We start from the raw sequence: 57,671 nt of genomic DNA on the forward strand, positions 1-57,671 counted from the left end.
GCATCAATCCCCATTGCGGCGAAAACGGCCTGTTCGGCACCGAAGACGACCTGCAGGTTGTGCCCGCCGTTGCCATGGCCCGCGCCGAAGGCATTGACGTGCAGGGACCGATCTCGGCCGACACGCTCTACTATCGCGCCTACAATGGCGCCTTCGACCTGGTCATCGCGCAATATCACGATCAGGGCCACATTCCGATCAAGCTGGTGGCCTTCGACACCGCCGTCAATGTCTCGATCGGCCTGCCGATCGACCGCACCTCGGTCGATCACGGCACGGCCTTCGACATTGCCGGCACCGGCAAGGCGAACCATACCAATATGAACGAAGCCATTGCCTATGCGCGCCGTCTGGCCGCCGGGAGGAAGTCATGAATCCAGCGACCAAACTGCCCGTCCACGGCGTCTTCTGCGCCTCGGCCACGCCCGTCCTTGAAAAAGGCACGCCCGACCACGCCGCTTTCGCAACCCATGCCAAGGCGCTGATCGAAGAGGGCTGCGACGGCATTGCGCTGCTCGGCACCACCGGCGAAGCAAATAGCTTTTCCATCGCCCAGCGCCAGGACCTGCTCGAAAAGCTCATCGCCGCCGGCCTTGATCCCAAGCGCCTGCTGCCCGGCACCTCGCAGACCAATGTCGCCGATACCGTCACCCTGATGCGCCACGCCGTACAGGCCGGCGTCAAGGCCACGGTCGTCCTGCCACCCTTCTACTACAAGGGTGTCAGCGACGAGGGCCTGTTCCGCTTCTACGCCGAAGCTATCGAGGGCGTGGGCAGCAATGACCTGCGTGTCCTGCTCTACCACATCCCGCCGATCGCCCAGGTCGGCCTCTCGGTGGAACTCGTCGGCCGCCTGCTCGAAGCCTTCCCCGGCATTGTAGTCGGCATCAAGGACAGCTCCGGCAAGCTCGAAAGCATGCAGCAATTCGCCAGCAGCTTCGAGAATTTCTCGGTGCTGGCAGGCGCCGATCCCTTCATGCTGCCGCTGCTGCGCTCCGGCGGGGCAGGGTGCATCACCTCGAGCTCAAACCTGATCGGCAAGCATCTGCGCGTGGTGTTCGACCATGCTCACGAGCCGGAAAATGCAGAGCTGGTTGACAAGGCGCAGGAACGCATCAACGCCTGGCGCGACCTGTCCAACGCCTATGTCCAGCTGCCCACCATCAAGGCCATGCTGGCCAAGCGCCGCAATCATCCCGGCTGGACGCGCGTCCGGCCGCCGCTGGTCGAGCTGACGGCCGCCGAGATCGACAAGGTGCAGGCCCAGATGACCGCGCTGGAGGCACAGGACAATGTCTGAACCCGTCCTCTCCATGGCGCGGCCGATAACCCTGCTGCAGCCAGCCCGGCTTGAAATTGGGGCAGGGGCCGTCACCCGCCTCGCCGAATGGGCCGCCGCCTATCAGCGCGCCTTCGTCGTCGCCATGGCGCCGACCGTCGGTTTCGTCGACCGCATCGGTCTCACCGGTGCTGTCGAAACCTTCATCGACCTGCCACCCGAACCCGACCTGCCGGCTGTCGAAGCCGTGCTGGCTGCTGCGCGCGCCTTCAAGCCCGACCTGGTGATCGGTCTCGGCGGCGGCTCGGTGATGGATGTCGCCAAGCTGGTCGCCGTGCTGTGGGACAGCGAACAGTCGGTTCCCGACGTCGTCGGCGTCGGCAAGGTGCAGGGCCGCCGCACCGCGCTCGCCCAGGTGCCCACCACCTCCGGCACCGGCTCGGAAGCCGGCATCCGCTCGCTGGTCACCAATCCGGCAACGCTGGCCAAGATGGCCGTCGAAAGCCAGTTCATGCTGGCCGATATCGCCATTCTCGACCCCGAACTGACCTATTCGGTGCCTGCCGCGGTCACCGCCGCCACCGGCGTCGATGCTCTGGCCCATTGCGTTGAAGCCTTCACCAATATCAAGGCCCATCCGCTAATCGACGGCTATGCCACGCTCGGCATCGAACTGGTCGGCCGCTATCTGGCCCGCGCCGTCAAGGATGGCACCGATACCGAAGCCCGCGCCGGCATGATGCTCGCCTCCTACTATGGCGGCGTCTGCCTCGGCCCGGTCAACACGGCCGGCGGCCACGCTCTGGCTTACCCACTGGGCACGCGTCTCAAACTGCCGCATGGCCTGGCCAATGCGATCATCTTCCCGCATGTCCTGGCCTTCAACGCCACGGCCCGCCCGGAAAAGACCGCCACCATCATGGCCGCCCTTGGCCTCTCCGCCGGCGCGGATGAAACGTCCGTTCGCGCTGCTGCCCATGGCTATTGCCGCGATCTCGGTGTCGAAATGAGCCTGTCGCGCCACGGCGCCAAAGCCGAAGATCTGCCGCTGTTCGCCGAAGAAGCCTTCGCCATCAAGCGCCTGATCGACAACAACCCGCGTCCACTCGAACTCGCCGATATCCAGGCGATCTTCACCAGCGCACTGTAAAAACAACGGACGTCCTGGGAGCAGGGCGTCCGTCAACCGCTGGAATTGCGACAAGCTTCCACATCTCTGATCGTCTTGCAGCTTGCCGGCTGCCGCCCATCCTGCTGGCAATTTATCGCAGTGCCCGCTGGGTGCTGCGATCTGATCACAAATCGAGCGCAGTGCTGAAATTTTATTGCGGCTCAGCCATTAGGCGATCAAGAATATGGCCATCCGCTGGGGAGACGGTTGATGTCGTTGATGCTTATAGAGCTTGCGCGGAACCTGCGCGCAGCACCTCCCGAAATGATCGAAACAGTTGCCTGCACCATCTACGACACCGATGAGGACATCGTGGACGAGGCAATTGCCGATCATGTCGCCAAGGGGGACACGAGCTGGCTTGAAGGACGTCACCCACGGCTCGCCTGGGAACAGGTCGAAGCCTCGGTGCAGGAGGCCTATCGACGTCGGGCCAGGGCGGCAATTTCGGTCCTTGCGAGTTCTGTACGCCCCACTTGACCGCCCCATAACCATCTCACAACACTCAATTACAGCGTCCTACTGACTCGGCCCAAAGCGGTGGAACTCATGCACGCAGCCCTCAGGACATTCGAATTCGTCGAACGTGTCGCCGCGTCCGACAATGCCGGAGACATTGCAGCCTTGCTGTTGTCGGAGGCCGAACAGCTGGGGTTTTCCGGCCTGGCCATGGGGTGGCTACCACCACCCGATTCTGCAGAAAAGGCCCGCTTCGAAGTGGCCGCGCTGCCGCCGGAATATTTTCGGCGCTACGCGGAAAACCACTATGAGCGGGACTCGGCCATCGTCAGCCACATGCAGACCACCACGGCACCATTCCGCTGGGACGAGGTGAAAGTGGATGTCGAGGCCCAGCCGATTGCCCACAAGATCTTGCAGGAAGCCTGGGACTTTGACGTGCGATGGGGCTGGAGCATTCCGATCTATTCGCAGCACAGGCTGACCGGCTTTGTCACGACATCTGCCGCACTGAAAATCGACGACGGCATGGATACCGATCAGCTGCATCTGATGACGCTTTGCGCACATTCGCGCATTCTGGATTTACAGACCGCATCCAGAGCCGCTCTGCCGATACTGAGTGAGCGGGAGCGTGAAGTGGTGACCTGGCTGGCCGCCGGCAAGACCGCCGATGACGTGTCCTGCATCTTGAGAATTTCACCGCGAACCGTGCATGCCCATATTGCCGCTGCCGGCCACAAGTTCGGCACGTCCAACAGCACCCATACGGTTGTGGAAGCCATCCGGCGCAAGCAGATCTCGATCTAGCTGGTTTTTGAGCTTGCGCTTGGCGCTAGCAGAAGGTTGAGCGTGCAGGGGTGATCAATTGTGGGCTCACTGTGGTTCGTGCCTGTCTGTCCCTCCGACAGCCCCAGCCAAGCGTACACGGTGACAGTGGTTGATGCATACGACCACTTTAGTTGCTGCGGTCCGATGGGGTTTTTAACGTAGAAGCTGCGGTCGTTTTGAATTTCGTATCAAAATCAAAGGATTGCCTTCCTTCACTATTGGTCGTTTTGGGCTTGCCTGGATTGAACCTTGTCTTACCGAAGTGCATCTCAGGCGGCAGCTTCCCGTTGACGTCGAGCTTGAAAAAAGTCTGCGGCAGCGTCTAGGTCGGACAACCGATCCGTCAGCCATTCGACGTTCATCAATGCGCGTGACGCTATCCGACGAGACTGCCAATCTGTCATCTCCAGACTTTTGACCCGAGCCGCCTCGATTTCCATTAGAACTACATTGGCAAAAACCTCGTATGCCCGGCTCCTTGCGGCGTTCCGTCGGCGGGTCGTGCGCGCGCTGCTCGACAAGACCTATCTCAAGTCCCGCGCCACGCTGATCGACGCGGAGCAGGCCGGCGATTTCGGTGCCGGCGCACCAACCGCCGGTGGCACGGTCTATCTGACCGCTGCCGATTCCGACGGCATGATGGTCTGCTTCATCCAGTCCAACTATTCCGGCTTCGGTTCAGGCGTGGCGGTGCCCGAAACTGGCATCCACCTGCAAAATCGTGGCCTTGGCTTCACCCTGCAGCCCGGCCATCCCAATCAGGTCGGGCCGCGTAAGCGCCCCTTTCACACGATCATTCCTGGCTTCATCATGAAAACCGGCGGGCCGCTGACTAGCTTTGGCGTCTTGGGTGGGCCCATGCAGGCCCAGGGGCATTTGCAGATGCTGCTGCGCATGAATGTCTTCGGCCAGGATCCGCAGGCCGCAAGCGATGCCCCGCGCTGGCGCTTCGTCTCCGGACGAAAACTGGCGCTGGAGGCCGAAATGCCGCCGGAGACGGTTGCTGCGCTTCGGCGGCTGGGCCATGAGATCACCATGGAAAGCCCCGATCAGGCCTTTGCCTTTGGTGGTGCACAGATCATCCACCGGCTGGAACACGGCTATGTCGGCGGGTCGGATCATCGCAAGGACGGAGCCGCAATTGGCTTCTAAGGCCGCCGGATTTAGCACTATGTCACTGTCTGCCCGTCTCAAGCGTATCGGCCTCGATACCTATCTTTTCCTGCTCGCCGGTACCGTTCTGTTAGCCACGGTTTGCCCGCATCGGCACAGTTGGTCTCGACCGTGGCCTAAATTGCCGTTGCGCTGCTGTTCTTCATCTATGGCGCCAAGCTTGATACCGCTTCCGTCGTCGCCGGACTGACCAATTGGCGGCTGCAATTGCTGGTCTTCGGCACGACCTATCTGGTCTTCCCGCTGGTTGGCCTCGGCCTGTCCTGGAGCCTTGCGCCATGGATCGATCCGTCGATCGCGCTGGGCATTCTGTTCCTTGCCGTTCTGCCCTCGACCGTCCAGTCATCCATTGCCTTCACCTCCATGGCCCAGGGCAATGTACCGGCCGCCGTCTGCGCCGCATCGCTCTCCAATCTGGTAGGCGTCGTTGTGACACCCGCCTTGGCGGCGCTGCTGCTCTCCACCAGCGGCATGGGCATCCGGCTCGATGCCGTCTTCGGCATTGCAGTGCAGATCCTGCTGCCCTTCGTCGTCGGCCAGCTGCTGCGCCGCTGGATCGGCGCCTGGATTGTCCGGCACAAGAAGGTGACGCTGTTCGTCGATCGCGGCTCGATCCTGCTCATCGTTTATTCCGCCTTCAGCGCCGGCATGGTCGCCGGTATCTGGCAGCAGGTCAGCGGGACAACGCTCATTCTGCTGGTAGCGGCCGATATCGTCCTTCTGGCCGTGATCATCGGGGCGAGTATACTGACGTCTAGGGCTGCCCGGCTGACCCACGCCGACAGCATGGTCATGCTGTTCTGCGGCTCGACCAAGAGCCTAGCCAGCGGCTTGCCGATTGCCAATATCCTGTTTGTCGGCCAGTCCATCAGCCTGATAGTGCTGCCGCTCATGCTGTTCCACCAGCTGCAATTGTTTGTCTGTGCCGTGCTTGCGCAAAGGCAGGCCCATCGGCTGACGACCATGCAGGTTGCCTGACATGTCCAAAGGATAGGTGATGTCCCCCTTGACTGACCTGCCCACCACGCTGGAGCTGCAGTGCTATATCGGCGGCGCCTTTGTCGGTGAAGCCATCGAGCCGGTCACCAATCCAGCGACAGGAGAGGTCCTCGGCCAGGTGCCATGGCTGGGGCAGGCCGGGGCCGAGACGGCCGTTCAGGCAGCGGTAGGTGCCTTTGCCGGTCCATGGCCGAAGCTGCCGGCCAAGGAGCGCTCGCGTATCCTGCGGCGCTGGTTCGATCTCATCATGGCCGATCGCAAGCGCCTCGCCCGGATATTGACTGCCGAACAGGGCAAGCCATTGGCCGAAGCCCTGGGCGAGATCGACTATGCCGCCGGATTCGTCGAATTCTATGCCGAGGAATGTGAGCGTATTGTCGGCGAAATTCTGCCCGGCCATCGCGCCTATGCCCGCAATCTTGTGGTTCGTCAGCCGACCGGCGTCGTCGCCTGCATCACGCCGTGGAATTTTCCGGCAGCCATGATCACGCGCAAGGTGGCGCCTGCCTTGGCCGCAGGCTGCACCGTGGTGCTCAAGCCGGCCATCGAGACACCGCTGACCGCCTTTGCTTTGGCCCGTCTGGCCCACGAGGCGGGTATTCGCCCCGGTGTGTTCAACGTCCTGACTGGCGACGCCGTGGCCATTGGAAATGGTCTTTACCCAGCATCCCGCGGTCAAGGTGGTCAGCTTCACCGGTTCGACCCAGGTCGGGCGGCTGCTGGCGGCCCAGGCAGCGCCCACCATTAAGAAAATGGCGCTCGAGCTGGGTGGCAATGCGCCACTTATTGTGTTCGACGATGCCGATCTCGATACGGCCGTGGCCGGCGTCATGCGGGCCAAGTTCCGCAATATGGGCCAGACCTGCGTCTGCGCCAACCGCATCTATGTTCAGTCCAGCATTCACGATGCCTTTGTCGAGCGCCTGGGCAGCGCTGTCGCTGCGCTCAAGGTCGGCGATGGCCTCGAAGCGGGAATAGAGCAGGGGCCGCTGATCACGGACAAGGCGGTGGCCAAGGTCGCATCTCATGTCGAGGACGCCCTGTCCAAGGGTGCGCGGATCGAAGTGGGCGGCCATGCCCTGGGCGGCACCTTCTTCGCGCCGACGCTGTTGGTCGATGCGAATGCCGATATGCTGATCGCTGGCGAGGAAACCTTTGGTCCTATCGCCGCTGTGTTCCGCTTCGAAAGCGAGCATGAGGCCGTCCGCTACGCCAACGACACCGAATTCGGCCTCGCCGCCTATCTCTTCTCGCGTGATTTGTCCCGCATCTGGCGGGTCATGGAAATGCTGGAGTACGGCATGGTCGGGGTCAACACGGCGGCCATCTCGACCGAATTGGCACCCTTTGGCGGTATCAAGCAGAGCGGCCATTCCCGCGAGGGCGCTCATCATGGCATCGATGAATTCCTCGATACCAAGTATGTGAGTATCGCAATCGACCCCGCTTGAAGCTAGAGTGACCATCCGCTCAACCGAATTTGTTTGGCTGTTGGAATTTCTCAACCGTCTGCTTCGTGGTTCTCGTCCCCGTTAGCGGTCAGTCCGCATCCCACCCGGAGCTCGCCGGTCTGAATTCGACCCCATTGCGGACCAATAAATGATCAGTGGTTTATCCTGGAAGCGGACCCTGCCAAACGGAAGAATGACGGTGCGCACAGCCAATTGACCGGCGCGTTCCATCAGTGTTGCGGTAGGTGCAATAATCCGTCCAGAACGATCACTTGCTGAGGCTCTTGCCGCTCAAGTAATGCGTCGCTGGCAGCAGGATCCTCCTGCATTTCAGCGGAGTTTCCGTCGAAAGCTTTGGGCAATTCGGACGGGCGCTTTGTCTAGGCAAGGCGTATCCAAAGTGGCAAGGCCACAAGCCAAGCGACGAAACTACGGTGAAGTCTCTGCATCCTAATGTCCCTCGCCAGCTGCGCTTGCAAGTCCTGGGGCGCGGTGAAAAAAACATCCCTCGGAACTGCTCAGCGCCAATGGCGTGCCAAGGTCGCCGGCGTGTGCATGTTGCCATAGAGGTAGCGCCAGAATTCCGCCCGCCGCTTCACAGGGACGGTCTTCCAGACAGCATGCACGGCCATTTCGCCACCGTAATAGGCATAGACGAAAGGCGCGCGCAGGTTGTGGTGGAGGAAGGCGAGGCGCGAGCGGGCGGTGACCGGATCCTGCAGGCCCTGCTCGGCCATGATTGGCACTATTTCGTCCAGGGTCATACCCTGCTGGTGCATCATCCAGGCGACATTGCAGCGCAGGGCACTGCGCAGGCGCTGGGTGGCGACGCCCAGCGCGTCCTCGGGGTCATCGAGCCAGTCGAGGAATTCCATGCCATTGTCGGCAATTCCCTCGAACAGCGCAGAACTGGCCGAACTGGTCACGACCTGGGCGCCATCGAGCGGCATGCGGCCATCGGCCACCATTTCCTCGCGCAGCTTCATGTGGACGAGATGGCCGGGGAAGACCTCGTGGGTCGCGAGGTGCTTGAGGGAAAAGCGCGTGTAGGGGAAGTCGAGGTTGAGTAGAACTTTCCGCGTCGCGAAGTCGCAATAGGCCGAGAAGGGCACCTGGGTGACGCCGACCGGCTCCATCCATTCATCCGCCATGGCCGGGAACATTTCCGCCACGGTGCGGTCACGCGCCTCGCGGATATAGTCGCTGAGCACGCCGAGCACCTGATCGACCGGGACGCGGGCCTGCTCCTCGTAACGGGCGAAGTCTTCTGCCAGCGTGCCGCCGGCATAGCCCAACTCGTCGAGCTTTTCGCGGATCGTGTTGCGATAGCCGTCGAGCTCGGCCTGCGGCACCAGCTGTGTCTCGACGCGGATCTGGCGGGCGACGCGGTCGGCAAAGCTGATCGCGCCGGCCTCGAATGTGGTGACCAGCGCGAGGAGCGAATCCACCATTTCGCCGACATAGTCGGCGCGCAGTTCGCTTTCGGCCTCGGCGGGCAGCCTGTCCCTCAGCGCATCGAGCTTTGCGCGGGCTTCCACATAGTCGGCCAGCGGGGTCGGCGTGACCTCGGCCATGGCAACGGGGATCAGGCCCTCCTTGTCGAGAAAGCCGTCGCTGCGCGGAGTGCGGCGATAGAGGGCGTCGATGCCGGCGGTGAGTTCGGCCAGATCCGTGCCGATGGTCATGGGCAAAGCTCCTACTGGTGGCCGGCAAGCGGCTTGGGGTTATAGGGCGCCTCGAGTTCGGCGACGTCGTCGGCGCTGAGGCAAACCTCGAGCGCGGCCATGGCGTCGTCGAACTGATGGAGCTTGGAAATGCCGACGATCGGGGCGGTGATGGCCGGGCGCGTCGCCACCCAGGCATAGGCGATCTGGGCGGGCGGGCGGCCATGGCGCGCGGCGACGGCACGCAGGGCAGCGATGACGGCATCGTCCTGGGCCTGCGAGCGGTCATAGAGCGCGCCGGCGGTCTTGTCGGTCTGGGCACGGGTCGTGTCGCTTTCGGCACGGGCGGCGAGGCGACCGCGGGCGAGGGGGCTCCACGGGATGACGCCGATGCCTTCCGAAAGGCAGAGCGGCAGCATTTCGCGCTCTTCCTCGCGATACATCAGGTTGTAATGCGGCTGCATGGAAACGAAGGGCGCCCAGCCATTGGCGCGCTGCAGGCCGAGCGCCTTCATGAACTGCCAGGCATGCATGGAGGAGGCGCCGAGATAGCGCACCTTGCCGGCGCGGACCACATCGTTGAGCGCGTCGAGGGTCTCCTCGATCGGGGTGTCATAGTCGAAGCGGTGCAGCTGGTAGAGGTCGATATAGTCGGTGCCGAGACGCCTGAGGCTCCCGTCCACTGCCTCGAAAATATGCTTGCGCGACAGGCCCCGGTCATTGGGATCCTGGCTCATCGGATTGTAGAGCTTGGTGGCCAGCACCAGCTTGTGGCGCGGCACGTCGCGCAGGGCAGCCGCGACCACTTCCTCGCCGGCGCCGGTCGAATACATGTCGGCCATGTCGAAGAAATTGATCCCCAGTTCCAGCGCCCGGGCGATGATCGGGCGCGAGGCGGCTTCATCGAGCACCCAGGGCGCCCAGTTGGGCGAACCAAAGGTCATGCAGCCCAGCGCCAGGCGCGACACTTTGAGGCCCGTCCGGCCAAGGTTGATATAATCCATTAGTACACCTCGTAGAGCCTGGGCCGTACCCCGGCTGACTCCGCGTTTGCGTAGTTCGTCGAAGGGCCGCCGATTCCGGGTAATCTGCACATAAATTTGGCGAATGCAAACTGTGTACAAATTTTTCCCAGACGCTATTGCGGTCTGAAAAGGCTCTCGCTACGGTTGGTGTATCAAACCGGTAGTACACATGTTCAGCATCGACGCCTCCAGCATCGACAAGTCGCTCCCGGTTCCGGTCGGGACCCAGCTGCATGGCCTGCTGAGCTACATGCTGGCCTTCAGTGACATGCCCTATGGCACGAAGCTCCAGTCGGTGCGGCAGCTGGCGGCGGACATCGGCATTGCGCCGATGACGGTCAGCCAGGTCTATCAGCAGCTGCGCGACGAGGGGCTGATCGAGATGCGGGCGGGCCTTGGCGCCTTCACCGCACGCGATCCGGGCAAGCTCCAGGAAGACCATCAGCCGATCAATGCCCTGCGCAGCGATATAGAATCCATCATCACCAAGGCCGAGGGCCTGGGCGTCTCGCCCATGGCATTGGTCTCGATGATCAATGCGCGGGCGCAGATGCGTCGCCCGTCCATCGGGCTGTCCATTGCCTTTGTCTGCATCTTCGAGGGGCCCGGCCGCGACTATGTCGAACAGGCGCGTCGCGTTGTGGGCCCGAGCGATGTCATCGATCTCATCACCATCGACAGCATCCGCGCCGACGGTCCGGAACTGCGCCTCTGCAAGGCCGCGGACCTGGTGGTGACCTTCAGCCATCGCGAGGCCGAAGTGCGCTCGCTGGTGAGCGGAGCCGACGTCGTGGGCCTGCGCATGCTGCCGAGCCAGCGCACGCGGCAGAATCTGGCGGGGCTCGACTCCCGGGCCCGCGTCGCCGCCGTCACCCACTTCCAGGACTATATCGCCATCATGCGTCCCAGCGTGCGCGAGTTTGCGCCGCATGTCTCGGACATCCGCGTCACTTGGTCCTCCGCGCCGGACCTCGCCGAGATCATCAACAGCTCCGATGCCGTGGTCTATGCCTCGGGCGCCGACCACATCGTGCAGCTCGCACCGGCCAATGTGCAATGCTTCGAATATCGCCATGCGCTCGATCCGAGCGCGCTTGAAATCATCCTGGCGCCGCGTCTTGCCGAGCTTCGGCAGGCCAAGGCTGACCAGGCTGGAGAACGCAGAACTGCGTAGTGCATCTTCAATGCAAGGGAACAGGGAATGAAGAAACTACTATTGGCTACCACGGCGCTCGTCGCCCTGGGTTTCATGCCGGCGCAGACCGTCTTCGCGCAGGACAATACATTGGTTGTGGGGACCGATGTGGACGCCGGCACACTCGATCCGCGTCTCACCCGCGACACCACCGCGTCGCGCACCGCGGACCTCATCTATTCGGGCCTGGTGCATATCACGCCGAGCCTCGAGGCCGTTCCGGACCTGGCAGAAAGCTGGGAAAATCCCGATCCGCAGACCTTCATCTTCAAGCTCAGGCCCGACCTGACCTTCTCGGACGGCAGCCCGCTGACCGCCGATGACGTGGTCTTCACCTATACGACGCTGACCAATCCCGACTTCAACGCTCCGGCCCGCGCGCTTTATTCGCCGATCACCGCCGTTGAAGCCGTCGATCCGCTGACCGTCAAGTTCACGCTCAACGCACCCTATGCGCCGCTGCTGAGCTATCTCGACGTCGGCATCGTGCCCAAGGCCCTGGTCGAAGGCGGTGCTGACATCGCGCTCAACCCGGTTGGTGCCGGCCCGATGAAGCTGGTGTCGTGGAACCGCGGTTCCGAGATCGTGCTCGAGGCCAATGACGCCTACTGGCGCGGTGCTCCGACCATGGACAATGTCACCATCCGCATCATCGGCGACAATTCCGCCCGCTCGCAGGCTTTCGAAGCCGGCGATCTGGACGTGATCCAGTCCCCGCTGGCGCCGCAGGACATCGAGCGCCTCGCCGCCGATGACCGCTTCGGCAATGTCATCGTGGCTGGCCTGGGTGTGAACTACATCAACTTCAACACCAAGGACCCGCTGCTGGCCGACCCCAAGATGCGTCAGGCCTTCTCGATGCTGATCGACCAGGAAACCATCGTCAACGACATCTACCAGGGTGTCGACCAGGTGGCCCACTCGATCATCCTGCCCTCGTCCTGGGCCTATTCCGATGCCATCGCCCAGCCCACCTTCGACATCGAAGGCGCCGTGGCGCTGTTCAACGAACTGGGCTGGACCGACAGCAATGGCGACGGCGTGCTCGACAAGGATGGTGCCGACCTCGCGGTGACGCTGGCAACCCACAGCGAAGACGGCAATCGCGTCCAGTCGATCGAATTCCTGCAGGCCATCTTCGAGGCCGCCGGCGTCAAAGCTACGGCCCAGATCAGCGACTGGCCGAGCTTCTCGACCAATTACGTGCAGCAGTCCAAGCACCAGATCGCGCTGCTCGGCTGGCTTAACATCGTCGATCCCGATCGCCTGATGTTCGCCCAGCTGACCACAGGGGGCTCGACCAACTGGGGTGGCTATTCCAATCTGGAAGTCGATGAGCTGCTGCAGACCGGCCGCTCGACCCTCGACCAGGCTGGCCGCGCAACGGCCTACCAGGCCGCCGCGACGATCCTCGCTGAAGAGCTGCCGTATTACATCGTGTCCGCCCAGGGCTACCAGATGTTCTACGCCAAGGACCTGCCCGTTGAAGTCCAGGCGACCCCGCGCGGCAACCTGCGCGGCCTGATCGGTTTCACCGACTAACCTGACCGACTGACCGGCCGGAGCCCTCGGTTCTGGCCGGTATTTTTTCCGGGGAGATGTTGAGATGAGTTTTACCCAGCGCCTGGGCGCGAATTTCTATGCCAAGGTCCATGCCGACATCCGCACCCGGATGGCCAAGAGCGGCGTCGACATGCTGCTGCTCGATAGCAATGACGACGTCATCTATACGACCGGCTTTTCCCACTATACGACCGAGCGTCCGGTGGTGTTTGCCATCACCCAGACCGGCGCCTGGCTGCTGCTGCCCAAGCTCGAAGAGAGCCATGCGGCGCATCAGGACATCGCGGCCGAGCCGATCATCTATTTCGAATTCCCCGGCATCGACCCGGCCTTTGCCGTGCTTGGTCGCGCCTTCCCCGACATGAAGGGTACGGTTGGCCATAGCCCCGCCATTTCCGCCGCGCGCATCCCGCAGATTGCTGCCGCCTTCCCCAATGCCCGTGTCGTGCCAAGCAACATCGTGCAGCAGATGCGTCTGAAAAAGTATCCCGAAGAGATCGTGATGCATCGCGAGGCGTCGCGCATTTCCGATGAAATGGTGATCGCCGGGGTCGAGCTGATCCGCGATGCCATGCGCTCGGGCAAGGAATTGCCCTCGGAAATCGAGATCGAAAGCTTCGTCTCCCGCCATGCCATGAAGATCATGTTCGACGAGCATGATGACCAGATGCTGGTGCAGGGCCTCGCCTCGGGCCTTGTCTATTCCGGGCCGCGCTCGGCCTATCCGCATGGCATGCCGACCGGCAATCCGGTCAAGCGCGGCGAGAGCATTATCCTGTCACTTGGCTGTCGCGTTGGTGGCCGCGCCGCGGAAAGCGAGCGCACGCTGTTCATCGGCGAGCCGAGCAAGGAACAGGAGGGCCACTATGCCGTGGCCTATGAGGCCCAGCGCATGGCGACCGCCGCGCTGATCGCCGGCCACTCCTGCGCCTCGGCCGACAATCTTGCGCTCAAATTCATCCGCGACAGCGGCATGGACGAATATCTGCTGCATCGCGTCGGCCATGGCATGGGCATCATGTTCCATGAGGCGCCATGGGTGGAAGGTGGCGACGACACCATTCTCGAACCCGGCATGATCACCTCGTCGGAGCCGGCGATCTTCGTGCATGGCTTTGCCGGCTATCGCATCGCCGACACCGTGCTGATCGCCGAAGAAGGTCCCGACAGCATGACCCACTATCCGCGCAAGCTCGAAGACGTGGTCATCGCATAATGGCTTTCGTGCAGCGCCTCGGGCCAGAATTTTACGAAAAGGTGCAGCGCGACATCCGCGCCGGCATGGCAGCGGCGGGCATCGACCTGCTGCTGCTCGATGCGGCCGATGACGTGCTCTACACCACCGGCTTTGCCTTCCGGCCCAATGAACGGCCCATTGCTCTGGCGCTGACGGCGCAATCGGCCTTCCTGCTCATTCCCGAGCTGGAACGCGACTATGCGCTGAGCCAGAAGGTGGCCGCCGACAGCGTGGTCTATTTCGAATTCCCCGGCGTCGACCGGCCGTTCGATGTGCTGGCGCGGGCGCTTGGCCCGATCCGCGGCACCATTGCCCATGGCTATGGCATGTCGGTGGGGCGCGCGGCGGAACTGGCGACAACCTGGCCGGACGCCCACGTGATCCCGACCGGCATGGTCACGACGATGCGGCAGATCAAATATCCCGAAGAGGTGCGGCTGCATCGCGAGGCGGGGCGGATTTCCGACGCCATGGTGCAGTCCGGCGTCGACCTGGTCACCGAAGCCTTTCGCTCCGGCAAACCGCTGCCCAGCGAAATCGAGCTGGAGCGCCATGTGGTGCGCCATGCGCTCGATATCATGGCTAATGAGCACGAGGACGTGCTGCATGTGGCGACCCTTGCCGGCGGGCTGATCAATGGCGGCGTCAAGTCGGCCTTTCCGCATGGCATCGAAAGCGCGCGCCGCCTCGAGCCCAACGAGATCTTCATCCTGTCGCTGGGCTGCCGCGTCGGCGGCCGCGCCTCGGAAAGCGAGCGGACTTTCGTGCTCGGCACCCCGAGCAAGGAGCACGAGACCTATTACCGCATCGCCCAGGAAGGTCAGCGCATCGGCACGGCCGGATTGATTGCCGGTGAGACCTGCGCTTCGGCCGACGTGGCGGCGCTCAGCTACCTGCATGGCCAAGGCATGACCCCCTTCGTCAAGCATCGCGTCGGCCACGGCATGGGCGTCGCCTTCCATGAAAGCCCATGGGTTGAGGCGGGCGACCAGACCCTGCTCAAGCCCGGCATGGTCTGCTCCAGTGAGCCCGGCCTCTACGTGCCCGGCGTCGGCGGCTTCCGCCTCGCCGATACGGTGCTGGTGACCGCGGACGGGCCGGAAAGCCTCACCGTCTATCCGCGCAATTTCGAAGACATCGTGCTGGCATGATGCACCGCAACCGACAAACCCTAATCCAGGAAAGGAGCTGACGCGATGCTGTCTTATGTCATACGCCGGCTTCTGCTGCTCATTCCCATGGCCATCGGCATGGTCATCGTGACCTTTGGCCTGCTGCTCATCATCCCCGGCGATCCGGCGGCGGTGCTGCTCGGCCAGGACGCGACGCCCGAGGCCATTCTCAACCTGCGCAACAGCCTTGGTCTCAATGACCCCTGGTATGTCCGCCTGTTCGACTATTTTGCGGCGCTGCTGCGCGGCGACATGGGGCGCTCGATCTTCCAGAACCAGGCCGTCTCGGAAATCATCCTCGGCCGGCTGGGTGCAACCATCGAGCTCGCCGTGGTGGCGCTGATCCTTGCCACGCTCATCGGCCTGACGCTGGGCGTGGTGGCGGCCATCCGCCAGGGGTCGTGGATCGATACCGTGACCATGCTCTTTGCCCAGATCGGCGTGTCCATGCCGGTCTATTGGCTGGGCCTGCTGCTGATGCTGCTGTTTGCGGTCCAGCTCGGCTGGCTGCCAGCCATCGGTCGCGGCGTCCCGCTGCCCGAGGCCCTGCTGGCCGCGGTGACCGGACGCCCGCAGGTGCTGTGGGATAGCCTGACCCATCTGGCGCTGCCGGCGCTGGCCCTGGCTGCCAATTCGGCCGCCATCATCTCGCGCCTGGTGCGGGCGTCCATGCTCGAAGTGCTGCGCGAGGACTTCGTCCGCACCGCCTATTCCAAGGGGTTGCGGCAGGGCCGGGTGGTGGTGCGCCATGCTTTGCGCAATGCGCTGCTGCCCGTGCTCTCAGTAATCGGCCTGCGCTTTGGTGCGCTGCTCGGTGGCGCCGTGCTGACCGAATCCATCTTCGCCTGGCCGGGCCTCGGCCAGCTGACCATTGCCGCCATTTCCCAGCGTGACCTGCCGCTCATCCAGGGCATCGTGCTGACCTTCGCCATCGTCTTCGCGTTGGTGAACCTGGTGGTCGATCTTCTCTATGCCGCGGTCGATCCGCGCATCCGGCTCGGGTGATTTCCATGCGTTTGCCCAAAGCCCTCCAGAACACCTCGCTGGTCATCGGTGCGCTGATCTCGCTGACCATCATCCTGCTGGCCATTTTCGCGCCCTATGTCACCACCCATGGCATCGAGCAGATGGACATGCGCAACCGCTTCGAGGGCCCGACCCTCGAGCATATCCTCGGGACCGACAATTTCGGTCGTGATCTCTGGTCACGCCTCGTATATGGCGCCCGCATCTCGCTGACCATCGCCGTCATCTCGGTGGCGGTCTCGGCGGCTATCGGCACCACAGTGGGGCTTGTCGCCGGCTATTTCGGCGGCTGGGTCGATCTGGTGCTGATGCGCATCACCGACATCTTCCTCGGCTTTCCGGCCATCGTTTTGGCCCTGGCTATCGTCGCGGTGCTTGGCCCGGGCATCATGAACGTGTCCCTCGCCATCATCGTCGTGGCCTGGACCGAATATGCCCGCGTCGTGCGTTCGACGACCCTGGTACTGCGTGAGCAGAATTATGTGCAGGCGGCCCGTGCCATCGGCGCCAGCCCGGCGCGGATCATCTTCAAGGAAATCCTGCCCAATGCCATCGGGCCGATCATCGTGCTGGCCTCGCTGGGGCTGGGCACGGCGATCATCTCGGAATCGGCACTGAGCTTCCTCGGCTTCGGCCTACCGCCGCCGGCACCCACCTGGGGCTGGACCCTCTCCTACGGCACCCGCTTCATGCGCGACGCGCCGTGGCTCTCCATCATCGCGGGCGCGACCATCATGGTAACCGTGCTCGGTTTCAATCTCCTCGGCGACGGTTTGCGGGACGTTCTTGATCCCCGCCAGCTGTCCCGTGGCGGAGCAAAGGCCGGAAAGGCCAAATAAGCAAAGGAATAAGCGAATGGTCAAGATCATCAACCAGCTTCGGCCCAAGTTCACGACCAATGCCGATGGCAGCGATGCCGTGCTGTTCATCCATGAGCTGGTGGGCGAGGAGGATGGCCCCACCATCGGCATTTCAGCTTCGATCCACGGCAATGAGAATACCGGCAGCCAGGCCATTCTCGAACTGTTCGAGCTGATCAAGGACCAGCCGCTCAAGGGCCGGATCCTCTTGCTGCCGGTCGCCAATCCGTCGGCCTTTGCCGTCAACGAGCGCTTTGCCACGATCGACAAGGTTGATCTCAACCGCCAGTTCCCCGGCAATCCCAAGGGCACCTATAGCCAGCAGCTGGCCCATGCGCTGACCGAGCAATATCTCAATGTCATCGACGTCCATATCGACCTGCATTCGGGCACCGATCGCCCGACCGTCGACTATGTCTATATCTGGAACGACGAGAAGCTGTCCCGCGCCTTTGGCTCGACGGTGCTCTATCGCCCGGTCGAGAACAAGCAGGGCACGGTCTTCGGCGGGACCACCAAGTCGGTGACCATCGACACCCGCAATATCCCGGTCGTCGTGGTCGAGCTGGGCGGCGGTATCGTCGACCAGACCCCCTATATCAAGCGCACCGTCGACGGCGTCATCAACATGCTCAAGACCACCGGCACGATTGCCGGCGAGCCGACGCCCAATCCCAAGCAGATCGTCGTCACCGAACTGGCCGGCATCCGCCCGAGCCAAGGCGGCTTCATCGAGCCGCTGTGCCCGGCCAATGGCGAGACCATCAAGGGCGGCCAGCTGCTCGGCCGCGTGGTCAGCCCCTATAATTTCGAAGTGCTCGAAGAGATCAAGACCCCGTTCGAAAACGGCGTGATGATCATGCAGCACCTGACGCGCAACGTCGTCCAGAGCGGCGACTATGCCTTCATGGTCGGCAATCTCGACGGCGCGACCGACTGATTTTCAACCTTTGCCGGGGCTGATCCCTCCTGGCCCGGCATATGGAGACGATGGCGATGAGCGAAACAAAGACTGGTACCCAAGCGTCCGTTCTGGCGGTTTCCGATCTCGAGATCGAGATCCGGGGCGCACAGGGCTCATTCGCTGTCGTCTCCGACATGAGTTTTTCCGTGCATGCCGGGGAAACCCTTTGCATCGTCGGCGAAAGCGGCTGCGGCAAGTCGATGACGGCGCTGTCGCTGCTGCGCCTCTTGCCCGATGCCGCCAGCATTTCGCGTGGCAAGATCCTGATCGATGGCGAGGATTTCCTCGCCATGAACCAGCGCCAGACCGAGGATTTCCGCGGCGAAAAAATCGCCATGATCTTCCAAGAGCCACTGACCGCGCTTAACCCCGTGTTGCGCATCGGCGAGCAGATTGCCGAAAGCGTGCGCCAGCACCGCAAATGCAGCCACAAGGAAGCCGACCAGCGCGCGGTGGAGGTGCTGCGCATGGTGCAGATGCCCGACCCCGAGCGCCGCACCACCCAGTTTCCGCATGAGCTCTCGGGCGGCATGCGCCAGCGTGCCATGATCGCTCTGGCGCTGGCCTGCGACCCCAAGATCATCATCGCCGACGAGCCGACCACGGCCCTCGACGTGACCATCCAGGCGCAGATCCTAGGGCTGATTTCCGACCTGCAGAAGCGCCTTGGCACGGCGCAGATCCTCATCACCCACGACCTTGGCGTGGTGTCGGAAGTCGCCGACCGGGTGATCGTGATGTATGCCGGCCGCAAGGTCGAGGAAGCCTCGATCTATGATCTCTTCGACCGGCCCTTCCATCCCTATACGATCGGGTTGATGGGTGCCGTGCCCGGCTCGGGTGCCTCGAGCCAGAATGGCGACCGCCTCGCCGATATTGCCGGCACCGTCCCCCCGCTCTGGGACCTGCCCAAGGGCTGTGCCTTTGCCCCGCGCTGCCCCGGCGCCTCGGCGCGCTGCCTCGAAGAGCGCCCGCCCTTTACCGAAAAACGCCCCGGCCATTGGGCCGCCTGCTGGGAGCATGACAATGCAGCCTGATGCGACCCCTTTGCTCAGCGTCGACAATCTCGAAGTCCATTTCCCCATTCGCGCCGGCGTGCTGCAGCGCCAGGTGGGGGCGGTCAAGGCCGTCGATGGCGTGAGCTTTTCGCTGAACCGTGGCGAAACGCTGAGCCTCGTCGGCGAAAGCGGTTGCGGCAAGTCCACCACGGGCCTTGCGCTGATGGGTCTCGTCAAGCCGACCGGCGGGCAGGTCCGTTTCGACGGGCAGGAGATCAAGGGTTTCAATCGCTCGGCGCTTAAGAGCTATCGCCGGCGCATGCAGATCGTCTTCCAGGACCCATTTTCGTCGCTCAATCCGAGGCAGCGGGTGAAGGACATCATTCGTGCCCCGCTCGACGTGCACAGGATCGGCACCAGGGCCGAGCGCGACGACCGCGTCGCTGAACTGATGCAGCGCGTCGGCCTGCGGCCCGATCAGGCGGACAATTTCGCGCATCAGTTCTCGGGCGGCCAGCGGCAGCGCATCGGCATTGCCCGGGCGCTGGCGCTCAATCCCGACGTCATCGTCTGCGATGAGCCGGTCTCGGCGCTCGACGTTTCGGTGCAGGCACAGATCCTCAACCTGTTGAGCGATCTGCAGCGTGATTTGGGCGTGTCCTACCTCTCGATCTCGCATGATCTGGGCGTGGTGGAATTCATCTCGCATCGCGTGGCGGTGATGTATCTGGGCAAGATCGTCGAGATCGCCCCAAAGACCAAGATTTTCGCCTCGCCCGGCCATCCCTACACCGAGCTCTTGATGCGCTCGGCGCCCTCCCGCGATCCGCGCAAGCGCCACAGTTTCTCGGCCACCAATGACGATATCCCCAGCGCGACGCGTAAGCCATCAGGCTGCCCGTTCAACCCGCGCTGCCCGCTGGCCACCGACATCTGCCGCCGGGACGAGCCCGCCCTGACCCCGCGCGACGACGGCGCCCTCGTTGCCTGCCACCACCGCTGAGTTTGCTCCATGACCACGACCTATCTTTTCACCGGCGGCCGTATTCTCGATGCCGAGGCGGGTGTCTTGCGCGACGGGCTCGATGTGCTGGTTTCGGGCGATCGCATCACTGCGGTTGGAGCCAATATTGCGGCTCCCGCCGACGCCACCACAATCGACCTTGCCGGCAAAGTGCTGATGCCGGGCCTGATCGACTGCCACGTGCATGTCGTGGCCGAAAGACTCGATCTCTGGGGCAATATGATCGCCCCCAGCTCCCTCTCGGCCCTGCGCTCGGCGCGCGTCATGACCGAGGCGCTGCAGCGCGGCTTCACCACCCTGCGCGATCTCGGCGGGGCCGATTATGGCCTGGTGCGGGCGGTGAACGAAGGCCTGCTCGATGGGCCGCGGCTGGTGATCTGTGGCAAGGGCCTTACCACCACCGGCGGCCATGCCGACCTGCGCCCCCGCACCGACGACCGGCCGGGGATTTTCTCCGATCGTCTGGGCTCGATGGGCCTCATTGTCGACGGCGTCGACAATGTCCGCGCGGCCTGCCGCACCATGATCAAGGAGGGCGCCAATTTCATCAAGGTGATGGCCAATGGTGGCGTTTCCTCGCCCAATGACCCGATCCATTCCATCCAATATTCGCGCGAGGAAATCCTCGCCATGGTGGAAGAGGCGGACAATGCCGGTCTCTATGTCTCCGCACATGTCTATACTGACAAGGCCATCAGGCGCTGCATCGAACTAGGCGTGCATAGCCTCGAACATTGCAATCTGATCGAGCCCGAAACCGCCCGCAAGGCGGCCGAAAAAGGCTGTATCGCTGTGCCGACGCTGGTGGCCTATGACGCGCTGCATATCGAGGGCGAAGCGCTGGGCCTGGGCGCGGCGGAATTTGCCAAGATCGAAGTGGTGCGCTCTGGCGGGCTGCGTTCGCTCGAAGTGATGCGCGACGCCGGCCTGCCTATGGCCTTTGGCTCGGACCTTTTGGGCCAGCTGCGCAAATATCACTGCATGGAATTTGAACTGCTGGCCAAGGTGCTGACGCCAGCCGAAATCATCCGCTCGGCCACGACGATTGGCGCGCGGCTGTGCCGGTTGGAGGGGCAGGTGGGCGTGATCGCCGCCGGCGCCTTTGCCGACCTGCTGGTGGTGGATGGTGACCCGCTGAGCGATATTACCCTGCTGCAGGGGGGGGGGGCGCATATGCCGGCTATCATGGCTGGTGGGAAGTTCGCCAAGCGGGCCATCTAGCCCCAAGAATCCCCACCCGACCCCTTCGGGGCCACCCTCCCCACAAGGGGGAGGGAATCGAAAGAGCCGAGGCTCTTCATTCGACCTTCCCTCCCCTTGATGGGGAGGGATCGAGGGTGGGGTGATGGGGGCGCCGAATTGTCCTAGTGTTCGTTGTAACACCTAACCATCTGCCGAACTGAACCCCTCATGACCAATATTCCGCCCCACAGCCTCAATCCCAATGACATGGTCGCTGGCTTTGTGGTGCTGATCCTCTGTCAGCTGGCTGGCGAGGCGCTGGTCGGGCTGTTGCGGCTGGCCGTGCCGGGCGTGGCGCTGCCGGGGCCGGTGGTGGGCATGGTGCTGTTGCTGGTGCTGCTTTGCGTAGGCCGCAAGCAGGCCGGTACGGTGATCTCGGTGGCCAATGGGCTGTTGGGCGTACTGTCGCTGCTCTTCGTGCCCTCGGCGGTCGGCATCATGCAGCATGGTGAGCTGATCAAAACCTGGGGTTTCCAGCTGCTAGTCGCCGTCGTCGCCTCGACGCTGCTGACCCTCTTGGTGACGGTCGGCGCCTTCCTCCTCACCGAAAAGCTGATGGCGAGGACATCCGCATGACCGGGCTGGGGCAGATCTGGGTCTATCTTGCCGCCTCGCCACTGACCTGGCTGGCGGTGACGCTGCTGGCCTATGTCGTGGCACTGCGTCTCGCGGCGCTGCTCGGCAATAGCCCGCTGGCCAATAGCGTGCTGATCAGCGCCACGCTGGTGATCCTCGTGCTGCTGGCCACCGGGATCAGCTACCCGACCTATTTCGAGGGCGCGCAATTCGTGCACTTCCTGCTTGGGCCGGCGACGGTGTCACTGGCCGTGCCGCTGTTCCGCAACCTCGCCGCCGTGCGTCGCTCGCTACTGCCCATCGTCGTGGCGCTGGTGGCTGGTTCGCTGACCGCGATGGGCAGCGCCGTCGCCATCGCCTGGGCTTTCGGCGCGCCGCTGGAAGTCCTCGCCTCGATCGCTCCCAAGTCCGTCTCGGCACCCATCGCCATGGAACTGGCCAAGTCGCTGGGCGGCATTCCGTCGCTGGCGGCGGTGCTGGTCATCCTGACCGGCATCACCGGGGCCGTCGTAGTCACGCCGCTGATGGATGCCTTGCAGATCAAGAATTACGCCGCGCGCGGCTTTGCCGTGGGCCTCACCTCACATGGCATTGGCACGGCGCGGGCGCTGCAGGTCAGCGATATCGGCGGCGCCTTTTCGGGCATTGCCATGGCGCTAAACGGCGCCTTCACCAGCCTGCTTATCGTGGGACTGCTCGCGCTCGGTTGGGGTTAAACCGTCATCACAACTCGCCACGACCGGTCGGTCCGGATGCGACCCCATTTCGGTCAAAGCATCTCGACTGTGAACATAATCAAAGCTGACATTGCTGTGAAAGCCGGTGGAGATAGGGGGCGGCGACAGGCACTGAAAGTGCAGGTGTGGTGCGGCCAAGCTGCCAACATCTTGGGAATGGCCGCCCCCGGGCTCGTTAGCGGGCGACGCGGGCTATTGCGTCGCCACGGAAGGTGCCGACCCAATATTCGTCGGTCAGTTCAAGCACAGTGGTGCCGGCCCCAAATTCGGGCGATCCGTCGAGGGTAAAAAGCTCGGCAACTTCAAGTGTTTCCGGATCGATGCTGACCGCCTTGGTCTTGAGGGGGCAGACGATGGGGGAGTCCGGACCGAGGCAACTGAACCCTTCCTCAAGCGTCACAGACTGCCCTGCTGCAAGCAACTGGCCGTCCCCATTCATGTGCAGATTGTCTGCCAAGAAATCGACGGGGATGGACACCCGCTCATAAGGCATGGCGTCGATCGTCAGGCGCATGATTTCCGCGCCAGACCAGGCCGCCACGAAGAGATATTTTCCGTCGGGTGAGACTTCGACGCCGTTGTTACCGGAGGCCTCGCTCCCGGCTAGCTCCGACCAGCCTGCCTCGGGATGCCAGAGCGCGATGAAGCCGGTATTCTCCCCCGCGAAGAACTTTTCCGTCGCCGTTTCGTCGCCATTGACCAAGAAAGCGCTGACGGCAAGGCGGCCGTCCGGCAATGCCACCACCGCATTGGGATTGACGCTTTCTGGCAGGACCACACAGCCGCTCCAGGCAAACTGCGGAGCGTCCTTGGCAAGGGTCACGTCGAACATTTCAATAGTGCGGCGGCCGTGATTGACAACATATGCCGTCAGGCCGTCATCTTCTTCCTGGTGGATCGAAATGCCATGTGGCGACAGCTCTGTCTGCTCGAGCGTGCTGGGGCAGCCTTCCCCGGCCCCATCGGCCGTCGACCAAGTGACCACCTGGCGCTCAAGCGTCTTGCTGTTGAGCAGGACCAAGCCCTCTCCAGACGAGTTGAGCGTGCTGTAGCTGCTGACCAGCACCCAATCGGTGCTGGGCACATGCACTAGATCCTCAGCACTCACTACCTTGCAAACGATGGCCGGCGACGCCGCGTCGCAACCTGCTTCCTGGGCAAGACTGGCGCCGGTGCCGAGTGCAGTCGACAAGGCCAGAAGCAGAGCCATCGCCGACTGGGATGCGAAAAGTCCTGTAAGATTTGTCTTCATTTGCATTCCCTCCAAAAGACGGCACAAATTAAACATCCACAATCTTTCAACTGTCAACAGTTGGCTTTTTGGGTGTTATGCGAAGAGAACTTGGTGTTGTCGGGCCAAACATCGCTGCGAGAGGGCGGTCAGTTTTGGCGCGAATTACCCCATGTGTTGAAGCACAGACATGTAGTGACATACGATCGAGCGGTCAAAACGATAAATTCGTCAGCCTGAAATCCCAGACTTATGGGCAGGCCGGTGCAGTTTGAGAACCGGCGCGCCCTCAGGTTTTGTCGCCAGTAGATTTCGATCGCGCCTACGACGAATGGCTGCCATCACAACTTCAAACAAACTGTTGACAGATGACAGGCACATGAAGGACGGTGACTATCGCAGGAGCCGTCATGCCTTTCTTGTCTAAGTTCAGCTCGACCGCCTTACTCTTTCCCACCATGCTGATGCTCGGTGTGGTGCTCGGCATTCCATTGTATTACCTGTTGAATTTCAGCACCTTGACCGGCGATTTCATGTTGCAGGACGTGACCGGTCCGACCATCAGCAACTATTCCGATCTGTTAACAGATGGGTTCTTCTTGGGCATTGCCGGGCGCACCTTCGTTATTTCCTTTTGCGTAACCGTGGTTGCGCTAGTGCTCGGCTTTCCGCTGGCCTCGTTGATGTCCCGCGCCCCAGCCGCCTGGCGCTCGCCCATCGCCATTGTCGTGCTCTCGCCGCTGCTGGTCAGCATGGTCGCCAGCTCCTATGGCTGGATCGTTATTCTGGGCAATAATGGCGTCATCAATAACGCGCTGATGGGGCTCGGCCTGATCCGGGCGCCGATCCGGCTGCTCTATACCGATTTCGCCATCGGCGTCGGCCTCGTCCATATCGTGCTGCCCTTCATGGTCCTGTCGCTGGTCGCGGCGCTCGATCGCATCGAGCCGGCGATCAGCGAGGCTGCTTCCACTCTGGGCGCCAATCGGGCGCGGGTTTGGTGGCATATCCTCTTGCCGCTCTGCGTGCCGGGCATTGGGGCAGGGGTGACGCTCTGCTTCTCGCTGTCGATCTCGGCCTATGTCACCCCGGCCGTGCTGGGGCCAAGCGGGCCCAACTTCATCACGACGCTGATCTACCAGAATTTCGTGAATCTCTATGAATGGGGCACCGGCTCGGCCATGGCATTCCTGCTGCTGCTCGTTGCCGCGGCCGTGGTGCTTGGTCTCGGCACGCTGACCACGCTGCTGTCTCCCGCCCAGAGGCGCCCGCAATGAACAGGCTTTTCTTTGGCGTGGTCATCGCGCTGCTTTTCACCTTCATCCTGGCGCCGACCGTGGTTATCGCGCTCAGCTCCTTCGGTACCAGCGAAATCCTCGAATTTCCGCCGCAGAGCTTCACCCTGCGCTGGTATGCCTATGCCCTGGCGCGGCCGGAATTCACCTCCGCCGCCTGGAACAGCCTCTGGCTCGCCGTGAGCTCGACGGCCATCGCCACGCCGCTGGCCATTGCCGCCTCGCTCGCCATCACCCGTGGCCGCCTGCCGGGCCGGGAAGTGCTGCAGACCATCCTGCTGGCGCCGCTGGTTGTGCCTTCCGTGGTTATCGGCCTTGCCATCCTCTTGGCCTCATCGCGGCTGGGCTTTTCCAGCGGCAGCACGCGGCTGATAGCGGCGCATGTGCTGATCGTGCTGCCCTATCTGGTGCGCACCACCAGCGCGAGCCTGGTCCGGCTCGATCCGCTGGCCGAGGAAGCTGCGCGCACGCTCGGCGCCAATAGCCTGCGCACCTTCCTCCACGTCACGCTGCCAGGCCTGGCCCCCGGCCTGCTGGCGGGCATGATCTTTGGTTTCATCATCTCCTTCGACAATGTCTCCATCTCGCTCTTCCTCGCCAATGCGCGCACCAACACGCTGCCGCTGAGCCTGATGAGCTATGTCGAATACAACCTCGATCCATCGGTCGCGGCTGTCTCCACCCTTCTCATCCTGATGGCCCTGGTCGTCGCAATCGCCCTCGAGCGCTTTGCCGGCCTGCGCAAGACTCTGGGAGCCTAAGGCCTTGCCCGCACTCGATATCCAGTCAGTAACCAAGAGCTACAACAAGCTGCGTGTGCTCGACCGGGTTTCGGCCCAGATCGACAAGGGGGAGCTGGTGACCCTGCTCGGCCCCAGCGGCTGCGGCAAGACCACTTTGCTGCGCTCGATTGCCGGCCTCGCCGATATCGACGAGGGCCGCATTGTGCTCGAAGGGCGCGACGTCACCAAAGTGCCGATCCACAAGCGCGGCATTGCTATGGTCTTCCAGTCCCATGCGCTGTTTCCGCATATGAGCGTGGCCGACAATGTTGCCTTCGGTCTCAAGATGCAGGGCGTTGGCAAGGCCGAGCGCGAAGATCGCGTCAAGCGGGCGCTGAGCCTTGTGCGGCTCGATGCCTATCTGACCCGCATGCCGCATGAGCTCTCCGGCGGCCAGCAGCAGCGCGTGGCCATTGCCCGCGCCATCGTCACCAATCCGACCGCCCTGCTGCTCGACGAACCCTTCGGTGCGCTCGACCGCAAGCTGCGCGAAACGCTGCAGGTCGAATTGCGCCGGCTGACCAAGGAATTGGGTATTACCGCCATCTTCGTCACCCATGACCAGGAAGAGGCCGTGGTGCTGAGCGACCGCGTGGCGGTGATGAATGCCGGCGTGATCCAGCAGATCGCTCCGGCCGTCGACGTCTATGAAAACCCGGCCAACGAATTCGTCGCCAATTTCATGGGCTTCCAGAACATTTTCGACGCCAAGGTGCGCTCCGCGCAGGAATTGGCGATCGGGGACACGGTCATTGCGACCGACAAAATCGATGTGGCACCGGGTGAGGGAATCCGGATGGCCATTAGAGCCGAGCGTGTGTCGATCACGGCCGGGCATCGCGAAGGGGCGATACCGGGGCAGGTCTCCTCGTCCACCTATCTGGGCGAGCAGAATGCCTATGTCGTCGACACAGCAGATGGTCCCGTGACTGCCCGCATTCCCACTTCGGTGGCGCGGTTCAGCATGGGAGAGGCCGTATCGGTCAGTTTCGATCCGGCGGCCGTACGCGTACTGGCCAGCTAGCACCAAGGGAGATTGGGAGAATGACAGCAAATTCACTGACGAGACGGCATTTTTTGGCCGCTACGGCCGCTGCAGGCGTGGTCACCGGCTTCCCCGCAATCGTGCGGGCGCAAAGCAAGACCATTGTCACCACCCTGTTCGGGGGTGCCTATGAAGAGAATTACCGCAAGCATGTGCTCGATCCCTTCTCCGCAAGGACGGGTGCAGAATTCGTGATCAAGTATGGCTCGGCCGACGAGTGGCTGAACAATGCTTTGGTCAATCGCGACGCGCCCGAAATCGACCTGCCTTTCCTTTCGCTGCCGGTGGCCATGCGCGCCATTCGCGTGCCGGACCTCTTCCTGGAGCTGACGGCTAACGAGATCCCGGCTCTGGCCGATGTGCATCCGATTTTCAAAGATACCTATGAGGGCAAGGCTGTCGGCTTCAACTATGTCGACTATGGCATTCTCTATCGCGAAGACATGGTGGAAAAGCCGATCACGGCTTGGGCAGATCTCTGGGATCCATCGCTGGCCGGCAAAATCCTGGCCCCGGCGGCTGCCGCCGGCTCCATGTATGAGTTGGTAATGATCGCCGCGACGCTTGCGGGAGATGGTTCGGACTGGAACTTGGGCATTGAAAAGCTCAAGGAGCTCAAGCCCAATGTCGCCCGCTGGTTCAACACGGCCAATGAGGTCGACGGCCTGATCCAGCGTCAAGAAGCTGGCGTTGCGGCTGGCTTTGGTGGCTTCCGCTCCTATGCGCTGATAGACGGCGGCGTCCCGGGCAAGTTTGTGACGCCGACGGAGGGCGCGCCCATGGGCGTTCTCTCCTATCACGTCCCGACCAATGCGGCGAACCGCGACCTCCTACTCGAATTCGTCGACTTTGCCCTAAGCGTAGACCGGCAGGTAGCCTTCGGCAATGCCATGCCGACCGGCGTGGTCAACTCCAAGGCCGTGCTGGACCCGGCTGTTGCCAGCCGCATCGCACCGGCCGATCAATTGCTGCGCATCGACTGGGCCTCGATCCAGTCGTCCTTCACCGAAATCACCCAGCGCATGCAGCAGGAAGTGATCTCGGGCTGATGAGCACAGATACCGTCCCGCAGATCGGCGGCCATGCTGATCCAAGGTTTGATGCCGTGGCCAAGGCTTTCCGCGAGAACTTCACCCAGCGTGACGAACTCGGCGGGGCCGTGGCCATCTACTACCGCAATGCGCTGGTGGTGGATCTGTGGGGCGGTATTGCTGACAAGCAGAGAGGCGCGCCATGGCGCGCCGATACACTGACGTTGATGATGTCGGTCGCCAAGGGCGTCTCGGCGATCTGCGTGGCCATGCTGGTGGATCGTGGACAGCTAACTCTCGACGCGCCGGTCAGCACGTATTGGCCCGAATTTGCCGCTGACGGGAAAGGCGAGATCACCGTCCGCCAAGCACTGGGCCACCTAGCCGGCATTCCGGTGACGGACCTTGCTGCACCGGGCGATATCTATCATTGGGACCGAATGATTGCCGCCATTGCCAACCAGAAGCCGCTGTGGCCGGTGGGCGAGAAACAAGTCTATCATTCCTCGACGCTTGGCTTCATCGCCGGCGAACTGGTACGCCGGCTGACTGGCAAGACCATCGGCACATTTCTGCAGGACGAGATTTGCGGCCCACGCGGGCTCGACTATTTCATCGGCATGAACGAGGCGCAGCAGGCGCGCTGTTCTACCATCGTGGCTTCGGCCAATAATGTGGTCAATGCCGCCAAGCGCGAGCCCAAGGACTCTATCGCCTATCGCATGTGGCAGGCAGTGCCGGTGGAAGAGGACTATAATTCCGCCCTCTGGCGCGGCGAGGAACTGCCCTCGGTCAATGGTCACGGCACGGCGCGCGCCGTTGCTGGGATCTATAATGCCATGATCGGGCCTGAACCGCTGGTCAGCGCGCCGACGCAGGCGCAGTTCCTCACCGAGCAGAAGGCCCGGACGACGGATAGCGAAGGCGCAAGACTGCGCATGGCGGTCGGCTTCATGCTCAATTCGCCGCCGCATCGCCCCATGGGACCCAATCTTGCAAGCTTTGGTCATTCTGGGGCGGGGGGCTCGCAGGCCTTTGCCGATCCGGTGTCGCAGCTGAGCCTGTGCTGGACTACCAATAAGATGCACGACGGCAATGATATCGGCCCGCGCGCCGCAGCTATCATTGAGGCCGCTTACGCTAGCATTTCTGACTGAATTCAAAGCCTTGTGTTGCAGTGCTCATCCCATGGAAGGTCGCCATTTGCGGCTTTTGGCGTTTTGCGTCGTGCTGGCTACTAAACCCCTGCAGACTGGCCTCTTCACTCGTCGGTAAACTGTTGACAGTTATCAGGATGGGTGCATAGTCTCTGCTGTGAGGGAAGGGTCCGCAGGCCGAGCTTGGACTGGACCCAACACAGGAAGGGAGTTTCCATGTCTTACTTCAGCACGATGAAGGGCTTCGCCGCAGCAGCTCTTATCAGCGCCACATCCTTGATTGCTCTATCGACCGCTGCCATGGCTGCCCCCGAACAGCTGACGATCGCGCTGTCGGGTGACGTGCCCACGCTCGACCCGAGCAAGGACACCTCGCCGATCGGCCTCAACCTGCGCCTCAACGTCTATAACGCGCTGACCGAGCTGGGGCGCGATGGCGCGGTCATTCCCCAGCTGGCCGAAAGCTGGGCGGTCAGCGACGACCTGACCGAATGGACCTTCAAGCTGCGCGAAGGCGTCAAATTCCACGACGGCTCGACCATGACGGCCGATGACGTGGTCTTCACCACCGAGCATGTGCTGGCCGACGAAACTTCGCCCGTGCGCGCCTTCCTGCGCCTTGTGGAAAAGGCCGAGGCCGTGGACGACACCACTGTCAAGTTCACCCTGACCCAGCCCTATGCGATGTTCGATCGCCAGAGCAAATATCTCTACGTGATGAGCCGCGCCTATTACGACGCCAATGGCGATACCGGCTATGCCACCGCCCCGATCGGTACCGGCCCCTACAAGCTGGCCGAATGGGTCAAGGATGACCGCATGGTGCTGGAAGCCTTCCCGGAGTATTGGGGTGGCGAGCCGGCCGTCAAGACTGGCATTTTCCGTCCGATCCCGTCCGACGCCGCCCGCGCCAATGCGTTGCTTTCGGGTGAAGTCGATCTGGTCCCGAGCCTGCCGCCAAGTCTGATGGACATGCTGGCCGGCAATCCGGCACTCAAGGTTGAGGTGGCCCCCGGCTACCGCGTCTCCTTCCTCGAGCTCAACCCGGATATCGCTCCCTTCGACAATCCGCTGATCCGCCAGGCCGTTGACGTTGCCATCGACCGCGTCGCCATTGCTGACCAGCTGATGCGCGGTACCGGCAAGGCCAGCGGCATCATGGTCCCGCCCTCCAATGGCGGCTATGACGCGTCCTTCACTCCAACCGAGTTCGACCCCGAACTCGCCAAGCAGCTTGTCCAGGAAGCCGGTTATGACGGCACCCCGATCATTCTCGACTATCCGAACAACAACTATCCGATGGCCAATGAAGTCGCCCAGGCGATTGCCGGATACCTGACCACGGCCGGTCTCAACGTCCAACTTAACCCGATGGAATTCACGGCCTTCTTCCCGGCCTGGGTACAGAACAAGCTGAGCCCGATGTATTACTTTGCTTTCGGCTCCTCGCAGTTCCACGCCGAAACCATCCTTGCCACGCTTTACGAAGCCGGCGGTCACCTGCGCCACAACAATCCAGCGATCGATGCCCTGGTGAAGTCCCAGCGCCAAGAAATCGACGAGACCAAGAAGCAGGAAATGATCAGCGAGGCCTTCCGCATCAGCAATGAAGACCGCCAGTTCCTGCCGCTCTACGACATGCTGCAGGTCTACGGCGTCAAGGCCGACATCGACTACGTGCCTTACCCGGACGAAATCGTCCGCCTCTATACGTTCGAATAACCTCCCTTGAACGTCTGAAATGGGCCGGTTCGTCGGCCCATTTTTGTTGGGCCCAATGCCCCGTGCAAAACAAAAGGCCCGGCAGATCTGCCGGGCCTTTGTCATTGGGAGGGAGACTACTGGTCGAGCGTGAAAAGGTTGCCCGGGCTCATGATGTCAGCCGGATCGAACTGGGCCTTGAGCTGGTCGAGCAGGGCACGCACCGGCGCCTGGCGGGTTTCCATATAGGGATACTTGCGCCCGATCTGCATATGGACGCCGCCGAGCTCGCGCCATTCGGCGAGAATGGAACGAGTCAGCTCCTTGAGCTTTTCCCGCGCGGCCGGATTGTCCGGGCGGCGCTTGAGCGCGGCTCGCTGGGCCTCGTTCATGAAGTCGAGATGGAGCGGCAGCGGCGCATCCGACCAGCGGATCAGCGTCTCGACACCGACGCCCGAGGGCCCATGGGTCGAAAGCAGATAGCCATGCGAAATGCCCATGTCCTTGAGTGCGGCAGCATCGCGCTGGAACACGGCTTCGGTGCGGGTAAAGCATTCCCCGCCGCGCGAATTGGGCACGACGGTATGCAGCCAGGCCATGCGCTTGCCCGAGGGCGTCAGCAGGCCCGACATGGGCGGGAAGGGCATGGCCCGCATGACGCGCGGAATGGAGGCGGGGATTTCCCGCCCACCAGCCGCGCGGGCAATGGCGCGCACGCGCCGCGCCTTGCGATCCGCCTCATGCTGATCGCCGCCTTCGACGATCGTGTTCATGAGATAGCCGACCTTCTTGGCGAAGCGTCGGCCGTGGAGAGCAATCAGCGTCGCGTCGCGCAGACCCGAAGTCAGGCTCGACGCGCCCTTGATGATCTGGCCGACGGTCTTGAAATCGGCGAGCAGGCCATCGCTCTGCATGCGCGACTGCGCCGAGAACGGGTCCATACCCAGGCATTCGCTGGCCAGCAGCTCCGCCCCGATCTGTGCCATGGCGTCCATCTGCGCGGCCGGGTCGTCAAAGGAGAAGGAGGCGAAAGTCTCGCCCTTAGCGGCCGGGATGAGCTGCAGCGAGATCTGCGTCTTGATGCCAAAGGCACCGCAATCGCCGAGGAACATGCCGCTGAGATCGGGTCCGTAATTGCGGAAGAAGGGGGCGGTCTTGTCGCCGCCGGCCGATCCGGTCTGGATCACATCGCCCGCGCCGGTCACGATGCGCACGCCCAGCACCGACTCGGCGGAGCTGCCGCGGGAGGCGGAGCCGAAGAATTTGGCGCCCTGCGAGACCGAGCCGCCAACAGTAGCATGAAGCCCGGAAAACGTACCCCAGAAGGGCGTGGTGAGGCCGAGCGGACGCAGCGCATCGCGCAAGGCGGCCCAGGTGACACCGGCCTCAACGGTGACATAGCGGTCTTTTTCGTTGAGCTCGACAATATTGTCGAGCGCCGAAAGGTCGACCAGCGCGCAATTGGGCCGCACCGGCAGATAGCCGGCGCTGTAAGAGAGACCGCCGCCACGGCAATAGAGGCCGATACCGAGCTCTCGCGCCGCGCGTACCAGGCGCACCACGTCGTCTTCGCAGGCCGGATGCAGCACGGCGATCGGCTTGTGCGGCGCGGCATAGAAGACGTCGGTCGCATAGAGGTCGAGATGCTGCGTCTCGATACTCAGGCCCGGCAGGCGGGCGGCGAGCAGAGATGCCGGATCGGCAGATTCACTGGCCAAACCGGCCTCCTAGTGTTCGAGGCGGCGGCGCAGATAGCGGCCATGGCCGGCCGTTTCGATGACCATCTGGCCATCGCGATAAACTTCCGTGCCACGCACCAGCGTATTGGTTACGCGGCCCTTGAAGCCCATGCCTTCGTAGATGCTGTAGCCGGAATCGCTGAGCACATCCTCGGCGCTGAGCGAATATTCGGCATCTAGATCGACCAGGACGATATCGGCATCGAAACCCGGCGCGAGCGCGCCCTTCTGGCCCCAGAGGCCCATGGCCCTGGACGGGTTCTCGCAGAGCAAGGCAACGATGCGCTCGATCGGCACGCCACGGCGATGATGCCCCTCGGTCAGCATGACGGGGAGAATGGTTTCTAGGCCTGGGCAGCCCGGCGACGCCTTCCAGATACCGCCTTCCTTGCCGGCCAGCGTGCGATGCACATGGTCCGAGGCGACGGTGTCGATGGCGCCAGAGGCAATGCCGGCCCACAGCGCATCGCGATCGGCGGGTTCGCGCAAAGGCGGATTGATCTTGCCGACCACTCCTCGCTCCCAGGTCACGTCATGGGTCAGGTAATGCGGGCAGGTCTCGATGGTGATATCCACGCCCGACTCGCGTGCGGCAATGGCAGCATCGAGCGCTTCGCCAGAAGAGGTGTGGACCACATAGATGGATGAACCGGCCGCTTGGCAGAGCCGCGCCGCGCGCTGGATGGCATCGGCCTCGACGAAGGGCGGGCGCGATTCATTCCAAGAAGAGAGGCCGTTCAGACCCTCGGGATCCCGGGCCATGACCTGCTGGCGCAGGTAGTGGACGACCTCGATGTTTTCCGGATGCGGGCAAAGCACGCCGCCATTTTCAGCGCAGGCCTGGGCCAGGCGGAAAAGGAAGGCATCGTCGATATCGGGCAGGCCGAGGCGCTTGCCCTCGCCGCCGCGATTGTTCATGAAAATCTTGAAGCTCGGAATGCCGTAATCGGCAACGTAGCGCGGCACCTGCGCCAGTTGTTCCTCCGTCGAGATGATCAGGTGATAGCCGAAGTCGATATGGCTGCCGGCCTCGGTAACCGAGCGGATCTGGTCGAAGATTGTCGAATGTTCTTCGGCCGAGAGGATGAAGGGAACGATTGTAGTGACGCCGCCGCTGGCCGCGGCCGAGCTTTCGCTTTCCGCATCCGAAGCGGCGCGCGGATAGGAAATGTCGGCGCCATGGCCCAGGTGCACATGCACGTCCAGCGCGCCGGGCATGACGAGGCGCCCTGTAGCATCGATCCGCTTTTCAGCCTCCACATTCGTGCCCGCCTCAAGGATTGCCGCGATCCGCCCTTCGCTTACCGCGATATCATAGGGTGACGGCGCCTGGCCGGGCAGGGCGACGAGACCACCGTGAATGACGAGATCGAACATAGATTTTCCTCTTGTTTGCGACGTTGCGGCTTTCGGACAGGCGATCAGGTGTAGCGCTTCTCCATCGAATCGAAATCATGCTTGCGCACCGAACTCTGGCGCATTTCGAAGCTGGCCAGTTCATCCTTGACGCTGGCCAGCGAACCCGTGCGCTGCAGCTCGCCGAGGACATTATGCACCGAGAGCAGGGCCGCCTGCAGCGCCGCATTGGCATAAAGCCCTGCGCCATAGCCCATGTCCTTGAGCATGGTCTGCTCGACCGGAGGCGTCTTGCCGCCGAACACATAGTTGAAAATCTGCGGCACAGGCAATTCGCGTGAAATGCGGGCAATGTCATCGAGGCCAGTCGGTGCCTCCACAAAGGTCACGTCGGCACCCGCCTCGATATAGCGATGGGCGCGATCCATGGCATCCTCGATGCCATTGACGGCAATGGCGTCGGTGCGCGCGATGATCTGGAAATCCTGGTCGCGGCGGGAATCGACCGCAGCCTTGATCTTCTGCACCATTTCATCGGTCGGGATCACGGCCTTGCCGTTGAAATGGCCGCATTTCTTCGGAAAATCCTGATCCTCGATCTGGATGCCGGCGGCCCCCGCACGCTCATAGGCCCGCACAGTGCGATAGGTATTGACCGGATTGCCGAAGCCAGTGTCGCCATCGACCAGCAGCGGAATATCCACGGCTTCGGCGATCACGGCGATATGCTGCACCATTTCGCTCATGGTAATCAGGCCCACATCGGGCGAGCCGAGATACATATTGGTCACGCCGGCGCCGGTAATATAGGCGCATTCGTAGCCCAGTTCCTGGATCACATTGGCGAAGAGGGCGTTTGGCGTCCCCGGCATGATCACAGCCTCGCGGCGGGCCAGGATGCTCTTGAGCCGTGCGGCTTGACTAGTCACGCTTGATCTCCTTGCAACACGCGGCCGGCAAAGTCCCACATAATCGGCCCCGAACTAGATACTGGACACAATCTCCGCTGTATGATGTAAACTGTCAACAGTTGATAGGGCTGTTGATCAGCTCTTGGGCACAATGCACTAGGAAAATGCAATGAGCACGTCGGCGCCGGCTGCTGACACCGCAGACCTGCCCGTCCACAAGGGTTTCGTTACCGTGGAAGGCTGCCGTCTGCACTATGTCCGCCAGGGCAGGGGGCCGGCAGCCGTGCTGCTGCATGCCAGCCCCTGTTCGGCCAAGGTCATGGAGGATTTGCAGGCAGTCTGGGGCCGGGAATTCACCTGCTTTGCCTTCGATCTGCCCGGCTTCGGCCTGTCACAGGCGCCAGCGGATGGCGACATCACGATCGAGCGCATTGCTGATCTCATTGCCGGCGCCATGCGGGCAATTGGCATCGAGCAGGCCGCGCTTTATGGCCGGCATACTGGTGCCAGCGTCGCGCTGGAACTGGTGCTGCGCCACTCCAACCTCGCATCCATGCTGCTGACCGACGGCCTGCCCATCTTCGCCGCGCCCTATAGCGAAGAGCGCCTTGCGGAATATCTGCCGGCGATCACGCCACAATGGCATGGCGGGCATCTGACCTGGACTTTTTTCCGCTATCGCGAGCAGCACATGTTCTGGCCCTGGGATGCGGCCGACCTGGCGCATCGGGCCGATGCCGATCTGCCCGAAATCGACTTTCTCCATCGCGGTACACTCGAACTGCTCGAAGCGGCCGACACCTATGCCCGCACCTATCGCGCCGCTTTCCTGCATCAGGCCCTGCCGCACATCGGCGATGTGACAGTCCCCGTCTATTGGGGCAATCGGCCAGGCGACAGTCAGTTCAAGACCATTAAGCGCTATCCCGAAGCTGCACCGGTCCATGTGATGTCGCGCGATCCTGAAGTGGCTTTGCACGACGAGCTGAACCTGTTGCGCCGTCATCCGGCGCAGGGCCAAGTGCCCGACCATGTTTCCGGCTTTGCCGCTAAGGCGCTGCCATCCGAACTGCACGACTATATCGAAACCCGCCATGGTCCAGTGCGCGTCTATTGTACCGGCCTATCGCAAGCCGGTCAGCCGCTCCTCTTCCTGCACGATCTGCCCGGCAGCTTCGACCTGCACGATGCCCAGATCGAAGCACTGGCCGCCACCCGCCCGGTGCTGGCCTTCGATCTCGGCGGCAATGCCGAATCGCCTGCCGCTGCGCCAAATCTCTCCCTTTGGCGCGAGCAGGTGGAAGACGTGCTCGATGCACTTGGCTGGTCCGAGGTGGCTATCCACGCTCAGGGCAGCGCGGCGGCGCTGGCGCTGGACTTCGTGCAAGGTCATCCTGCCCGCGTGTCGGAAATCACCCTGCAATCACCGCCGCTACTGACGCCAGATGAGCGCGAGAGCTTCGCCGCCCATGCGCCCAATATCAGCCCAACCGAAGATGGCGGCTATCTGCTAAGACTCTGGCATCACCTGCGCGATGCCGAGCTCTGGTATCCATGGTTCAACCGCGACCATGCCGCCCGCCGCACGAACGAGCCGCGCATCGACCCGGCCCGGCTGACCCGTCATGCCGTGGCCCTGCTCAAGCAGCCGCGCAATTTTGCGCCGATCTGGCGCGAAGTGCTGTCGCGGGACCTTTTTGCCGCGCTGCAATCCTGCCCGGTAGCAGTTCGGATCACATCCGCGCCCAATGATATCTTCGCCCCGAGCGTCCAGCGCCATCTGGCTGGACAACGGGACGCCACCACACTCTGAATATTGTTCTGACTGGAGAATGCGATGTCGACCGATGCCCCGATCTACACCCTGCCGGACGTTCAGCGGCAGCCTCTCGAGGCAGTGCGGTCCCTGCAGAACCAGCTGCTGCGCCGCATGGTCGAGATTTGCTACGACCACCACCCCTTCTATTCGGAACTAATGCGCACCCGCGGCCTGACTCCGGCCGATATCCAGAATGTCGATGATCTGCAGAAGATCCCGCCATCCTCCAAGACCGATTTTCTCGCCGACCCCGAAGCCTTCCGCCTGCGTCCCGAGGGCCTGCCGCTCGCCGAAGGCACGCTGTGGAAGATCATTTATACCACCGGCACGACGACCGGAAAGCCGGCGCCGATCTTTGTCACCTCGCATGACCATTTTGCCTATCAGGACCTGTTCCGCACCCGCCAAGACCTGATCGGCCTGCGCAATACCGACCTGATTGCCAACCTCTTCCCGCTGACCTCTTTCCCCATGGGCGCCTATTCGCGCGGCCCAGACGAGGCAGCGGCCGTTGGCGCCGCCATGCTGATCGCCAATACTGGTCGCGTGGATTCCTATTACCCGGTCAATCGCAGCGTCGATGACGCCGTGGCCTCCATTGCCCGCCACAAGGCGACGGTGCTCTGGGGCGTTGCCGGCTTCGTGCGCCGCGTCCTGCTGCGTGCCGCCGAACTGGGCGCCGATTTCACCTCGGTCCGCATGGTTATGACCACCGGCGAAGCTGCCTCGCCCGCCATGCGCGACGACCTGCGCCTGCGCATGCGCAATCTCAATTGCGCCGACACCACCATCGTCAACCGCTATGGCTCGACCGAGCAGGGGGGCACGATGATCGAATGCTGCGACGGCTCTGGCTTTCATAGCTCCATGCCCGATCAGGTGTTCCACGAAGTGGTCGACGCCGAAAGCGGTGCGCGCCTCAATGATGGCGAGACGGGCATGCTGGCCATTACCCATCTCAACCGCCGCGGCACGGTCTTCCTGCGCTACAAGGTCGGCGATATGGGCGCGCTCGACCACACGGCGTGCCCGCATTGCGGCCGTACTTCGGTCCGCCTCTCGTCCAAGCCCGTGCGCACCGGCGATATCATCAAGATCAAGGGCGCCCTGGTGAACCTGGGCAATCTCAAGGCCGAACTCGACAAGATACCCGAGCTGGAAGAGTACCAGATCGTCGTGACCTCGGAATCGGCCACCGATCCATTCTCGCCCGATGTGCTCAAGGTTCGCTTGGCACCGGTTGAGGGCAAGGGCGAGGGCATCGGCACCGATATTGCCGGCCTTGTCACCAAGCTGACCAATCTGCGGCCCGAGATCGAAATCGCCAAGCGCGACGAGATTTTCGATCCCGTCGCCATGGCCAAGCCCAAGCGCATCGTCGACCTGCGCCAGCGCTGATGAGCGAGTTGGAACAAGGCGTGCTGGTAGATCGGCGCCACGGCGTCGCCACCATCACGCTCAGCCATCCCGAGCGCGCCAACGCGCTCGACCCGGCGGAATTTCATGCCTTGGCTAACGTGCTGGTCGAACTGGCCAGCGAGCCGGACCTGGTTGCCGTCGTGCTGACGGGGCAGGGCGCCCGCGCCTTCTGTGCCGGACTCAACCTGCGGAATGCCGAGGCGATCCAGCAGGACCTGTCGTCACAAGGTCCGACCGGACTGAGCGCGGCTCTGCGCGCATCAGCGGCGCTTCCCGTGCCGCTGATCGGCCGCATCAATGGCGCCTGCGTCGCCGGCGGCATGGGCCTGCTCGGCGCCTGTGACCAAGTGGTTGCAGTCGACACCGCGCGCTTTTGCCTGCCCGAGATCAATCATGGCATCTATCCCGATGTCGCCATGGCGGGCCTGCATGGACGCGGCGCATCCAGTGTGGTGAGACGTCTTGCCGATAGCGGTGCGATGATCGACTCAGCGGCAGCGCTCGATGCCGGGCTAGTCGACAGTGTTGTCGCAAGTGCCCAACTGGATGGAGCGGTGGAGGACGTACTGTCCTCTGTCCGATCGGGCCAGATGCCAGCGCGCTTCTCCGCTCGCCGCGCCACAGACGGAGCGGCTCATCTGGCCCGGCTCGAGGCCGCAGATGCGGCAGCCCGAAGCAGTACCATCAGAATAGTCAACAGTTGACAGTTTAGGGTCGATTTCCTAGCTTGACCCAACAGGAGGCGCCAATGCCCAGCACAGATTACCAGTTCGATCCGACCAAGACCCGCGACGGCTATGGCGCCATCGACATTGTGGTCAACTATTACACACCCCAGGTCATTGCCGAAAAGCGCGTGCCGACCGACGAGAATTTCCGCGACCAGGTGCGCATGGCAGGCGATCATCGCCTTGGCCTGACGCCTGAACAATACCTCGAAAAGATGGACCGCGCAGGCATCGAGCGCTCGCTGCTCATCGCCGCACGCTGCGGCGACCGCCGCATGAGCACGTCCACGGAAATCCCCTATTCCTACATTCACGATGCCTGCCAGAAATATCCGCACCGCTATTCGGCCGTCGCCGGCATCAATCCGCTGCTCGGCATTGCTGGCCTCAAGGAACTCGACCACGCGGTCAAGGACCTGGGCTTCGTTGCCGCCCATCTCTACCCGCACTGGTTCGGCCAGGCGCCGGATGCCGCGATCTATTACCCCTATTATGCACGCTGCGCCGAGCTGGGCATTCCGATCATGATGCAGGTGGGGCATTGCCTCGTCTACCGCGACGACAACCGCTTGGCGACTGTCGCCAAGCCAATGCTGCTCGACCGAATCGCCATCGATTTCCCCGAGCTGACCATTGTCGGCATCCATCTCGGCTATCCCTGGACCGAGGAGATGATCTCGGTCGCCACCAAGCACAAGAATGTCTATATGGCCGGCGACGCCTATGCGCCCAAGCATTGGGGACAGTCGGCCGTGCACTTTGCCAATACCTTCGGCCAGGACAAGTTCATGTTCGGCACCGACTGGTGGGTGATCGATCCGGAACGCGCCGTAAAGGAAGTCGATGACCTCGAATTCCGTGAACATTCCAAAAGGAAGATCATGCGCGACAATGCTTTGCGTGTTTTCAACCTGCCCAGCTAAGGATTTTAGCGCGTAACGGCTTGGTGCAGCGCCGAAAAATCGGTAAACAGTTGACGTCGGCGAAAAGGCGCATCGTGTGGGCGATGCGTCGGCCGGTCGGGAGCATGAATGAGCACTATACAGCCAATCGTGGGCGCTTCGCTGAGTTCGGAAGCGCTGGACATGGTCGTCGCGGCGATCACCTCGGGCGAATTCCAGCCCGGTGAACGCCTGTCCGAAGCCGAACTGGCCCGTCGGCTGGGCATCAGCCGCGGTCCGCTGCGCGAAGCCCTGGGGCGCCTCGAAGGCCGCCTCGTGACCCGCACACCGCGCATTGGTGTTCGCGTCATCGAATTGTCGCGGCGCAATATCGAAGACCTGTTCTACACGCGCGAGGCTCTCGAAGGCATGGGCGCGCGCCTGGCCTGTGAACGCATCTCGGCACAGGAAGTGGCGCGCCTGCGCGACCTGCTCAATACCGACCGCAGCCAGCCTGAAGTGCAGGCCGGCGAGGCCTATGCGCCACGTTCGACCGATGACGACTTCCATCTCTCCATCGTCAAGGCTGCCCATTGCGAGCAGATCGAGCGCCTGCTGATGGATCAAATCTATTACCAGCTCCGTATCCATCGCCGCAAATCCAGTACCCTGCCGGGCCGGGCGCGCGCGGCCCTGGTCGAGCATGAGAACATCGTCATTGCCCTTGAAGCGCGCGATCCTGACCAGGCCGAAAAGGCGATGCGGACGCATCTGCGCAATGCCCGCCTCAGCGCAATGGCAGCCACCTCAGAGTAACTGAAAACTGTTGACAGTTAGGCTGTAACGCTCTTGAATTCAGTTGCGGCATAGGTGCCGCGACAGGATGGAGTGAACTGTGAGCAAGCAGATTTGGGACAGGATTATCCCCGAGGAAGAAGTCCGGGCCTATGAGGCAGCGGGCTTCGGCGGAGCCTCGGGCATTGGCAGCAAGCCAGCGCTCCTCATCATCGACGTGCAATACCGCACTGTCGGTACCGAGCCCAAAACCTTCTTCGAATCCATCAAGGAATTTCCCACCTCCTGCGGCCAGGTTGGCTGGGACGCCGTGGCCCAGATCGAAAAGCTGGTGAAGCAGTTCCGCGAGAAGGGCTGGCCCATCATCTATCCCTATGTTGCGCCGAAGGAGAATTTCGACACCGGGCGACTTGCCGCCAAGGTGCCGGCGCTGATGGGCGTGGCCGCAAAGGGTTATGAATTCGTGCCGCCCGTTGCGCCGCAGCCGGGCGATGTGTTGCTGCCCAAGCGCCACCCGAGTGCCTTTTTCGGCACGCCGCTGGTGAGCTATCTGGTCGAGCGCGGCATCGACACGCTGGTCGTCACCGGCTGCACCACCAGCGGCTGCGTGCGCGGCAGCGTGGTCGACGCTTTCGCCTATAATTATCGCGTTCTGGTGCCCCATGATGCGGTTTATGACCGCTCGAACACCTCGCACCTGGTCAATCTCTTCGACATGAATGCCAAATATGCCGACGTTGTCTCGACCGACGAGGCCGTGGATATTCTGGGCAAGGTCCCCGCCAAGGCCTGAGCGACACTGATAGAAAAGAAAAGGCTCGGCGGGATCATCCACCGGGCCTTCTGTTTGACTCAGGAAAGGTTCAGATCGGCGCAGCGACCGTCTTGGTCTCGAGATAGGCGTTGAACATGTCCTCGCCTTTTTCGCGGCCCCAGCCGGACTGGCGGAAACCGCCAAAGGGCAGGGCGCTGTCGCCGACGAAATGCCGGTTGATGCCCACCGTGCCGGCGCGGACGCGGGCGGCCATCTTGTGTGCAAGGGAGAAATCCCTGGTGAAGATGCTGGCGGCCAGGCCATAGGGGCTGCCATTGGCTTCGGCAGCAATGGCGTCGAGATCGTCGTCGCCGAAGCGCAGGGCGGACAGGACCGGGCCGAACACTTCCTCGCGAACAATGTTCGATTCCGGCGTCAGGCTGGCGAGAATGGTCGGCTTATAGAAATAGCCCTCGCCGCCGATCGCCTCGGCCCCAGTGACCACCGAAGCGCCTGCGCGCACGGCATTTTCGGTCATCCCGGCCACCCGGGCGAGATGCGCCTCGGAAATCAGCGGACCCATTTGCGTCGTCGGATCGAGCCCATAGCCCACCTTGAGCGCATTGGCGGCCTCCGCCACGCCTTCGAGCACGCGATCAAAGGCCTTTTCATGCACATAGAGCCGCGAGCCAGCCGTGCAGATTTGCCCGGCACCCGAGAAAATGCCGGCGGCAATGGCCGGAATGGCGCTCGAAAGATCGGCATCGGGAAAGACGATGACCGGGCTCTTGCCGCCCAGTTCCAGCGTCACGCGCTTGAGATTGGACTGCGCCGCCGCCACTGCAATGGCACGGCCGACCGAGGTCGAGCCGGTAAAGGCGATCTTGTCGACATCGTTATGGGTCGAGAGCGTCGAGCCCACCTCGGCGCCGCCCAGCACGACGTTGAACACGCCTTCCGGAATGCCGGCCTCGATCGCCAGTTCTGCGAGGTAGATGGCCGTCAGCGGTGTCTGCTCTGCCGGCTTGAGCACAATGGTGCAGCCGGCGGCCAGGGCCGGTGCCAGCTTCCAGGCCGCCATCATCAACGGGCCATTCCACGGCACGATCTGCGCCACGACGCCAACCGGATCGCGCAAGGTATAGGCATGCCATTCGCCCGGCGAGGAGACCGGAATCGTGCGGCCCATCAGCTTGGTCGGCCAGCCGGCTGTATAGCGCAGCAGGTCAACCGACGTCCCGATATGGCCGATCTTGGCGGCATTGATTGGCAGGCCGCAATTGAGCGATTCAATTTCGGCCAGCACCTGGGTGTGTTCCTCGATCAGGTCGGCAAACTTCCAGATGACCTTGGTGCGCATATTGGGCTTCATGCTGCGCCAGGGGCCCTTGTTGAAGGCCGCACGGGCTGCTGCCACGGCCTTGTCGACATCGGAGGCAGTACCCTGTGGCACGTCGAGCAGCTTGGTGCCACGGCCCGGATCATAGACCGGGCTGGTCTTGCCGCCGCTTTCCGACACGACCTGGCCATTGATAAAATGGCCAAGCTGGCGCGCGAGGAAAGCGCGGGTTGCCGGCTGCAGTTCTGGGATTATCGCATTCATGGCCTAGGCTCCGGCGTGGAAGTCGATGATCTGGCGCACGGGTGCGCCGCCATAGAGCTTCTGGAAGCCGTCATTGACCTGCTCCAGCTCGATGCGGTCGCTGATCAGGTGATCGAGCTTGAGGCGCCCCTGGCGGTAGAAGTTCAGAAGGTTCGGAATATCGACGCGGAACTGGTTGGAGCCCATGGACGAGCCCTGAATCTTGCGGTCCTTGATGAACATCGAACCTTCGAATTCGAGCTTGCTGCCGGGCTTGAACATGCCCAAAAGCGTCGCCGTGCCGCCCATGCGCAGCATGCGGAAGGCCTGGTCGGCGGTCTGCTTCAGGCCCAGCGCCTCGAAGGAATAATGCACCCCGCCCTTGGTCAATTCGATGATCTCGTCCACCGGATCCTTGTCGGTGGCGTTGAACACATGCGTCGCGCCCAACTGCTTGGCGAGTTCGAGCTTGCTGTCGAGGCGATCGATGGCAATGATGCGGCCAGCGCCGGCCAGCTGGGCGCCGGAAATCACCGACAGGCCCACGCCGCCGCAGCCGATGACGGCAACGGTCGAACCCGGCACGACCTTGGCCGCATGGATGACGGCACCGACACCGGTCAGCACGCCGCAGCCAACCAGGGCGGCGCGGTCGAGCGGCAGGTCCTTGTCAATCTTCACCAGCGCATTTTCATGGATCAGCATCTGTTCGGCAAAGGCCGAAAGATTGGACGACTGGTGAATCACCTGGCCATTGAGCGACATGCGCCGCGCCACGCCGGCCGCCAGCTTGGGCGAGGGGGCTTCGCACAGGCTCGGATGACCGGTAACACACTGCGAACAGCAGCCGCAGAATACCGATAGACAGCCCACGACATGGTCGCCGACCTGCACATGGGTGACGTCTTCGCCCACGGCTTCGACGATGCCGGAGGCTTCATGGCCGGGGATATAGGGCATGGGATGCGGATAGGTGCCGTCGGCAAAATGCAGGTCGGAATGACAAATCCCGGCATAGGCCGTGCGGACCAGAACCTCGCGGCTCTTGGGCTTTTCGATGGTGACGTTCTCGATGGTCATCGGTTCGCCAGCTTTCCAGACAACTGCAGCTTTCATCTCACATCCTTGCGTTTTGCGGGCAGGCAGCGCTGGTCATTGCATGCCAGGCGTCCAAACCATCCTGCTCGTCCCTGGCCATCACGCTAGCCGTGAAAACAGATCGTGTCTACTGTTGACAGTTTGATGTCACCCTTCTACGTTTTTGCCATCGGGCCAATGCATAATGCCAGGCCTGCCCTGTATCCGGCGCCAGCCGACAGGTGCACCTCGAGAGTTGAGCAGGAGGCGGAATGGCAGGCTTCATCATCAAGCGACTGTTGCAGTCGATACTGACCATTGCCGGTGTCATCACCGCAGCCTTCTTCCTGACCCGCCTGGCCGGCGATCCCGCCATCCTGCTGCTGCCGCCCGAAGCCACGGCAGCCGATGCCGATCGGCTTCGCGCCGCCCTCGGTCTCGATCAGCCCCTAATCGTTCAATATATCCTGTTCATGGGCAAGGCGGCGACCGGTGATTTCGGCATGTCGCTGCGCCAGGCCATTCCCGCCATGGACCTGGTGATCGAGCGTGTTCCCGCCACGCTCGAACTGGCCCTGTCCTCCTTTGCCGTCGGCATCGGCCTCGCCTTTGTTCTCGGCATCCTGATGCGCATGACCCGCCATGGCTGGGTACGCGATGTCATCACCTGGATCGCTCTGGGCCGACAGGCGATTCCAATCTTCTCCTTCGGCCTTGTGCTGATCCTGATCTTTTCGATCCAGCTCAAATGGCTGCCATCCTACGGCCGCGGCACCTTTGCCCACCTCATCCTGCCGGCGCTGACCCTGGGCACCTACGAGCTGGCGCTCTATCTGCGCCTGTTCAACGCCTCCCTCGCCGCCGAACAGCGCAACGACTATGTGCGCACCGCCTTCGCCAAGGGGCAGGGGCGCATCCAGGTTCTGCTCAAGCATATGCTGCCCAATGCCCTGCTGCCGCTGGTCACCGTGGCCGGCATCAATCTGGGCATGCTGCTGGGCGGCACAGTGGTCACCGAGACCGTCTTCAGCTGGCCCGGCGTCGGCCGCCTGATCGTCCAGTCGGTCAGCCAGCGCGACTTCCCGGTCATCATCGCCGGCGTCTTCCTGATTTCGCTCGTCTTCGTCGTCATCAACCTGATCGTGGACATCCTCTACGGCTTCCTCGATCCTCGCGTGAGGCTCGCATGATGGGCAGAATTTCTATTTCACAGGGCGTGGCGATCGGCCTGCTGGCCATTGTCGCCGTGCTGGTCATCATCATCCCGCTACTGCCCCTTTATGACCCCTATAGCCAGAACCTGGGCGGTTCGCTCCTGCCGCCCGGTGGTTCTTCCTTCGATGGCCGCTTCTACCTTCTGGGTACGGACACGCTGGGCCGCGATATGCTGTCGCGCCTGGCGCTTGCCGGGCAGGTCTCGGCCCTGATCGGCCTCGGTGCCGTCACCGTCAGCCTTGTGGTCGGCGTCACGCTGGGCCTGATCGCCGGCTATTTCCGCGGGCCGGTGGAAGTCTTCATCATGGGCCTTGCCGATCTGCAACTTTCCATTCCGCGCGTCTTGCTGCTCATCGCCGTCACCGCCATCATCGGTCCTAGTGTCGTCAATCTCGCCGTAATCCTCGGTCTCTCCAGCTGGGTCGCCTATGGCCGGGTGGCGCGCGGCATGACGCTCAGCCTGCGCGAACGCGAATTCATTCTCTCGGCCCGCACCCAGGGCGCCTCGGCCACCTGGAATATCCGCCAGCACCTGCTGCCCAATGTGCTGCCGCAGATGCTGATCGTGGGCTCCTATGAATTCGGCATGATCATCGTGCTCGAAGCCTCGCTGAGCTATCTGGGCCTTGGCGTCCAGCCGCCACTGCCGAGCTGGGGCATGATGGTCTCCGAGGGACAGAACTACCTGGCACTGGCGCCGCAGCTGGCCATTCTGCCCAGTATTGCGCTGTTCATTCTCGTCGCCGGGTTCCAGTTCCTGTCCCAGACCCTCACCAAGGAAAACGATCTGGAGATGGTCGCATGATCCCGCAAGCCATGCCGGCCGCAGAGCCAGCCAATACGGTTCTCAGCGTCCGTAACCTGTCCATCGATGCCAGGGGCGCCGACGGCAAGCCGATCCACCTGGTGCAGGACGTTTCCTTCGACGTCTTTGAGCATGAAGTGCTCGGCATTGTCGGCGAGTCCGGCTCAGGCAAGAGCCTGACCATGCTGGCGGTGCTTGGACTGCTCGGCCCTGGGCTCAAGATCGTCTCGGGCAGCATCGTGCTGCGCGGCCAGGAACTGACCTCCATGGCCTTTGCCGACCTGCAGAAGGTGCGCGGCAAGGCTGTGTCGATCATCTTCCAGGATCCACTGACCACGCTTAATCCGGTGCTGCGCATCGGTGAACAGATTGCCGAGGCCATTCGCCTGCACAATCCGAACAAGAGCAAGGCCGAGGTCAAGGCCCGCGTCATCGAACTCCTGTCGCTGGTGGGCATTCCCAACCCCGAACGCCGCTTCAGCCAGTTCCCCAATGAATTCTCCGGCGGCATGCGCCAGCGCGTCGTCATCGCCATGGCCATGGCCAATGAGCCGGACCTGCTGATCGCCGACGAGCCCACCACTGCGCTCGACGTCACCATCCAGGCTCAGGTGATGCAGGTCCTGGCCGAAGTACGCGCCCGCACTGGCGCCGCCATGGTGCTGATCACCCACGACCTGGGGCTGGTCTCCGAATATGCCGACCGCCTGGCCGTCATGTATTCGGGCCGCATCGTCGAGCAGGCGCCGGGCGAAGAGCTGTTCAGCGACGCCAAGCATCCCTATACGGCCGGCCTGATTGCCAGCCTGCCGCAGATCGATCACAAGGTCGCCTCGCTCTATTCCATTCCCGGATTCGTGCCCGATCCGCGCAAGCGCCCCTCGGGCTGTCCCTTCCATCCGCGCTGCGCTATCGGCCGCGACCGGCCCGAATGTTCTGCCACCGATCCGGCTCTGCGCGAGATCACGCCGGTGCGCGACGTCGCCTGCCATTTCTACGAGGAGACGCCGGCCTGGCTGGGCCAGCAACGCCAGATCAGCGCCATCCCCGCCGATGCGCCGGAAGCCACCAAAGACGACACCGAGGTAGTCCTCAAGGTCTCGCATCTGGAAAAGGTCTTCAATATTGGCGGCGCCGCCTTCCGCAGCCACAAGCTGCATGCCCTTCGTGATATTTCCTTCGACCTGCGCTCGGGCAAGACACTCGGCATTGTCGGCGAATCCGGTTGTGGCAAGTCTACTCTGGCCCGCGTCCTGCTGCGTCTTGCCGATGCCAGCGGTGGTGATGTCTTCCTCAATGGTGCACCCTTCTTCCAGCTGAAGGGCAATGCGTTGCGCCAGCGCCGCCGCGACCTTCAGGTCGTATTCCAAGATCCCTATTCCTCACTCGACCCACGCATGAAGATCCATGATGTGATCGCCGAGCCCATGCGCATTGCCGGCTCCTATTCGGCCGAACGCGTCACCCAATTGCTGGCCCATGTCGGCCTGCCGCCCGAAGCCGGCCAGCGTCGCTCACCAGAATTCTCCGGCGGCCAGCGCCAGCGCATCGCCATTGCGCGCTCCCTCGCGCTCAACCCGGATGTGCTCATCCTCGACGAAGCCGTCTCGGCGCTGGATGTGTCCATCCAGGCTCAGGTCATCAACCTGTTGATGAAGCTGCAGAAGGAAATGGGCCTCACCTATGTCTTCATCTCGCACGACCTCTCGGTCGTCCGACACATTTCCGATGAAGTCATGGTCATGTATCTCGGCCGCGTCATCGAGCAAGGGGCCACCGAAGACGTCTTCGATTGTCCATCGCACCCCTATACGCGGGCGCTGCTAGCGGCCATTCCGCAGATCGGCGGCAAGTCCGACACCGAGGGCATGATAGCCAAGGGCGACCTGCCCAATCCGATGAACCCGCCGTCCGGCTGCACCTTCCGCACCCGCTGCCCAATGGCGCAGCCACTCTGCGCCGAAAAGGAGCCGCCGCTGGTCGATCACGGCCATCCCGGTCACGAGGCCGCCTGCCATTTTGCGCAGGCCTGACGCATGACCGAGCCGGTACTGGAGCCTTGGGCGGAGGACATTGCCTGCCTCCGCCTGCCCATGCCGGCCTTTGGTGGCGTCAACGCCTTCATCCTGGGGCAGCCCGGCAACCAGACCATCATCGACACCGGCATGCCAGGCGCCGAAACCGCCGCCATCTGGCATGCCGCTCTGCGCAACGGTTCGGCGGGCGGAGTGGAAGCCGTCTTCTGCACCCACGCCCATATCGACCATGCCGGTCAGGTCGGCCTGCTGGCTAGGGAGACCGGAGCACCTTTGCTCATGTCGGTCGGCGAATACGAGGACCTCTCACTAGTCAACGGCATGACCTTCGAAGAGCGGCAGCGCATCGCCACCATCTTCCAGGACAAAGGCGGCTTTCCTTTGGAGGGCAGGGGGCATCCGACCGACTATTCCGTCCTCGCGCCCCTGCATGGACAAGTCCAACACGTCAATGATGGAGACACCATCACCCTCGGCGGTAGGGACTGGGAAGTCATGCTCGGCGGCGGCCATTCGCGTGCCCCCGTCTGCCTCCTGTCACGCGACCTCAAAATCCTGCTGGCTGGCGACCAACTGCTTATGGGCTCGGGCCCGCAAGTGCCGGTCCAGGCCGAGCGGCCAGGCGACGACATGCTCGGCGCCTATTTCAGCTTCCTCGATCGCCTCGATACTCTGCCCGACGATTTCGTGGTCTTTCCCGGCCACGGCGATCCCATCCACAATTTCAAGCAACAAGTGGCCCGCATCCGCAATGGCCACCGTCAGCGCCTCGACCGCCTTCTCGACAAGATGGACGGCGCCATGACCCGCGCCGAACTGGCCTCCCTGGTCTTCACCGACCCATCCAGCCGCCTCAAGGCGCGTTTGCCCTATCTGACAACTGCTTTGACCAACTATCTCATCACTCAGTCACAAATCCTCGCTTGCGACGACGCGGGCATACTCAAATATTGGAGAAACGACGATGCACCGACGCGACACAGATAACGAGCCCAGCACCGCAATCGTTTTGGACGGCCTCACTCTTCTTTCATCCACGCCTCCCGCTGACGGTGACAAGCGCAAACGACGGACACCTAGCGTCTTCACAACTTTCTTTTTCTCACTCGCGAAAAGAGCCGAGGCGATATTTCAGTAGCTGGTTGCCAAATGTCTGATTTACCTAGCTTGCGCAGAAAAGCAGACAGTCCGCTCCCCACCCCGGTGCCGCCGGGCTCCTGGGCCCCGGGCAATCGGTCCGATACCGACCCCATTTCGGCCACTCCCACGGTCAGTGGTCGTTCATAAAAGCTGCCACTTCGTCGAGCAAGGAGACATCGTTTTCCGGTAGTGTGCGGCAGGCGCCATCACGAACAAGCTGTGGTTGGAAAACCGGGCGCTTAATGAGCCGCGCTTTCCGGGAAGCGAGTAGAACATCGTCGCAGACGTGACGATGTGGAATAGTCCAATCCGTAAGCCAGGCACTTACGCGGAATGTGATGCGCGACCTTGGCGCCAAATAGTGCTGTCAACCTGAAATGCCTCGGTACCAGGGCTAGGATGAGGCGGTGACGATGCCGCCGCCCACACACACCGAGAATTCCGGCCATGAGGCCGGTGAACCTCATCGCACACAGCCACGGTGGAACCGTGGCATTGGACGTCAGCGGCTCCCGTACTCGCTCATGCGTTCTCGCCAAGACCTCATCGCATATAATGATCTACGGTTGAACGCCTTTGGCCGTTTCTTGCCGAGGTAACATCAATGCGTCCCAGCGCATTCTCCGCACATCCTCCATTCGCATAATATATATTATGGAACTCATAACCCCATGCGGCCCAGAGGGCTTAAGCCATGTGGGATGCAATCAAAAAGAATGTCGTGCGGCCGATGGCCGAACGGCTCGGGACGATTGTAGCGACTTCGCTCGTTCCATTCGGCGTGCATGCGGACTCCGCAGGCATGCTTACTATCGGCATCATCGGCGTCGGTCTCGTCGCCGTTGATTTGATCGCCGCGCGGTTTAACCGCAAAGCCATTGAGAAATCCAATGGCTGACTGGGCACGCCAATACGGCATCGACATGAAGCGCCTCGTCGCCGATGCGGAGGAAGCGGGTTTCAATCCGCTTACCTTCATCCGCAACGGCATGTGGCAGGCTTACCTGATCGACATGCTCGGTGCACAAACCGTTGCCGACGAGGCCGACTATCTCGTTGAGTATGGCGGCGGCGAGATCACCAGCGACGGCGGCGGCGGCGGCGGCGGTTCCGATGGCTTCTCATACATGTATGAGCAAGGCGGCTATAACGGCATTTGGACCGACCAAGGCCGTTTTGTCCGCACCCGCCCTGCTAGTGAGGCGCGGGGCTATCACGACAGCATGGTTGATGTCGTCGCCTACTCTGGCGGCACGCCTATCGCAGCGCCTGCCGTTAATGGCGGCGCGGGACCCGCAACGCCCCGCGTGCGCACCGCGTCCAGTCCGGCGCCGAAGGCGACTCCTGCGAAAGCCGACAAAGAGCTGCCTGACCAGTTTCAACAGGAACAAATCTGGGACAAGGACAAGCAGCCGCGCGTCATTGTGGACAGCACGTTTCACTACATTCTGCCCGGCGTTACGTTTGAGGAGACCGGCGGCACTACCCGTGTCGAAATGTTTGAGACCGGGTATGGCGAGGATGCACCAGGCACACAAATGCTTGGTTTCCCCAAGTTCGCAAATGACTTGGGGTGGAATGTCCAGCGGCTGTTCAATCACGTTGGCGTTCCGACGCTAAAGGGTCTGTCCGGGCGGAATGCCTTGGAGTGGGCATATGCCGGTGGAAATGCCATCTCGCGATACATGAGCACGCCCCAAGGGCCGCTAGCCCGTCCGGTCGCGCCCGGTAGTATGGCCGCTCCGCCGAACCTTCGGGAGGTGTCCGGCGGCGTCTATGACGTCTGGGGCAATTCCGGCGGTAGCGAGCCATCGCCGTATCGCGCAACTCCCTCCTATTCCGCCGCCAAATCTGCGGCGAAATCTACTGCCGCGACCCCTAGTGCGGCGAGCAGCAGCGCCAGCAAGACGGCCTCCAAAGCGGAGCCGTCGAGCAAGGATCAAAGCAAGGCCGAGAAAACCAAGAGCGAGGAGAAGTCCTCGTCCGCTGGGTCTTCCAAAAAGAAATGACCTGCAAGGCCTGTGCAAGGCGACGGCGAAAGCTTGCCGTCGCATGGAAAAAACTCACCCGAAAGAAAGCGAAGAAATGAGCATCAACCGTCAAGTTACGACGCCTCTGAGCGTCCCCAGGACGAACCGCAATAACGCGGTGACAGTCCTGACCTCCGGCAAGGCCGGTGTCTGCATTCCCCTCAAGGCCATCCCGCTTCTGCGGGAGGATGCCGCCAGCGGGCGCATGTCGATTGCTATCGAAATGCAGGAAACCGCTGAAATCCTCATGAACCCGGTCAATGTCCGGGTCAGCGCCTATCTGGTCCCTACCCTCGCCTTTGAGCGCTTCGAAGGGTCGATGGATCAGTTCAACCGCTCCTTTAAGGGGCAGAAGAAAACCGATGATGTCGGCGCGGTCGTCGTCCCCTTCGTGGAAACGCACGCTTATGGCGATGTGAACTCGAACGCCTTCTATCGCACGCTTGGGCTCCATGCGAAGTCTACCGATCAAGTGAGCACTGCTTACTTGGAAGCGTACAATCTGATCTGGAATCATCGCGCCAACAATCGCTCGCCGAAAATCACTGAGCGCACGCGCCTCGATAACACGCTTGCGCCGGCGTTTTGGGAGGGCGGGCGCTTTGAGCACATTGTGCCCAAGTTCGACGCTGCCACGATGGATGGTGAAGTCTCGCTGAATGTCGTTAACTCCAAGATGCCGGTGCACTCTAAGCATGCCGGCGTCTGGTCGGGCAATCCGGCCTTTCATGAGCCGTTGTCTGCTGTGGCGCCGACAGGCACCACCAATGATTTCAATTTCGGCACCAATATTTGGGCGGAAATGGCCGAGAACGGCATTACCGTTTCGCTGGCCAATATCGACTTGGCACGCAAAACGCAGGCCTTTGCCAAGCTTCGTGAGCAGTATTCCGAGCATGACGACGAATGGCTCATCGACATGCTTATGGATGGTCTGACCATCCCGGATGAGCAGCTTAAGCATCCCATGCTTCTGGCCACCACCAGGACGAAGTTTGGGATGGCCAAGCGCTATGCCACGGACAGCGGTAGTCTGACCGAAAGCGCCGTGTCCGGCGCGGCGATGACGTCGCTCAATATCCGTGTGCCCAAGCTGCACACGGGCGGCGTGATTATGATCATCGCGGAAATCGCGCCTGAACAGCTCTTTGAGCGTCAGCGCGATCCGTTCTTTCATATGACGAACGCGGACGTGATCACGGAAACCGGCAAGTATCCCAAGTACCTGCGGGACACTCTCGACCCGGAAAAGGTCGTGGTCGTGCCGAACGGCTATATCGACACGGACCATGCCACGCCGAACGGTACGTTTGGCTATGCTCCGCTGAACCATGAATATGAAATGCTGTTTCCGAACATCGGCGGCAAGTTCATCCGTCCGGCGGCAAATACCGGCTTCGATGAAGACAGGCAGCGTCTGTGGGCAGTCGAGACGGTCAATCCGCAGCTCGCGGAAAGCTTCTATCTCGTCAAGGACATCCATCACAAACCGTTCCTCGATACGGTGTCCGATGCCTTCGAAATCACCATGCTCGGAAATTGCGTGATCAACGGCAATACCGTGTTCGGTCCTCCGTTGATCGAAGCATCCAACAATTACGAAAAGGTCATGGGCAAGGCACCCATGGACCGCATTGAACAGGGGGCCTAGGCCATGATCCGTATCAACAATATTGACAAGTGGAAGCGTCTCGAACCCGGCAAGCACATCGAGCTGCCCGGTGACCGCCTGCGGCGTGTGCGGCTTGAGGTGAACTGCCCGCAACCGACCCGGTTCGATGTCATCGAATACGACATCAACGGCGAAGAAGCCTATGGCACGTTTATCGCTGTCATTATGGGCAAGGACATCATCGAGTTCACCGGCGAAGGTGATCTTACGGTCATTCCGAGCGTCGATGATGTTGCCGCCGAAGTGTTTTACTTCGCCCAGGACGGCGACCAGACCGCCGTCGAGCGGCCCGGCGAGGAAACCTTTACCGAGCTTATGACCCGTCAGGCGCGCGATCCTGTCATGGAGCGCTACATGTACATGCAGCAGCTCAATTTTGAGCGTCGTATGGACGCCATGCAGGCCGATACGGCGGCACAGATCGCCGCCATGGGCACAACCTTCAACGTCCGTACCGGGGAACCCGATGACGAAAACAGTCCTCCAGCAGCTCGCGGAGCTGCGGCAGAAGAACAGCAGCAGCCAGCCGAGCCGGTCCCCGCAAAAACAGAGGGGAAAGAGCCCCCTGCCCCCGTCGAGCCAAAGCCCGTTCCCGCCGGAAAGGCCGGTACCAAGTAGTTACCAAGAGGCGCTGAGGGGGATGGCTGATAAGCCATTCCTCGCCTCTAGCCGCTATCAGGAACAGCAGTGGCGAGCCAACCGAACGGGTGCCCATCCGGACATTCTCGAATTCGAGAAACGGTTTATCCGCCGCATGGCAAAGCTTGATGTGCCCATGTTTGCCAGCGAGGTCATACGTAGCTCTCAACGGCAAGAAGACCTCTATGCGCTTGGGCATAGCAAGGCCCGTGCTGGACAAAGCCCGCATGGCTACGGCTGTGCCGTCGATCTCGTGCACTCTGTGCATGGCTGGAACCTCGACCGTAAGGCGTGGGAAGTGATCGGCCATGTCGGGCAGGAAATCGTCACCCAGGCAGGGCTGGCAATTGTCAGCCTCGCGTGGGGCGGCGACTGGAAGTTCTACGACCCAGCCCATTGGGAAATAGCCGACTGGCGAATGGTCAAGGATGACTATCCGTGGCCCGAAAGGGCCTGACCCAGCGCGCGCAAAAGTAATTATCTTTTGCGCGCGCCCTTCACGAACCTTGGTCAAATATGCATTTAGTGACAGGACGCAAAAACAAATGGGGTCACCCAATGAAAGATCAGCCCTCTACTTCTATCAAAATCGCCAATGTGGCGTTTGGACTGGGAATGATCGTCGGGCTCGGCATGCTGCTCGTAATGATCGTAGCCGGAGTTACCGGAGCCTAACATGTGCATAGCCCCGCTGCATTTAGCAGGCGGGGTTATGACGTCCTGTCACGAATGCTGGCAATGTCGCGAGCGAGCCATTAACGATTGGGTCGGTCGCAACATTGCCGAAAGTAAGACAGCAGTCGCAGCGCATGCCATCACCCTGACCTATGGGAATGGCGACCATCCGAGCGCGGCGATCCTGACTTACTCTGATGTACAAAAGTACCTCAAGAAGCTGCGCTTCGCGGGCTATCCCCTCAAATACTTCGCCATCGGGGAATACGGTTCGACCAAAGGTCGCGCCCATTGGCACCTCATGATCTACTGGCAGGACAGAGTCCCGCCCCACGAGTTGCGAAAAAACTTCATGGAGACCCATTGGGAACATGGGTTCTCCTTCTGGGATAAGCCTTCTCATGCGGCTATCCGCTACAACTGCAAGTACATCCAAAAAGACATCGGTAAAGACGAGCGCCAAGGCCTCGTCCGCATGTCTAAAAAGCCGCCCCTTGGGACGGCCTATTTCCAGCAGCTAGCCGAACAGAATGTCGAGGCAGGGCTCAGCCCGAAGTCGCTGGAATACAGTTTCCCCGAGGTCACCAGGCGAAAGCCGGACGGTTCGGAGGAAACCATCGTGTTCATGCTCAAGGACAGGCCCGCGGAGCTGTATCTCGATCACTTCATCGAATCTTGGATCCAAAAGCATGGCGACCAGCCATGGCCTAAGTCTGAACTTATCGATGATTACCTCGATCCGATCGCTAAGGAACGCAAGCGTATCGAAGCATGGTTTGCGGCTTTGCCGCCAAACCTCAATCCAGCGCAGCGGCTCGATGTAGATCGTTACCGCAAGCGCCTCGACGAACTCGGTCAAGACCAAACTGGCTTTGACCTCCCGGACCTTCCTTATGGTCCGACCAATCCATATGGCGTCATCACCGATGAAACGCGCAAGCGCTACGCCTTCAATGCAAAACAGGAGCTAGACGAGGATGTCCAAAGGGTCGAAGCGTTCTTCCGGCGGTACGACGAGCAGGAACGGGAGCGCCACCTCACGGCGCGGTGGCACGAGTACTGCCAAGAGCAAAACGACGACCACAACCCGAAGTCCTTCGAACAGCCGTTCAGCCAGTGGCTACAAGGCTGGGCCGACCGCGACTTCAAAAAGCGCGGCATCTAGGGGCGTTCGCACGGCGAGTAAAGCCCCTTCTACGGGCGGGAGTTCCCGCTCCGTAATAGCGGCCCCCAATCCAATAAAAATGGCTGCGCGAAAGCCCGATATTCGGGACGTCCGTCGCAGCCTAATCAACCGCAACCCAATCAAAACCGACGCCAATCGGCAACGCTCTAATCTGAGCCTCAAAACAGTGAGCCCGGAACGGTCGACCCAAAAGTCGCGCGAACCTCTACATTGCAAAAAGAGGCCTGAGAACAACAAACCAAAAGGCGGCGGGGGTAGCGGCAAACACTTTGTGCCGTGGTGTTGACATCGGGCCAAGAGTGTGAATCTATGGCCCCAATCGGAAAAAGGTCAGGGGTAGGGTTCGATTCCCTACGAAATAAGTGGTCACTGGTGGGTTCGATCCCCTCCCGGTTAATATAGGCTCATTACGAACCTGTCGCAGCAGCCGGTTCCGCAAGGAACCGGCTGCTTGCGTTTCCATTGGTTGTAATTGTGCCAATCAACAAACTCTTCGGCTTCGTGCGCGTGGCAGAATGAGAGCGCAACGGCGTCTTGTTTAAAACCTTTTAGGTGTGCGACCCGTGTGCGGGCGTCTTGCGCGCCTTTGTATATAACGGGCTCTGCTCGTCCTTCTGTGAGAACGACATAACTCTTTAGCGGGCGAACCATCCAACTCCCCATGAAGAAGGCCATCTAATGATGGCAACAGGGAAGGCTTTGCCTTCCCCTGTGCCTTCTTCTGCCCCTCGGCGAGAGCGGGAGGGGCCCCGTCAAGTTCGCGAAGCGGGAACGGACCCACGCGCAGCCGTAGGCGAGCATGGGGAGTACCCACAACTTGATGGGGTGGGCGGAGCCCGACACCTCTTGACGCCCTCCCCCAAATCAGATCATGCGTGGTTAGCCGCATGTCGAGTTCCGCCAAGTCTTAACCAAATATTAGGTTATGAAGCTGGCAATATATATTATGGAACTGACCGGTACGCCTAGACCGTTGATGCCGCTGGTTTAGCCTGCCGCCAGCGCCTCCTTAACCGCAATATCCGCCATGGCCAAGGCCGCTTCCCGGGTCCTGGCTGCCGCAACAAACCGCCCGTTGTGGCAGAAGCTCGCGCCCACCACGCCCGATGCAGCTTCCAGCTCGCCATTGGTCAATCCGGCCCAGGATGCCGGCAGATCGGCGCGGGTCTCGAAACCTTCGTCGCCCTTCCGGATCGTCGTGACGCACCAGTCCTTGTCGCGCGGATGCACCACGAACAGCAGATGGTCGGCGCCGGCCTTGATGATCGAGGGACGGAACGGCATGCCCATCGGCAGCTCGAGCACCGGACTTGCGCCCGCCGCAACGATAGCCTGCTGCACCACGGCCTCGGCCCGCAGCTTGGCGGCGCTGCGACCAATGCTGGCTTCGACGAAGCTGCGTGCAATTGCCAGTGCAATATGGAACTGCCGGTCATCGGCACCCGGCGCGCTGTCGTCGAACACCGGCTTCAGTGTTTCGAGCAGCGACGGCAGCGTCAGCCCGGCCAGCGGTCCGGTCGGGCTCAGCGCGCCATTGTCGGTCAGATCGATCGGCAGCACGAAACTGCTGTCGAACTTGTCATGCACCGTCTCGATATGCTCGGCCGCAATGCCCGAGGCGGCCAGATAGTCGCGACCATAATGCTTCCAGATCAGCCCGAACGAGCTATAGGGCTGGCCATCCTCGCGCAGCGGCGCTCCGCGCTGGTGATGGTCGAAAATCCGGTTTTCCGCGTCGTAGAGCCCGCCGACATCATAGATGATGCGGTCGGGTGCCGGCGTAATCCACTCGGGCGCCCTGCTCCGCTTGATCTCGGCCTGCGGAAACAGCTTGGTCAGGATCACGCTCGACAGCAGTTCATCGGCATGGAAGCCACCGGAATGGGTGACGAGATAATCGGGAATCATGCCGTAATGCCTTGCTGTTCGCGAACCTGTCGCCTGCGGATGGCATCAGATAGCCATAGCCGGGGCTTTGCTCAAGCAATCAACGAATCCAGTGGACATTTTTGACCAATTGGTCAAAGTATCCACCTGTCCGGCGAGCATTGGGGAATGGAATGCGCTTCGGTTACAAGGCTTCTGCGGAACAATTCGCGCCCAATACGCTGCTGCGCTTCGCCATCGAGGCCGAGCAGGCCGGCTTTGAGTCGGTCTTCATCAGCGATCACTTCCAGCCCTGGAAACACACCGACGGCCATGCGCCCTTCGCCCCATCCTGGATGGCGGCGGCCCTGGCTCGGACCGAAAAGCTGGTGGTCGGCACGTCGGTACTGACGCCAACCTTCCGGCTGCATCCCTCCGTCGTCGCCCATGCCTTCGGC

51 protein-coding genes and 1 pseudogene (2 of these 52 cut by a window edge) are annotated in these 57,671 nt (G+C 62.0%); 43 read left to right on the plus strand and 9 right to left on the minus strand.

Annotated elements, in window-relative coordinates; genetic code table 11:
- The 8 genes and pseudogenes from pdxA to BM045_RS16005 all read left to right on the plus strand — a co-directional run.
- Positions 1-374, plus strand: the end of a protein-coding gene (gene pdxA, locus BM045_RS15970; protein WP_092185034.1) for a 4-hydroxythreonine-4-phosphate dehydrogenase PdxA. 577 nt of this gene lie to the left of the window's left edge; 374 of the gene's 951 nt are visible here — the last part of the coding sequence; its start codon lies beyond the left edge, outside the window; it ends in the stop codon at positions 372-374.
- Entirely contained in the window at positions 371-1,300 is a 930-nt protein-coding gene (locus BM045_RS15975; protein WP_092185036.1) for a dihydrodipicolinate synthase family protein, read from the plus strand. The genes pdxA and BM045_RS15975 overlap by 4 nt, the downstream gene beginning before the upstream one ends.
- Entirely contained in the window at positions 1,293-2,429 is a 1,137-nt protein-coding gene (locus BM045_RS15980; protein WP_092185037.1) for an iron-containing alcohol dehydrogenase, read from the plus strand. The genes BM045_RS15975 and BM045_RS15980 overlap by 8 nt, the downstream gene beginning before the upstream one ends.
- A 231-nt stretch (positions 2,430-2,660) precedes the next feature.
- Entirely contained in the window at positions 2,661-2,930 is a 270-nt protein-coding gene (locus tag BM045_RS15985) for a hypothetical protein (RefSeq protein WP_092185039.1), read from the plus strand.
- A gap of 69 nt (positions 2,931-2,999) precedes the next feature.
- Positions 3,000-3,719, plus strand: coding sequence for a helix-turn-helix transcriptional regulator (locus tag BM045_RS15990; protein ID WP_139198820.1), 720 nt, complete (start codon positions 3,000-3,002; stop codon positions 3,717-3,719).
- A gap of 471 nt (positions 3,720-4,190) precedes the next feature.
- On the plus strand, positions 4,191-4,892 hold the full coding sequence (locus tag BM045_RS15995; protein ID WP_244523023.1) for a gamma-glutamyltransferase: 702 nt from the start codon (positions 4,191-4,193) through the stop codon (positions 4,890-4,892).
- 165 nt (positions 4,893-5,057) lie between these two features.
- On the plus strand, positions 5,058-5,891 hold the full coding sequence (locus BM045_RS16000) for a bile acid:sodium symporter family protein (RefSeq protein WP_244523030.1): 834 nt from the start codon (positions 5,058-5,060) through the stop codon (positions 5,889-5,891).
- A gap of 19 nt (positions 5,892-5,910) precedes the next feature.
- A pseudogene (locus BM045_RS16005) lies at positions 5,911-7,363 on the plus strand (NAD-dependent succinate-semialdehyde dehydrogenase).
- A 518-nt stretch (positions 7,364-7,881) separates the two neighbouring features.
- On the opposite strand, the gene BM045_RS16010 reads toward BM045_RS16005, so the two are convergent.
- Together BM045_RS16010 and BM045_RS16015 are read right to left on the minus strand one after the other, a co-directional pair.
- Positions 7,882-9,048, minus strand: a complete 1,167-nt coding sequence (locus BM045_RS16010; protein ID WP_092185045.1) for a DUF885 domain-containing protein — start codon at positions 9,046-9,048, stop codon at positions 7,882-7,884.
- A gap of 11 nt (positions 9,049-9,059) precedes the next feature.
- The gene (locus BM045_RS16015; RefSeq protein ID WP_092185047.1) at positions 9,060-10,031 is read right to left on the minus strand and encodes an aldo/keto reductase; all 972 of its coding nucleotides are present in this window, start codon (positions 10,029-10,031) and stop codon (positions 9,060-9,062) included.
- Positions 10,032-10,221: 190 nt separating this feature from the next.
- Here BM045_RS16015 and BM045_RS16020 point away from each other — a divergent pair, with 190 nt between their 5' ends.
- The 12 genes from BM045_RS16020 (at position 10,222) to BM045_RS16075 (ending at position 22,625) form a co-directional block, all read left to right on the plus strand.
- The gene (locus BM045_RS16020) at positions 10,222-11,226 is read left to right on the plus strand and encodes a GntR family transcriptional regulator (RefSeq protein WP_092185049.1); all 1,005 of its coding nucleotides are present in this window, start codon (positions 10,222-10,224) and stop codon (positions 11,224-11,226) included.
- Positions 11,227-11,253: 27 nt separating this feature from the next.
- Positions 11,254-12,789, plus strand: a complete 1,536-nt coding sequence (locus tag BM045_RS16025) for an ABC transporter substrate-binding protein (RefSeq protein ID WP_092185051.1) — start codon at positions 11,254-11,256, stop codon at positions 12,787-12,789.
- A gap of 64 nt (positions 12,790-12,853) precedes the next feature.
- The gene (locus tag BM045_RS16030) at positions 12,854-14,026 is read left to right on the plus strand and encodes a M24 family metallopeptidase (RefSeq protein ID WP_092185053.1); all 1,173 of its coding nucleotides are present in this window, start codon (positions 12,854-12,856) and stop codon (positions 14,024-14,026) included.
- Entirely contained in the window at positions 14,026-15,198 is a 1,173-nt protein-coding gene (locus BM045_RS16035; protein ID WP_092185055.1) for a M24 family metallopeptidase, read from the plus strand. The genes BM045_RS16030 and BM045_RS16035 overlap by 1 nt, the downstream gene beginning before the upstream one ends.
- A 45-nt stretch (positions 15,199-15,243) precedes the next feature.
- Positions 15,244-16,224, plus strand: a complete 981-nt coding sequence (locus BM045_RS16040; RefSeq protein WP_092185057.1) for an ABC transporter permease — start codon at positions 15,244-15,246, stop codon at positions 16,222-16,224.
- A gap of 5 nt (positions 16,225-16,229) precedes the next feature.
- Complete coding sequence (locus BM045_RS16045; protein ID WP_092185062.1) at positions 16,230-17,084, plus strand: ABC transporter permease; 855 nt, start codon at positions 16,230-16,232, stop codon at positions 17,082-17,084.
- Positions 17,085-17,100: 16 nt separating this feature from the next.
- The gene (locus BM045_RS16050; protein WP_092185063.1) at positions 17,101-18,045 is read left to right on the plus strand and encodes a succinylglutamate desuccinylase/aspartoacylase family protein; all 945 of its coding nucleotides are present in this window, start codon (positions 17,101-17,103) and stop codon (positions 18,043-18,045) included.
- A 56-nt stretch (positions 18,046-18,101) separates the two neighbouring features.
- Entirely contained in the window at positions 18,102-19,106 is a 1,005-nt protein-coding gene (locus tag BM045_RS16055) for an ABC transporter ATP-binding protein (protein ID WP_092185220.1), read from the plus strand.
- Positions 19,096-20,070, plus strand: a complete 975-nt coding sequence (locus BM045_RS16060) for an ABC transporter ATP-binding protein (protein WP_092185064.1) — start codon at positions 19,096-19,098, stop codon at positions 20,068-20,070. Before BM045_RS16055 ends, BM045_RS16060 begins: the two co-directional genes overlap by 11 nt.
- 9 nt (positions 20,071-20,079) lie before the next feature.
- Positions 20,080-21,312, plus strand: coding sequence for a metal-dependent hydrolase family protein (locus tag BM045_RS16065; RefSeq protein WP_092185065.1), 1,233 nt, complete (start codon positions 20,080-20,082; stop codon positions 21,310-21,312).
- Positions 21,313-21,501: 189 nt separating this feature from the next.
- The gene (locus tag BM045_RS16070; RefSeq protein ID WP_210185033.1) at positions 21,502-21,909 is read left to right on the plus strand and encodes a CidA/LrgA family protein; all 408 of its coding nucleotides are present in this window, start codon (positions 21,502-21,504) and stop codon (positions 21,907-21,909) included.
- On the plus strand, positions 21,906-22,625 hold the full coding sequence (locus BM045_RS16075) for an LrgB family protein (protein ID WP_092185066.1): 720 nt from the start codon (positions 21,906-21,908) through the stop codon (positions 22,623-22,625). The genes BM045_RS16070 and BM045_RS16075 overlap by 4 nt, the downstream gene beginning before the upstream one ends.
- Before the next feature lie 196 nt (positions 22,626-22,821).
- Here BM045_RS16075 and BM045_RS16080 read toward each other — a convergent pair whose 3' ends face one another.
- Entirely contained in the window at positions 22,822-23,898 is a 1,077-nt protein-coding gene (locus tag BM045_RS16080) for an SMP-30/gluconolactonase/LRE family protein (protein ID WP_139198821.1), read from the minus strand.
- 389 nt (positions 23,899-24,287) lie between these two features.
- Here BM045_RS16080 and BM045_RS18770 point away from each other — a divergent pair, with 389 nt between their 5' ends.
- From BM045_RS18770 to BM045_RS16110, 6 genes are all read left to right on the plus strand, one after another.
- A complete protein-coding gene (locus BM045_RS18770; protein ID WP_139198822.1) occupies positions 24,288-25,154 on the plus strand; it encodes an ABC transporter permease in 867 nt (288 codons plus the stop codon).
- Positions 25,151-25,933 carry an ABC transporter permease gene (locus BM045_RS16090; RefSeq protein WP_170848544.1) on the plus strand — a complete coding sequence of 261 codons (783 nt, stop codon included), beginning with the start codon at positions 25,151-25,153 and terminating at the stop codon, positions 25,931-25,933. The genes BM045_RS18770 and BM045_RS16090 overlap by 4 nt, the downstream gene beginning before the upstream one ends.
- Before the next feature lie 4 nt (positions 25,934-25,937).
- Positions 25,938-26,978 (plus strand): ABC transporter ATP-binding protein, encoded by a 1,041-nt coding sequence (locus BM045_RS16095; protein WP_170848545.1) that lies wholly within the window; start codon positions 25,938-25,940, stop codon positions 26,976-26,978.
- 20 nt (positions 26,979-26,998) lie between these two features.
- Entirely contained in the window at positions 26,999-28,048 is a 1,050-nt protein-coding gene (locus tag BM045_RS16100; RefSeq protein WP_092185082.1) for an extracellular solute-binding protein, read from the plus strand.
- A complete protein-coding gene (locus tag BM045_RS16105; protein ID WP_092185083.1) occupies positions 28,048-29,187 on the plus strand; it encodes a serine hydrolase domain-containing protein in 1,140 nt (379 codons plus the stop codon). The genes BM045_RS16100 and BM045_RS16105 overlap by 1 nt, the downstream gene beginning before the upstream one ends.
- 216 nt (positions 29,188-29,403) lie before the next feature.
- Positions 29,404-30,909: an ABC transporter substrate-binding protein gene (locus tag BM045_RS16110; protein WP_092185084.1), complete on the plus strand. Its 1,506-nt coding sequence runs from the start codon at positions 29,404-29,406 to the stop codon at positions 30,907-30,909.
- 116 nt (positions 30,910-31,025) lie between these two features.
- Here BM045_RS16110 and BM045_RS16115 read toward each other — a convergent pair whose 3' ends face one another.
- From BM045_RS16115 to BM045_RS16125, 3 genes are read right to left on the minus strand one after another with little or no spacing between them, the layout of a single operon-like run.
- Positions 31,026-32,606, minus strand: coding sequence for an FAD-binding oxidoreductase (locus BM045_RS16115; RefSeq protein WP_092185085.1), 1,581 nt, complete (start codon positions 32,604-32,606; stop codon positions 31,026-31,028).
- A 9-nt stretch (positions 32,607-32,615) separates the two neighbouring features.
- Positions 32,616-34,004 (minus strand): dihydroorotase, encoded by a 1,389-nt coding sequence (locus BM045_RS16120; protein WP_092185086.1) that lies wholly within the window; start codon positions 34,002-34,004, stop codon positions 32,616-32,618.
- A 44-nt stretch (positions 34,005-34,048) separates the two neighbouring features.
- Positions 34,049-34,912, minus strand: coding sequence for an isocitrate lyase/PEP mutase family protein (locus BM045_RS16125; protein ID WP_244523024.1), 864 nt, complete (start codon positions 34,910-34,912; stop codon positions 34,049-34,051).
- A gap of 151 nt (positions 34,913-35,063) precedes the next feature.
- Between BM045_RS16125 and BM045_RS16130 the strand changes: the two genes are divergently transcribed.
- From BM045_RS16130 to BM045_RS16155, 6 genes are all read left to right on the plus strand, one after another.
- Complete coding sequence (locus tag BM045_RS16130) at positions 35,064-36,707, plus strand: alpha/beta hydrolase (protein ID WP_092185090.1); 1,644 nt, start codon at positions 35,064-35,066, stop codon at positions 36,705-36,707.
- A 24-nt stretch (positions 36,708-36,731) separates the two neighbouring features.
- Complete coding sequence (locus BM045_RS16135) at positions 36,732-38,111, plus strand: phenylacetate--CoA ligase family protein (protein WP_092185094.1); 1,380 nt, start codon at positions 36,732-36,734, stop codon at positions 38,109-38,111.
- Positions 38,111-38,836 carry an enoyl-CoA hydratase/isomerase family protein gene (locus BM045_RS16140; RefSeq protein WP_092185096.1) on the plus strand — a complete coding sequence of 242 codons (726 nt, stop codon included), beginning with the start codon at positions 38,111-38,113 and terminating at the stop codon, positions 38,834-38,836. Before BM045_RS16135 ends, BM045_RS16140 begins: the two co-directional genes overlap by 1 nt.
- 44 nt (positions 38,837-38,880) lie before the next feature.
- Positions 38,881-39,783 (plus strand): amidohydrolase family protein, encoded by a 903-nt coding sequence (locus BM045_RS16145; RefSeq protein WP_092185097.1) that lies wholly within the window; start codon positions 38,881-38,883, stop codon positions 39,781-39,783.
- Positions 39,784-39,891: 108 nt separating this feature from the next.
- Positions 39,892-40,557, plus strand: a complete 666-nt coding sequence (locus tag BM045_RS16150) for a GntR family transcriptional regulator (RefSeq protein WP_092185098.1) — start codon at positions 39,892-39,894, stop codon at positions 40,555-40,557.
- Positions 40,558-40,636: 79 nt separating this feature from the next.
- Positions 40,637-41,329, plus strand: coding sequence for an isochorismatase family protein (locus tag BM045_RS16155; protein ID WP_092185099.1), 693 nt, complete (start codon positions 40,637-40,639; stop codon positions 41,327-41,329).
- A gap of 70 nt (positions 41,330-41,399) precedes the next feature.
- On the opposite strand, the gene BM045_RS16160 is transcribed toward BM045_RS16155, so the two are convergent.
- Together BM045_RS16160 and BM045_RS16165 are read right to left on the minus strand one after the other, a co-directional pair.
- On the minus strand, positions 41,400-42,893 hold the full coding sequence (locus BM045_RS16160) for an aldehyde dehydrogenase family protein (protein WP_092185100.1): 1,494 nt from the start codon (positions 42,891-42,893) through the stop codon (positions 41,400-41,402).
- A 3-nt stretch (positions 42,894-42,896) separates the two neighbouring features.
- Positions 42,897-43,988, minus strand: a complete 1,092-nt coding sequence (locus tag BM045_RS16165; RefSeq protein ID WP_092185101.1) for a Zn-dependent alcohol dehydrogenase — start codon at positions 43,986-43,988, stop codon at positions 42,897-42,899.
- A gap of 233 nt (positions 43,989-44,221) precedes the next feature.
- On the opposite strand from BM045_RS16165, the gene BM045_RS16170 reads away from it, so the two are divergent.
- The 10 genes from BM045_RS16170 to BM045_RS16210 all read left to right on the plus strand — a co-directional run bounded on the left by BM045_RS16170 (position 44,222) and on the right by BM045_RS16210 (position 55,326).
- Positions 44,222-45,139, plus strand: coding sequence for an ABC transporter permease (locus tag BM045_RS16170; RefSeq protein WP_092185102.1), 918 nt, complete (start codon positions 44,222-44,224; stop codon positions 45,137-45,139).
- Positions 45,136-45,969 carry an ABC transporter permease gene (locus BM045_RS16175; RefSeq protein ID WP_092185115.1) on the plus strand — a complete coding sequence of 278 codons (834 nt, stop codon included), beginning with the start codon at positions 45,136-45,138 and terminating at the stop codon, positions 45,967-45,969. Before BM045_RS16170 ends, BM045_RS16175 begins: the two co-directional genes overlap by 4 nt.
- A complete protein-coding gene (locus tag BM045_RS16180; protein WP_092185118.1) occupies positions 45,966-48,002 on the plus strand; it encodes an ABC transporter ATP-binding protein in 2,037 nt (678 codons plus the stop codon). The genes BM045_RS16175 and BM045_RS16180 overlap by 4 nt, the downstream gene beginning before the upstream one ends.
- A 3-nt stretch (positions 48,003-48,005) precedes the next feature.
- On the plus strand, positions 48,006-48,992 hold the full coding sequence (locus BM045_RS16185) for an MBL fold metallo-hydrolase (protein ID WP_092185119.1): 987 nt from the start codon (positions 48,006-48,008) through the stop codon (positions 48,990-48,992).
- An 847-nt stretch (positions 48,993-49,839) separates the two neighbouring features.
- Positions 49,840-50,043 (plus strand): hypothetical protein, encoded by a 204-nt coding sequence (locus BM045_RS16190; protein ID WP_092185120.1) that lies wholly within the window; start codon positions 49,840-49,842, stop codon positions 50,041-50,043.
- On the plus strand, positions 50,036-51,154 hold the full coding sequence (locus tag BM045_RS16195) for a hypothetical protein (RefSeq protein ID WP_092185121.1): 1,119 nt from the start codon (positions 50,036-50,038) through the stop codon (positions 51,152-51,154). Before BM045_RS16190 ends, BM045_RS16195 begins: the two co-directional genes overlap by 8 nt.
- A gap of 76 nt (positions 51,155-51,230) precedes the next feature.
- On the plus strand, positions 51,231-52,826 hold the full coding sequence (locus BM045_RS16200) for a major capsid protein (protein WP_139198823.1): 1,596 nt from the start codon (positions 51,231-51,233) through the stop codon (positions 52,824-52,826).
- Between the two features lie 3 nt (positions 52,827-52,829).
- On the plus strand, positions 52,830-53,465 hold the full coding sequence (locus BM045_RS18975) for a hypothetical protein (protein ID WP_170848546.1): 636 nt from the start codon (positions 52,830-52,832) through the stop codon (positions 53,463-53,465).
- Positions 53,466-53,487: 22 nt separating this feature from the next.
- The gene (locus BM045_RS16205) at positions 53,488-53,943 is read left to right on the plus strand and encodes a M15 family metallopeptidase (protein WP_170848547.1); all 456 of its coding nucleotides are present in this window, start codon (positions 53,488-53,490) and stop codon (positions 53,941-53,943) included.
- Between the two features lie 219 nt (positions 53,944-54,162).
- Positions 54,163-55,326, plus strand: a complete 1,164-nt coding sequence (locus BM045_RS16210; RefSeq protein WP_092185128.1) for a rolling circle replication-associated protein — start codon at positions 54,163-54,165, stop codon at positions 55,324-55,326.
- Between the two features lie 1,008 nt (positions 55,327-56,334).
- Here the strand turns inward: BM045_RS16210 and BM045_RS16215 are convergent.
- Entirely contained in the window at positions 56,335-57,255 is a 921-nt protein-coding gene (locus tag BM045_RS16215; RefSeq protein ID WP_092185129.1) for an MYG1 family protein, read from the minus strand.
- A 152-nt stretch (positions 57,256-57,407) separates the two neighbouring features.
- On the opposite strand from BM045_RS16215, the gene fgd reads away from it, so the two are divergent.
- Positions 57,408-57,671, plus strand: the start of a protein-coding gene (fgd, locus tag BM045_RS16220) for a glucose-6-phosphate dehydrogenase (coenzyme-F420) (protein ID WP_092185130.1). 741 nt of this gene lie beyond the right edge of the window; only the first 264 of its 1,005 coding nucleotides appear in the window; its start codon is at positions 57,408-57,410; the stop codon falls past the right edge of the window.

Source organism: Devosia sp. YR412, from assembly GCF_900110945.1.
Classification (GTDB): Bacteria; Pseudomonadota; Alphaproteobacteria; order Rhizobiales; family Devosiaceae; genus Devosia.

Excerpts from the sequence above, each read along its gene's own strand:
- BM045_RS16150 (WP_092185098.1), top strand. The coding sequence starts at position 39,892 with ATGAGCACTATACAGCCAATCGTGGGCGCTTCGCTGAGTTCGGAAGCG.
- BM045_RS16120 (WP_092185086.1), bottom strand. The coding sequence starts at position 34,004 with ATGTTCGATCTCGTCATTCACGGTGGTCTCGTCGCCCTGCCCGGCCAG.
- BM045_RS16010 (WP_092185045.1), bottom strand. The coding sequence starts at position 9,048 with ATGACCATCGGCACGGATCTGGCCGAACTCACCGCCGGCATCGACGCC.
- BM045_RS16205 (WP_170848547.1), top strand. The coding sequence starts at position 53,488 with ATGGCTGATAAGCCATTCCTCGCCTCTAGCCGCTATCAGGAACAGCAG.
- BM045_RS16110 (WP_092185084.1), top strand. The coding sequence starts at position 29,404 with ATGTCTTACTTCAGCACGATGAAGGGCTTCGCCGCAGCAGCTCTTATC.
- BM045_RS16145 (WP_092185097.1), top strand. The coding sequence starts at position 38,881 with ATGCCCAGCACAGATTACCAGTTCGATCCGACCAAGACCCGCGACGGC.
- BM045_RS16160 (WP_092185100.1), bottom strand. The coding sequence starts at position 42,893 with ATGAATGCGATAATCCCAGAACTGCAGCCGGCAACCCGCGCTTTCCTC.
- BM045_RS16105 (WP_092185083.1), top strand. The coding sequence starts at position 28,048 with ATGAGCACAGATACCGTCCCGCAGATCGGCGGCCATGCTGATCCAAGG.
- BM045_RS16015 (WP_092185047.1), bottom strand. The coding sequence starts at position 10,031 with ATGGATTATATCAACCTTGGCCGGACGGGCCTCAAAGTGTCGCGCCTG.
- BM045_RS16190 (WP_092185120.1), top strand. The coding sequence starts at position 49,840 with ATGTGGGATGCAATCAAAAAGAATGTCGTGCGGCCGATGGCCGAACGG.
- BM045_RS16075 (WP_092185066.1), top strand. The coding sequence starts at position 21,906 with ATGACCGGGCTGGGGCAGATCTGGGTCTATCTTGCCGCCTCGCCACTG.
- BM045_RS18770 (WP_139198822.1), top strand. The coding sequence starts at position 24,288 with ATGCCTTTCTTGTCTAAGTTCAGCTCGACCGCCTTACTCTTTCCCACC.
- BM045_RS16215 (WP_092185129.1), bottom strand. The coding sequence starts at position 57,255 with ATGATTCCCGATTATCTCGTCACCCATTCCGGTGGCTTCCATGCCGAT.
- BM045_RS16140 (WP_092185096.1), top strand. The coding sequence starts at position 38,111 with ATGAGCGAGTTGGAACAAGGCGTGCTGGTAGATCGGCGCCACGGCGTC.
- BM045_RS16100 (WP_092185082.1), top strand. The coding sequence starts at position 26,999 with ATGACAGCAAATTCACTGACGAGACGGCATTTTTTGGCCGCTACGGCC.
- BM045_RS16195 (WP_092185121.1), top strand. The coding sequence starts at position 50,036 with ATGGCTGACTGGGCACGCCAATACGGCATCGACATGAAGCGCCTCGTC.
- BM045_RS16210 (WP_092185128.1), top strand. The coding sequence starts at position 54,163 with ATGTGCATAGCCCCGCTGCATTTAGCAGGCGGGGTTATGACGTCCTGT.
- BM045_RS16025 (WP_092185051.1), top strand. The coding sequence starts at position 11,254 with ATGAAGAAACTACTATTGGCTACCACGGCGCTCGTCGCCCTGGGTTTC.
- BM045_RS16180 (WP_092185118.1), top strand. The coding sequence starts at position 45,966 with ATGATCCCGCAAGCCATGCCGGCCGCAGAGCCAGCCAATACGGTTCTC.
- BM045_RS16055 (WP_092185220.1), top strand. The coding sequence starts at position 18,102 with ATGAGCGAAACAAAGACTGGTACCCAAGCGTCCGTTCTGGCGGTTTCC.
- BM045_RS18975 (WP_170848546.1), top strand. The coding sequence starts at position 52,830 with ATGATCCGTATCAACAATATTGACAAGTGGAAGCGTCTCGAACCCGGC.
- BM045_RS16080 (WP_139198821.1), bottom strand. The coding sequence starts at position 23,898 with ATGAAGACAAATCTTACAGGACTTTTCGCATCCCAGTCGGCGATGGCT.
- BM045_RS15975 (WP_092185036.1), top strand. The coding sequence starts at position 371 with ATGAATCCAGCGACCAAACTGCCCGTCCACGGCGTCTTCTGCGCCTCG.
- BM045_RS16030 (WP_092185053.1), top strand. The coding sequence starts at position 12,854 with ATGAGTTTTACCCAGCGCCTGGGCGCGAATTTCTATGCCAAGGTCCAT.
- BM045_RS16170 (WP_092185102.1), top strand. The coding sequence starts at position 44,222 with ATGGCAGGCTTCATCATCAAGCGACTGTTGCAGTCGATACTGACCATT.
- BM045_RS16070 (WP_210185033.1), top strand. The coding sequence starts at position 21,502 with ATGACCAATATTCCGCCCCACAGCCTCAATCCCAATGACATGGTCGCT.
- BM045_RS16035 (WP_092185055.1), top strand. The coding sequence starts at position 14,026 with ATGGCTTTCGTGCAGCGCCTCGGGCCAGAATTTTACGAAAAGGTGCAG.
- BM045_RS16040 (WP_092185057.1), top strand. The coding sequence starts at position 15,244 with ATGCTGTCTTATGTCATACGCCGGCTTCTGCTGCTCATTCCCATGGCC.
- BM045_RS15990 (WP_139198820.1), top strand. The coding sequence starts at position 3,000 with ATGCACGCAGCCCTCAGGACATTCGAATTCGTCGAACGTGTCGCCGCG.
- BM045_RS16020 (WP_092185049.1), top strand. The coding sequence starts at position 10,222 with ATGTTCAGCATCGACGCCTCCAGCATCGACAAGTCGCTCCCGGTTCCG.
- BM045_RS16130 (WP_092185090.1), top strand. The coding sequence starts at position 35,064 with ATGAGCACGTCGGCGCCGGCTGCTGACACCGCAGACCTGCCCGTCCAC.
- BM045_RS16060 (WP_092185064.1), top strand. The coding sequence starts at position 19,096 with ATGCAGCCTGATGCGACCCCTTTGCTCAGCGTCGACAATCTCGAAGTC.
- BM045_RS16065 (WP_092185065.1), top strand. The coding sequence starts at position 20,080 with ATGACCACGACCTATCTTTTCACCGGCGGCCGTATTCTCGATGCCGAG.
- BM045_RS16045 (WP_092185062.1), top strand. The coding sequence starts at position 16,230 with ATGCGTTTGCCCAAAGCCCTCCAGAACACCTCGCTGGTCATCGGTGCG.
- BM045_RS16175 (WP_092185115.1), top strand. The coding sequence starts at position 45,136 with ATGATGGGCAGAATTTCTATTTCACAGGGCGTGGCGATCGGCCTGCTG.
- BM045_RS16185 (WP_092185119.1), top strand. The coding sequence starts at position 48,006 with ATGACCGAGCCGGTACTGGAGCCTTGGGCGGAGGACATTGCCTGCCTC.
- BM045_RS16200 (WP_139198823.1), top strand. The coding sequence starts at position 51,231 with ATGAGCATCAACCGTCAAGTTACGACGCCTCTGAGCGTCCCCAGGACG.
- BM045_RS16135 (WP_092185094.1), top strand. The coding sequence starts at position 36,732 with ATGTCGACCGATGCCCCGATCTACACCCTGCCGGACGTTCAGCGGCAG.
- BM045_RS16090 (WP_170848544.1), top strand. The coding sequence starts at position 25,151 with ATGAACAGGCTTTTCTTTGGCGTGGTCATCGCGCTGCTTTTCACCTTC.
- BM045_RS15980 (WP_092185037.1), top strand. The coding sequence starts at position 1,293 with ATGTCTGAACCCGTCCTCTCCATGGCGCGGCCGATAACCCTGCTGCAG.
- BM045_RS16165 (WP_092185101.1), bottom strand. The coding sequence starts at position 43,988 with ATGAAAGCTGCAGTTGTCTGGAAAGCTGGCGAACCGATGACCATCGAG.
- BM045_RS15985 (WP_092185039.1), top strand. The coding sequence starts at position 2,661 with ATGTCGTTGATGCTTATAGAGCTTGCGCGGAACCTGCGCGCAGCACCT.
- BM045_RS16050 (WP_092185063.1), top strand. The coding sequence starts at position 17,101 with ATGGTCAAGATCATCAACCAGCTTCGGCCCAAGTTCACGACCAATGCC.